Here is a 57,671-nt window from a genome sequence, read left to right as displayed (position 1 = left end):
GGCGAGTAGGTAACTTTGAGTTTTTCAAATCGATTCTATATGGTGAGCCACAATCTTTGATTTTGGGGAAAGGATATAGATTTTGGTACATGGATATGCCGATAGTGGAGGCTTTGTTGGATTATGGTATCATCGGATTGTGGAGTTTTGGATTAATGAATTTGTTGATTTTAAAGGAATCATTAAAAGCTATGAAAGCTAGAAATAATCCATTCACGATGTTTCTTGCTTATTTTTATTTGACTTACTTCTTAGGACTTTTTACGGGTGGACGACCAAACGATACGCCATATTGGTTTGTATTTGCGGTAATGATTCGTTTTATGGGAGTGACCTATCTTGATTTATTACCAAAAGGAACAACGTCTTCTGTAGAAAACAGCAATCCAACAAGTCCTGCGACACAAGTTTAAAATGAAAGTTTTGATTATTCATAATGTGCTATGGGCACATTACAAGTCTTTGATTTTTGATGAATTGCAAGAGATTAGTCATCAAAACAAAGATTTAAGTTTACTTGTCGTTCAGATTGCCACTACAGAGCGTAGTCGTCTTTCGATGGGTAGTTTAGACCGTTCTGGTATTAAGTACCCGTATGAGTTGATAGAGGATGGCATTTTAGAGGATGTACCTCTCAAGAAAAGAGTTACAGGTATGCTTGCTGCTATCAGACGTTTTAAACCTGATGTAGTAAATATCACAGGATATTATGATCTGGCGTTTTGGGTTGTACTATTTTACTGTAAAATAGTTGGAATCAAAACCATTCTCTCAAATGAGTCAACTGCTGGTGACCACCAGAGAAAGGGGCTTAAAGAGCAGATAAAGGCTTTTTTTGTACGACAATTTGATGGTTTTTTCAATTTTGGCTCACTCTCTGCTCAATATATGCTAGATCTTGGAGCCAAAACAGAGCAATTGCTGGTGAATAAAAATTGTGTTGATAATAAAAGTATTCGGACAATTTATGATGAAGCCAAGATAAATAGAGAAGACGCACAGGTACAATTAGGATTAGCCAAGAAGAATTTTATTTTTGTTGGCAGGCTTATTCCTTTTAAAAACCTTCCCTTGCTGCTCGAGGCATTTAATGAAGCTTTAAGCAAATCTAAGGGCGGTTGGGGACTAATACTCTTGGGAGAGGGAGAGCAAAAGGCTGAGCTAGAAAAAATCATATCAGATAACAACTTTCAAGGAATTACTTTTCTGCCAAGCGTAGGTTGGAGAGAAGTACCAAAATATTTGGCCTTATCGGATGTATTGGTTTTGCCAAGTTATTCAGAGCCTTGGGGCTTGGTCGTCAACGAAGCTATGGCTTGTGGAATGCCAGTAATTGTTTCAGAAAAATGTGGTTGTGCTCCAGATTTAGTGCAAAATGGTAAAAATGGCATTTCGATTAATCCTTATGATGGTAAAAGTTTAACAGATGCGTTGAATTTTTTTATCGAAAATCCTACTAAAATCGAAGTGATGGGACGTGTTTCCAAAGAAATTATTGAGGAATATACTCCACAAAAAGTTGCACAAGAGATGTATTTAGGATTCAAACGGTGTTTGAAATAATCTCATATTTTACCATTTGTATTTCTAATTCAACTATTCTTGCATAAATATTGAACCCAAAGGCAGTGAAAAAATATCTCATATATGCCTTCTCTTTCTGTCTTTCTCAGCAAATATGTCTCAAAAAAAATTAATAAATTCCATTCAAATACTCCGAGGTGTCGCAGCGGTTGTGGTCTTGGTTTATCATGTATCGGGTTACATGAGAGTGCATTATTCCCAAACTATTTTTGGCGATATTTTTCGAATAGGATTTGCAGGAGTTGATTTGTTTTTTGTAATAAGTGGTTTTATCATTTATTTTACGGCAAAGGATTATTTGAATAAGCCCAGTAAATTTAAGGATTATTGGAAAAAACGGATCATACGAATTTTTCCAATATATTGGATTGTTGTGCTAGGAATTCAATTGTTACAATGGATATTGGCCAAACAATTAAAAGTGGCAAGTTTTGCCACAGAATATGCCGGTGGCTTCCTACAGCATTTGGGTACATATACTTTATTCCCACATCATGTAGCCGTTGATCCTGTTACATGGACATTGAGTTATGAATTATATTTTTATGCGCTGTTTTCATTACTAATCCTATCTCGAAAATTATGGGTGATTCCTGTGTTAGTGCTGTTGTTATCTATTCATAATTCTATTTTTCATCCAGTTCTAGACCCTTCAAAAGGCTTATCTTACTACAATTATCTGTTTAGCAATTATAATTATGAGTTTTTGCTTGGTGTTATAATCTGTCATTTTTTCGATAAAATACGCTTCACGCCGATTGCATCCTATATAATGTTAGGATTTGCTTTAGTCATTATTGCTGTTGGAGGGTATGATGTAGGAGATTATGATAACTTTAAAAGAATCATGATATTTGGTACGTCTGCTTCTTTGATTTTGGTAGGAACACTAAGCTTAGAACAGGCAGGCAAGTTAAAAACACCTTCGTTTTTAATGTTATTAGGTAGTGCATCCTACGTTCTGTATCTAATACATTTCCCGTTTTTATTGATTTTAAATAGAATTCCCAATATGTTTGGCGTGACTTTAGATGCCTTACAGATGTCGATATATAATTATGTGGTGGTGGTCATCAATATTTTGGTGGCAGTGTTTTTGCACAAAAAATTAGAATTACCACTAACCTCTTATTTAAGCAAAATTTTCAAGTGAGTCAATCTTTAAGAATTTTACATATTTGTGCCTATACTTGGGATATTGGTGGCCCCCCAAAAGTGATTTACGACAATGCAGTTGTGCAATTAGCTAATGGTGCAGAGGTTACAATATTGACTCCTATTTCTGAAGGTCAAAAACTATATCCCGTACCTGATGGTGCACAGATTGTATGTTGTAAGCGACACGGTTTAGCTCGTATTTGGGCAGAGTTTTCTCCTGAGTTATACCAATGGTTGAAAAAGCACGGAGAAAAATTCGATGTGATACATATTCATGGTATTTGGCATTTTGGTAGTGTAGCGCCGTTTTTATTGAATTTGAAAGTGGCAAAATGTATTACCGTACATGGCTTATTAGACCCTTGGGCGTATCGAAATGGCTATTGGAAAAAGAGATTATTTAGATGGCTTTTTCAGAAAAATGCATTACAAAAAGCTGAAATGATCCATGTTTTCAATGCAGATGAGTATCGAGATGTTACGAATTTTATAGGGGAGAGTCACCCCAATATTGTCATGATTCCGAATGGTATTGATTTAAAACCTTTCGAGAATTTACCAGACAAGGGATATTTTGCACAAGAACTGGGTTTTTCAGGAGATAAAAAGGTTATCTTATTTTTGAGTAGAATCAATATCAAGAAAGGACTAGATTTGCTGCTTCCTGCGGTGAAAGATTTAGCCAAAGAGCGAGAAGATTTTATTTTAGCCTTGGCTGGTCCTGACGATGGGTATCTGGAGCCAACCCAAGATTTCATCAAACAGCATCAGGCAGAATCATATATCCAATGGATTGGTATGAAGACTGGACAAGAAAAATTGGCGGCCTTTGCTGATGCAGATATTTTTGTATTACCCTCGCATTCGGAAGGATTCTCAATTGCGACTTTAGAGGCTTTAGTTTCAGGAACTCCTTCGGTATTATCTGATAAGGTTGGCTTTGCTGACAATATCATAGCCACAGAATCCGCTATTATAGTTGACCTTGATTCTGACTCTATCAAGAATGGTATTAATCGTCTTCTTGATGATACTGAGTTAGCAAACAAGATTGCTAAAAATGGACAACATTTGGTCAGAACTCAATATGATATTCGCGTCGTAGGAAAACGTATCATGAATGAGTTTTTTAAAATTATGAAATAAACCATTGCAATATGCAACAAGATATATCGGTAATTATCCTAACCTTTAATGAGGAAAAACATATTGCCCGTTGTATTAAATCGATTTTGCCATTTACCCATAAAATTTTTATCATCGACTCTGGTTCTACCGACAAAACGGTGGAAATAGCTGAAAGATTAGGCGCAATTGTCCAGTACAATCCTTGGGTGAATTATGCACAACAGTTTAATTTTGGTATTGAGAATAATCCTCACAAAACCAAGTGGTTGATGCGCATGGATTCGGATGAGTATATCATGCCTGAATTGTCAGAAGAGATTTCTAGTAAACTAGCAGGTTTGGATGACCAGATTTCAGGTATTTATGTAAAACGCCGTGTGATGTTTTTTAATAAATGGATTCGTCATGGGGCATATTATCCTATTTGGTTACTCAGAATTTGGAGAAATGGACGAGGGGTTTGTGAAGAAACATGGATGGATGAGCATATCAAAATTACAGAAGGTATTACTCAAAACTTTTCACATGATATTGTAGACCATAATCTAAATAATTTGACTTGGTGGACTCAAAAACATAATTTGTATGCAATTAGAGAAGTAATCGACTTGCTCAATATGAAATATGATTTTAGAGATTTTGAGTCAGTTGAACCAAAATTGTTGGGTTCGCAAGAACAAAGGAAAAGGTATTTGAAAATGAAATATGCTTCTTTACCTTTATTCACTCGACCATTTATGTACTTTATCTACAGATACTTTTTTAGATTAGGATTTCTGGATGGAACTAAAGGTTTGGTCTGGCATTTTTTACAAGGCTTCTGGTATCGCTTTTTAGTAGATGCCAAGATCTATGAGGTATATCAACGAGTAGGAAAGGATAAAAATGCGATTGTTGACTTTTTTCAAAAAGAATATAATAAGAACCTTCGTTCGTAGTTAAAATAATAAATGAAGGGAAACGAAAATAGTGTTGGAGATAATTGGAAGACAATGTTAAAAACAGATTTGTCTAAATATGATAATTCATGGTATAAACCTGGGTCAAAGGCAAAAATAATCCTTTGGTTTTTGGTAAATACCTGTGTAATCAATAATTACTTGCCCATTCCTGTGAGTCTAAAGATTTGGGTATTGCGGTTGTTTGGTGCTCAAATTGGCAAAGGAGTTATGATAAAGCCAAAGGTTAATATTAAATATCCTTGGTTTTTGCGAATTGGAGATTTTGTTTGGATAGGCGAGGAGGTCTGGATTGATAATTATACGTGGGTAAGCTTGGAAAATCACACTTGTATTTCACAAGGAGCAATGTTGTTGACGGGCAATCATAATTACAAAAGTTCAGGCTTTGGATTAATGATTGGTGAAATCAAATTGTCTGAAGGGGCATGGATAGGCGCAAAGGCGGTGGTTTGTCCAGGAGTGACCGTTCACTCACATGCTGTACTTTCTGTAGGTTCTATTGCAACCAAAGATTTAGATTCTTACTCTATATACCAAGGAAACCCAGCTGTTAAAGTCAGAGACCGAAGCATTTTATCCTAGTAATTCTTGTTGTTTTATAGAATAGTTGTAAATTCGATAATTAAATTTAAGGAGTTTTTCCGAAATTGCTCTTGCTAAAAATTGAACTTTAGGGCACATAGTTAAGTGGTTATGAATAGTATTTTTACTGAAATATACAATGACAGGCTTTTTCAAATTATAGTTTCAGCGATAGTAGCAGCTATTGTTTCAGTGGCGGCTATACCTGTAATTATTAAAATTTCTCGTTTGAAAAACCTTATGGCTGAGCCTGGCGAAAGAAGCTCCCATATCAAGAAAACACCTACTTTGGGAGGTGTCGCTATCTTTGCATCCACGCTGATCAGCTACTTTCTTTGGAGTAATCCAGATGAGGGCGAATTTGTACACCTTTCTATTTCAGCGATGGTAATATTGTTTTTCCTCGGTGTGAAAGATGATATTTTGGTGCTTTCTCCAAAAAAGAAAATGTACGTACAAATTGCTGCATCTGCTTTAGTGGTGGTATTTGGTGATGTTCGCCTCGAAAACTTGTTTGGGATTTTTGGTATTGACGAGGTTCCTTATCTTCTAAGCCTACCGCTCACAGTATTTGTCTTCATTGCCTTAATTAATGCGATTAATCTTATTGATGGTATTGATGGTTTGGCAGGTGGTATTGGGATGATTTGCGGAGGATTATTTGGTTTGTGGTTTTACTTGAATGGCTACTTTGCGATGGCTTGTCTGGCAGCCTCAATGGCAGGATCTCTTTTTGGTTTTTTACGTTTTAATTATTCTAAAACGTCCAAAATCTTTATGGGTGACACTGGTTCACTGATTGTAGGCTTCTTGCTAACAATGTTTGCCATTAAATTTGTACAGTTGAACATTGCCTATCGTTTTGATCCAAATGCGCTGTTTAGTGCTCCCATCTTAGCTATTGTGGTATTGATTGTTCCCATTTTTGATACACTTCGTGTATTCATTGTTAGATTGAAAGATAAAAAATCCCCATTTGTTGGCGACAGAAACCACTTACACCATATTTTGATTGACAGTGGTATGACTCACCTACAGGCTTCGATGGTTCTGTGGGTATTTACTGTAGTATCAACGATTGCATTTTTGTTTATAACTAAAAATAGTGACAATACAACCTCTCTTTATATTCTAGGAGGTTTGTTTGGAGTATATATGTGGCTGTCTCATATATTGAAAGCCAGAAATGCTAAACGTCAGGAATTGCTAGAGGCTGAGGAGGCCGAAGCAAAGAGACAAAAAGAAATTCAAGAACAACAGGCTATTATCTTGGAAGAGAAAAAATTAGCTAAGCCTGCCTTAGAAATTCGTTAAGATATACAATGAAAAAAAAACCTGTTAGCATGCTAACAGGTTTTTTTATGGTGTTAGGGAAGGTATTTCGCAGTTTCTTTGAGTTTCTTGTCAATTCTACCAAGCACCATTTCGCTATTTTTAAGCTTCTCAATACTCTCTTTGGAGCCATTGTCAACCTCTTGTTGAAGTGCATCTCTGATGGCAGTCCACTTGGTTTTTTGCTGATTTAATAACTCTTGTTGAAGAACAGCTTCGTCTTGAGTTAAAACTCGTTTACTTCTAGTACTACTTTTGGTAGAAGAGCTCTCTGATGTACTTTTTTCTGAAGATTGAAAGCTTTCAGTTGAGGTACTTGACTTTTCTTTTGAGTCTGGTACGCTGGTTGTGCTTGAAGGTGTACTTGCATCACTACTATTAGTGTCAATACCTAATTCCTCGCTTAATTGAGCATTAGCTTTTGCAATCGCAGCAGAGTCGCTATTACTTGCCTTATTAAGTTGAACAGAATCGATTATTGGTACCGAATCGCCATTTAGGCGATGACTATTAGAGTTGTACCATAGAAAAAAAGCAATGCCTCCTGCGATTAAGCCCAAACTTGTCCAAAGAATAAGCGAGTTAGTTTCTTTGTCTTTGTCCTTTGGTTTGCTTACAGCGGGTGCAGGCGTGATTTTTTTCTCTACTTTCGCTTCTACAACAGGTTGAGAAGAATTAACAACTAAGGGCTCCTCTGGGGCTTTACTATTAATAACTTCTAGTATAACAAGATTGATTTTTAGTTTCTTTTGCGGGTCAACTACATTTTGCAAATTTTGAATACCGTTTTCTGGAGTATCACTTTTCTGCAAAATCTCATCAATTTCATTGTCTGATAAATGTTGTCTTAAACTTTCGCTACAAATCAGTAGTTTATCCCCTTCATTGAGTGTAAAACTAATAATATCAAGCTTAGATGGACGAGCTAAAAATTGGAGTTTGTGCCCTTTTCTGCTTAAATAACAGTGAGTATCACTAATCCAGTTCATTAAAGAGGTATCTGCCAAGTCCCATGAAACTTGTAGTTCATGGTCTGGGTTGGATTCTTTAGCGATTTTGGTACCCAAATGAAAAACCTGTAAAATAGAGTCTCTCATGGCACGGTATGCTGTTTCTGAATCTTCAGGTTCAAGGATATTTTGTGAATAATTTGTATCCATCGTAAGGAATAAGGAATGTTGTGGATTCCGTAGTAGAGGTTATAAGATTGATTACTACTTTGCAATTAACTAACGATTGGAAAGAACAAAAAACATGCCGAATCTCAATGCTATTCGACATATTCCATTAAGTTATTGTACCTCAAACTCTTCTATCCAATCAATCATTTTTAAACACCCTTTTTCGATAGCAGTGCTCAAAAAGTTTTTAGAGGCTTTCTGTTCTATTTTTCCCATACTCGGCACAAAGCTGTTAAAGCCAGTGTACTTTTTGAGATTTGAGAGATAGATGCTTTGTAATTTCTTTAAAGTTTTGAGAGTGGACTCGCTAACTCCAATTTGATTTTTGAAGTAGCCTTTTTGAGTAGCCAATGACAAATTTTGCCATTGAAGAATATGTAATGGAAATGACTGCGCTATGACATAATTTCCCTTCTCATCCATTGTAAGCGGATTTTCGACCCAATTATATGGGTGATAATGAACGCCAATTTCTGATTGTATATATACATTTTCTTGAAAAATAGGGATGAAGTTTAACCAGAGTTGTTCTGCCCCAAATCCGTGGCAGAAATCGAAATAGCCTTTTTCCTTCGTTCTTTCTTTCCAATAAGTCAAAAAACTCTCAGCTTGCGTACTTGGTTTATATCCCCAAAATCCTGCATTATAAAGTCCAGCATTCAAAAATGATGGTTCATTGATTGGGTGCTTGGGATTACGTTGTTGGGTTATATTAGGACTCAAAACGATATCATATTCGTTGAGAATTTCCCATGTTTTTGATAGAGACTGAAAAAGTTGAGTTTGACTTTCAAGAAAAATAATTTTATTTGCTTGATATTTTTTTTCTAAAAATGAGGCAAAATAGGGTTTCAATGAACGGGTAAGTTCATCTACGGTATATCTATTGGCCATTTCAGATAAAAAAGGTAATCCTAGTTCATCCGCAGCTACGATGGGAAATGCTATGGGTGGCAAATCGCTAGGTAGGCGGTCTGCAAGACCAATGACAAATTGTGTATTAGGTTCGTGTTTTTGTAAGTCTTCGCCCAATGCTAATGCAAATGGTATTTGAGAAATTGAGCAAACTGTATAGACTAATTGTATCATATTCGAATAGGGTAATGTTAGGATTTTGAAGTGCTTTGAATATGTTTTTCTACCACATCCCAAACTACTTCAAATGGCAAATCAGCACAAGGTTTTTGACCGTCAGTAATCATGATAGCATTGTTGGTCGCGTATCCACCTGAGTAAGGAAGATATTTGTCAAAATGGACAAACTTCCCGAATAATAGCAATCCATACGTTCCAACGGCATTTGCCAAATGCGCAGGGCCACTATCTACACCCATAAAAAACTGCGCTCTGCGGATAATTTCGGCGGTTTGGAGTAAACTAAATTTTCCACAGCAATTGATGTATCCTGGCAACGATTGATTCAAACTACTTTTTAACCCTACTTCAACAACATGATAACCTAGTGTATAAAGACGTTGAATGAGATTTTCCCAATGGTACGTTTGCCAATCTTTGGGCGAAAAGTTAGAGTGACAATGAATCGCTACAAACTTTTGGGGTAAAGCCTGCTGGTCTATTTTTTGTTTATCATTTTCGCTGATATACACCTTTGGTGTTTCTTGACTCAAGGGTAAGCCACCTACTTTGGCGAATACTTCCAATAAATTACCAAATTCAAAATAGTTTTTTACATGAATGCCTAGTTGCTCAGCATATGGATTAGTCAAAAATGTAAGCGTTGGTATGTGAAGGCGCAACTCAGGCATGTGAAGATTATAAAAAATATCAAAGTTATGGTGCCTGCTGGTGAGGATACTTTGATACAAATTGGTTTCTTCAATCGTGTAATCAATATTGGGATTACTATCGATGAGCTCTCTAAATGGTTTTCTAACAATCCAAAAAACTTTACTATTAGGATACTTTTGCTTAATAATGCGAGAAAGAGGCTCTGCTGCTACAATATCTCCAAAATGTTCTGCCAGCAGTACGCCAATTATTTGTTTCTTGGGATTATTTAATTTGACCCAACGCACCAACAAATAGCTTTGAATGAATCTCCAAGCTGGAACATATTGTTGAAGTATGTATTTATTGTAGCGATGTTTCCAGAGGTCGATAAAACGCTGAATACCCATTTTTACTTTAAGATTTGTCTGAAATTGATTAGATAGCCCAACTATCCAACCTATATAAATTAACGATTCAATAGAGAAACCACTTTGCGAAAAGGCATTTGTAATGCTTTTCTGACACGCTTATAACGTTTGACTTTGGGTGGTTTGATGTAAAAACAAGGAATTTTAATGTAATAATCGTTAAAATTATCTTTCAGCTTTTGGGCATAATATTGAAATAGAGGAACAATATCTGGTCTATTTTCGAAGCTCGAACGGTTTTGATATTTAGAAACTTCGTTCGGCTTTTTCAACTCATATCCACTATAATGGAAGAAAATCAAAGGCTTATCATTGATATAGTATTTACCATCCTGAATGCTTACGGTACGCTCGTGCAAGTTCCAATAGGCCATATTGTAGCCTGGGTATTTATCTACCAATACGTCATTGGGGTAGAATAGAGGCACAAAATTAATCCAATGCTGGTCTACAAATAGTCCATTGCAGAGGTCAATTCTACAATCTTTTTCTAAGCGGTCTTTCCACCAGCTCACCATGTGGTAAGTCGCCTCACTTCTTGAGGTAGCAATAAATCCAAGGTTGTATAGTCCTGTACTTAAATGGTCAGTTTCTTTTGTATTGAGGTCATCGTTGATAGGAGAACATATGTGCGGCGTCACTACCATCGGGTATTTTTTCAAAGAATCTTCAAGCGGTTTCAAGCTGTCAAAAACAATGATGTCTGGGTCAAAGTAAATAACGTTTTGAATATCAGGACGATTTTTGTAAAAATAGTCAATGAAGTAGGGCTTTACTGCGGTATTAAGTTCGGTGATATTATAAATCTCACACATTTGGTCAAACGATTCAATATTGATTTTGTCAATTTCGAGCATTTGAAATGGAGGAATTTTGTCTGGTTCAAGCTCCACTTTGTCGAGCCTGTCTACCAAACCAATCACAAATTCTATGGAAGGATTTTGTTCTTGCAACGATTGTCCCAAGGTTTGAGCTTGAGCCAAATAGTTAATCGAACAAATGGTGAATGCTAATGTCATAATCGTTTTTCAGCTAAACTGTTGGCAAGTTGCGCTAGTTTAATTAAGTTGGTTTCGGGTTGGGTTGTGAACTATTATGAAATATGTAAAATTGTCAAAAACTCTTGAAAAGCTTTTTCTGTCGAATGTCTTTGAAGGACTTTTTCTCGTGCTATTTGACCCATTTCTATGCGACGTTCTGGATTTTCCTTAATTGTAAGAATAGCCTTTGACATGGCTTCTAGCGATAAATAGGGAACAATCAATCCTGCATCTGTCTCAATCAAATCCTGAGCGCCACCTGCCTTTTCAAAACAAACCATAGGTTTTTGCAATAAAGCAGCCTCTAAAACGACCAAGGGATAAGGATCTTCGCGAGAAGTGAGTGCAAAAATATCGAAAACCGACAAGTAATCCAGCGGATTGCTCACAGCTTCCACAAACTTGATGTTTTGAAGGCCTAAACGCTGTGCATCAATGGAAAAAATCTTGAAATCATTTTGTGAGTGCGAGCCGCCTACCCAAAGGAAATAGATATTTTGTTCCTGTAAAATATGTGCAAGCTGAACAAACAAATCGGTTCCTTTTCTCAAGTCAATCGTACCCATGCCACCCACTACGAAGGCATCTTGCGGTATGCCAAGTTCTTGTTTAAAGGTATTTACTTTAGTGCTAGAAATCTGGTATTGTTGTGCTGATTCGGGGAGTAGTGAACAAAGTATCTCAATTTTTTGCTCAGGAATTCCAAACTGTTGTAGCAAATTTTGTTTGACAGAGTTGGCACAAGCAATGAATTTTTGAGTGCCACGAAGGGTGTTTTCTATGGCTTGCTGAGTTCCGTTATACATTTCTATACCCATACGCAGTTCGTGGATATACGAGTAAATAGGGCAGTTGAAATTACTTAACTCTTCAAAAATATCGCCATTGGTAAAGGTATTTGAAACAATCAAATCAAACTTCTGGCTAGCTAGAGTCTGCCAAACGGGGTTAACCACAGTATTGGTTTGACCTATTTTAGTTTTAATTTTTTGTAGGATTTGACTTTTTAGTCCTACGGCCTGTTCTTGATGGAGGATATAAGTTGGCGCAACTGCTGCATACTCTTGAACGAGAGGTCCGTCGTGCTTGAGAAGTATCGAAAACTGTACTTTACCATACGCTTTTAATAATTTCAAAAACCTAAGTAATAAAATTTGAGAGCCTGCACGATTGGCATCATGACCCACAAAAAGTATGTTTTGTATCATAAAAATAAGCCTCGACGGAAATTTGGATTTCAAAATTACAAAATAATCTCGGATTCTCTGAACCTTCTACTCGTTCATCGAAAGAATGCTCGGCTTATTGAGATAATTTCAAGCCCTCAAGAATTTCATCGTAGCGCTGTATGGTTTTAGTTAAAGTTGCTTGAAGGTTTCCATCAGACTCAGTCAACAGAGCCTCAAACATTTGTTTTCGATTTTCTAGAAAAAAGTAGTTTTGAGGTGTATGGATATTGGTCATCCCGCCACGATGTTTACGATAACAACCCATTGTTTCAGGGAAGTACTTTATCTTTCCAAACTTTACTGCTTGTATAAAAATCCCGATGTCGCCACTGGCGCTTTTCCACCACCAAGGAGCTAATCCATTTTTGAATACATTTCGAAAAACAGTACTAGCGGTACCCAAAATCCATTCTTCATCTTGATACAAGTCCTCTAGTGTCGAAACTTCCTTTTGGTCTAAGCGATTAAAAGGATGACTTTCGGAACCATCTTCATATATAACTTCCAGTTGATGATGCGTAAGGGCAAAATCAGGATGTTGGTCTAAGAAATCTACTTGTTTTTGGAGTTTATGTGGGTTAGTCCAGTAATCATCACCTTCACACAGAGCAATATATTCGCCTTGAGCTTTGCCAAAAATAAAAGCTACATTGTTTTTACCACCTAACTCGCGAGGAGAATTTGGTCCAAGATTGGTGGGATGTAAAAATGCTTTTATCTGCGGATAACGCTGGCTATACGCCTGAATGATTTCGGCACTGTTGTCTGTAGAAGCATCATCGCCAATGACAATTTCATATTCAAAATTCACCTGTTGAGCGAGTGCACCCTCCAACATTTGAGCAATGAATTTACCATGATTATACACAGGTACGAGGATACTTACTTTTGGCATTCTTTCCATAAAACAATTTTTTAGCTTTGTTTAGACAACGAGCCTACAAAAATGCTAGGAAAATGCTGAGGAAGCAAAAGTTAATTTAGGGAATTGGGAGGATGGTTTGAGGAAAGGGGGATGAAGAGAGGATTTCAGTTGCGAATTTCTTCCAAAGCAAATGAGCCTCAGACGATACCATTAAGGTTCTATTTGAGGCTCATTATTGTATCTTATTAAAATTCTTGATTTATTCCTGCTGACCTGCCTCAGAAATTAATTGGTCGGATAGTTCTTTTCCTAAATAACCATCAATCAGATTGTGGGCTAAGTAAATTAATGGTGTCATAAGAATCGCCGAGAAGAATTTGTATAGATAATTGTTCAAAGAAGTAGAAATCCATTGGTCTATTGTCCAGTTACCAAATACCACGAAGGCAATACCAATTACCACAAAGCTGTCTATCAACTGCGAAACCAAGGTAGAACCTGTAGCACGAAGCCAAATTTTTTCTCCCTTTGTTACTTTTCTAATCGAATGGAACACATACGCATCCAGAATTTGACTAATCAAAAATGCACTTAATGAACCTGTGATAATACCTAATCCTTGACGGAAGATTTTGGCAAAAGCTTCATTGATATTGAAGTTATGGTCGCCTTTGTTGACATCCAGCCAAAAGTCTGCTGGTACTAGTAGGGTTGCACCGTAAATAATCAAAAAGCTATAGGCGATAAAACCAGCCGTCAAATAAGAAATACGTTTTACGCCTTTTTTACCAAAATATTCGTTGATAATATCGGAAGTAATAAAGACAAATGGCCAGTTGAGCGCTCCCGCAGTTTGGTTTAAGTCCCAAATGCCAAAAAAGGTATTGAGGTGAAGAGGTTCAAAACCCAGAGTTTTTTCTACTGAAAAAATCTTGGCACCAACAATTTCGGCTACAATGGCATTGGTAAGGAATATTCCAAAAAGAAAGATATACAGTTTAGTACGTTTCGAGTCTAAAGTCGAAGTTTCGATGTGCATAAGTTAGTGCGCTTAAGAATAAAGCTATTTATTAGTTGAATTGTTGGTTTTAGGGTAAAATCACCACTATTGAGATAGATTTTAGTTCTAAAATACAAACAAACCCGTAAAAGTTCAAACAGAAGGGTTCGAAAGCTAGAGGTTTAACTTATAAAAGCTCAAAAGTGTTTGCGAGAGAGTTTTGTATTATCGATTAAATTATAGGACAAATACAAAAAAAAAGCATCTGAGGTTACTCAGATGCTTTTGCAAGAAAAATTTTCAAATCTTCAAATTCTCAAATCTTCAAATCAGAAAAATTAACTTTTAGGTTTACCTTTTCTGTGGTTTTCGAAATGCGTTCCGATTTTGCCGAGCGCTAATTCTAATTGCTCCAAATGTGGTAAAAATACGATTCGGAAATGGTCTGGTTCTTTGAAGTTAAAGCCTGTTCCTGCTACAACCAAAATACGTTGTTCCTCCAACAAACTTAAGACAAAATCACCGTCATTTTTGAAGTCGAATTGCTTTAAGTCAAATTTTGGGAAAAGGTACATTGCACCTTTAGGCTTCACACAAGATACTCCTGGAATAGCTACCAGTTTTTCGTGTGTCAAATTCATTTGTTTGTACAAACGACCCGTTGGAATCACCAAATCATTGATAGACTGATAGCCACCTAGGGCTGTTTGGATACCGTATTGCGTAATTACGTTGGCACACAAACGCATACTTGCCATAAAAGTCAAACCTTCGATGTACGATTTTGCTTTATGTTTCGCACCTGTCAATACCATCCATCCTCCACGGAAACCAGCAGCACGGTAGTTTTTGGACATGCCACCCATTGTTACGATAAGTGTCTCCTCCGACATACCAGCAGTGGTGTGGTGAATAGCTCCATCGTACAGGATTTTATCATATATTTCGTCTGCAAAAACAATCAATTTATGTTTTTCAGCGATACGAACTATTCCTTCTACAATTTCTTTTTCGTAAACTGCTCCTGTTGGATTATTAGGGTTAATTAATACGATACCTCTAGTTTTCTTGGTGATTTTAGATTCGATATCTTTCAGATCTGGATTCCAGTCCGAAGCCTCATCACATACATAATGCACAGGCGTACCACCAGCAAGTCCTACCGAGGTAGTCCAAAGAGGATAGTCAGGTGAAGGAATCAAAATTTCATCTCCATTATTCAACAAAGCAGTCATTACCATGGTGATCAACTCACTTACCCCATTTCCGATGAATACATCCTCGATTTCGACTTTTCTTACGCCACGACTTTGGTAATACTGCATAACGGCCTTGCGGGCGGCAAACAACCCTCTAGAATCGGCATAACCTTGAGCATTACGAATATTCATGATGATGTCATGAATGATTTCGTCTGGTGTCTCAAAGCCAAATGCCGCTGGGTTGCCGATGTTTAGAGAAGTGATTTTATAGCCCTCACGTTGTAATTGGAGAGCCTTCTCATAAACGGGACCACGAATATCGTAGCGGAGCGCGTCAAGGCGACTACTTTTTAAGATTTCCATAATTGTTTTTGTAAGAAATATTTAGTCTTAGTGTGGGAAATAGACAAGAATAGGACCTAAGTTGGGGGAAAGAGAATCTGCGGATTGATTTATTTGGGTTGGTTAACACTACATCTTTTGTACTAGATTTGGTTTTACTCAAACTCCTCTTGCGACACTACAATACCTTAAACTAGATGGCTGCTCTTGACTAGACTCAAGCTTGGGGCTAAATAGTTTTGTTTCAAATAAGTAATGGGGACAAAGTTCCGAAAAAAATATGAATCCTACTTAAGCACTAGAGATATTTTTTGTCAAGAAGGAGGATGTTTTTGTGGAGAGAAAAGTATAAGTGTTCTTTAATATACATCCCAAGCGTTTATCTAAGCTCTAAATTAATATACGTTTTGTACTTCTTTGTATACAAATTAAAAATCGGCACTAATGCCATAATTACAGTTGTTTGACCCTTTATTAGAAATAGTGTCAATTTCTAATGTACTGTAATTTAGTGTTTTATATTTTTTTGTGTTGCTTTTTTAGTATTGATTAAGGTATTGTTGAGCTATAAATAGTTTGTAATATTTCTAAATAGAGTACATATTATCTCTAGCTATTTTAGCAAAAGTAGTAACGTTTTACACAAAATAATGGTCTGGTATTTTAGCAGAATGATATAAGATTTTGCACCAATATAAATCCTAAAACACATACCATGACTAAAAGAATCATTTTTGGGTTTAGCCTATTGCTAACATTCATCTTAAGTATCCAGTCGTGTAAGACTGATGATATTACTGCCTCAGCGAGTATTACAGGATTAAATTGTAGTAATGCCACATTTTCAGCGACGGCAACTAGTGGTACATCTTACACTGCCACAGCAACTGTCCCTTACACAGGTGGCAATGGTGCTGCCTATCAGGCAGGAACACCTGTGGCATCGACAGGGGTTACAGGATTAACAGCAACTTTATCAGCAGGACAATTGACGAGTGGAACGGGCACTGCTTTGTATGTCATCACGGGTACACCCGCTTCTGCTGGTACCGCTACTTTTGCGATTGATTTGGGTGGACAGTCGTGTACCTTGTCTTTGCCAGTTGTCGCCTCAAAAGCTACTCTTTCTAGCTTGACTTTGAGTAGTGTAGTTCCTCCATCAGGAGTTAGTGGCATGGCTTATACAGGTGTTGCTACCTTGGCATACACTGGTGCGAATGGCGGTACTTATGATGTATCCACAGCATCCTCGACAGGAGTAGAAGGGCTGATTGCTACCTTGGAGGCTGGAACGCTTGTTGCTGGTTCGGGTACGTTGACTTACAAAATATCTGGAACACCAACTTCTGCTGGTACTGCTACGTTTAATATAAGTTTAGGTGGACAGACCTGTACTATCACGATTACAGTTACCGCTGGTAGTTCGGGGACGGCTACTCCAGCGGTTGATACAGTGGTAATTGCCTATTCGGGTACAACTGCCTCAGTGAGTAATCCATACCAAAGCACTGGAGTTACTGTGACTACAAGTGGAGCAGATGTAACGGTAAAATCGACAAATACTACCAAAGAGATTGTCTATTTATTGTCAGGAACTGCCAGTAAAGGAAGTTTCAAATTGTACAGTGATTACAAATACAATATCGCCATGAAAGGGCTAAGTTTAACCAATAGTGTAGGGCCTGCGATTAATGTTCAATCTAGTAAAAAAGGCACAATTAATATCGTAGCTGGCACGACCAATACGCTGGTAGACGGCGCCACTTATACTACTAGTAGCGAAGATCAAAAAGGTACATTCTTTAGCGAAGGACAATTGCTCTTTCAGGGTACGGGTACTTTGAATGTGACAGGCAATAACAAACATGGTATCGCGGCCGACGACTATATCTCTATCAGTGAAGCAATTATCGTAGTCAAATCGGCTGCTAGTGATGGTGTTCACGCCAAGGACTATTTCCAAATGGATAATGGAACATTATCGGTCACATCTTCTGGCGATGGAATAGAGGCTGATGAAGGATATATTGTGGTAAATGGTGGAACTATCAGTGTATCGAGTGTTGACGATGGCATTACGGCTTCATATGAAGGGACAGATGCTTCGATTACACCTTATGTCTTAATCAAAGGAGGAAAAATTACCGTAAATACTTCAGGAGAAAAAGGCAATGCGATTAAAAGTGAAAGTTATACCACTATTGGTACTTCCGATGCTATGACTCTGACTGTGTCTGGTAAAGGATCGAAAGGAATCAAAACAGGAGGTGATTTTACCCTAACTTCTGGTACAGTCAAGATTACAACCACAGGTGCCGCCTATTACAATACCACAGATCTTGATATTGATGCTCCTGCTGGTATCAATTGTGATAAAAATCTCTCCATTAGAGGGGGGGACTTGACTATGACAAGTTCTGGAATTGGTGCAAAAGGTATCACAGTAGATGGAACAGCAACTATAAATGGTGGTACAACTACTATTACAACAACAGGCACAACTTACACCTATAATTCTGCCAATACCAGCGATCCTAAAGGATTCAAGAGTGATGGTGCTTTTGTGATGAATAGTGGAACCCTCAATATTTCAGCTGGAGATGATGGACTCAAATCAGATGCCTCTATCACGATAAACGATGGTACCGTAAATGTGACCAAATCGTATGAAGGGATGGAATCAATCTTCATTACCATTGCAGGTGGTGTGTGTAACCTGACTGCCAGCAATGATGGTATCAATACATCCTATGGAACAGTTTCGGGTGGTACAGAATCAAACGATAATAGTCATTTAAAAGTTACAGGAGGTGTCTTGATAGTGACAGGTTCTGATGCAATAGATAGCAATGGTAATTTTACAATTAGCGGAGGATATGTGATAACTAATGGAAATGAAGATATAGATATAAACGGAAATTTCTTGGTAAATGGTGGAACTTTGATGGGAGCAGAACCTGCAAGTAATATGACAAAAGCTATGGGAACAGCTTCTACTCAAGTAGGGTTTTTTATCAAATCAAGTGCGTCGGTGGCAACATCTTCGCTATTTCATATTGAAGACGCTAACGGTAAAGATATTGTAACCTTCAAGCCTAAAACTAATTCGGGATATTTCCATGTCTCGACTCCAAGTATGGCTAAGGGAGCTCAATATAAAATCTATTTTGGTGGAGCATATACAGGAGGTAGCTATGTTGGAGGTTCTTCGGGATGGGGTTTATATACAGGAGGAACCTATTCTACTTCTGGCGCTACGCTGAAATCAACCACCACGACTTCAACCTCAAGTACTGTGAATACGATAACGTTCTAGCTAGATGTTATTGGTTATTAGTGTATTCGTTATTTGAGGGTGTTCATAATCAAAAGGTTACAAGAGAGATGTGCCTTTCGTCTATGAATTTTATCATGAAAAAGGTGGTCGAAAAATTAATTTCGACCACCTTTTTATTTTCAGTAAACCTTGAAATATCTAGTTCAAGACTTAGTCTTGGACTTATCTTTTTAACAGTTTAAAAACTGAATAAATCACTTATCCACTCAATCACCACTCACTCAATAAATCTACACTTCAAACCCAAAAATCGGCTTATTCGTTTTCCATTTTCCACGAGTAAAATCAGGAATTTGAACTGGTGCTGAACCTTTGGCAATCGACATTTCTGACAACGGACTAATAGCAGACCAAGCAGCGGCATCGTACACGTCGATAGGAGGGGTAGTTTTGTTTTTGACAGAATTAATAAAATCCCTTAAAACAAAATAATCCATACCACCATGGCCAGCACCTACAGCTTCTGATTCAAATCTTTTCCAAATACCATGATCATATTTCTTCATATATGCCTCATCCGATTCCCAAACATCTGCTTTGGCAGATACGTTTTCTACATAAATTTGGTTACCATCATCCATCCACAAGCCACTATCTCCTTGTACTCTAAAACCAAGCGAATACGGGCGAGGAGAGTTGGTATCATGCGTAATAAGGATTGTTTCACCGTTGGCACACTTAATCATTGTTTGAACAACATCGCCAAGTTTGAATTTGACCTTCGCATTCGGGTGATTGGCTCCTCCTTTGTCAACAATGTATTTATGCAATGCTACTCCCTTCGACGCCATAGAAGTCAAATACAAAAATTGATTTCCACGGTTGATATTAATCATTTCGGCAACTGGTCCTAAACCATGTGTAGGATAAAGGTCACCATTGCGGTCTACTGAGTGTTGTGTACGCCATTTGGCTTCGCTAAAGCCTTTTTCTCCAAATTCTACACCACCACCATATGCTTGTTTTCCATCATTGAATTTTACATGACGCAAATCGTGTTCATAGCCACATTCTAAGTGGGTGATTTCACCAAATAGATTTTCTCTTACCATATTAAGCACAGCCATCACATCACGACGATAACATACGTTTTCGAGCAACATACAGTGTGAACCTGTTTTTTCAAAAGTATTCACCAAGTCCCATGATTCCTGCAATTTGACCGTGGCTGATACCTCCAAACCTGCATATTTTCCTGCATTCATAGTAGCCAATGCCATTGGTACGTGCCATTCCCAAGGTGTGGCAATAATTACACCGTCGATATCATCACGTTTTACCATGTTTTCAAAATCGCGCTCATTTTTTCCATAAGTCACTGCTTCCTTGCGGCCTTTGTCTTTGAGGATTTTTTGAGCTTTTGCTATGGCATTTGGGTCAATATCACAAATACAAGTGACTTCCACCTCTGGAAATGCCATGGCATTGGCAAGGTGGTTTCGCCCACGGAGACCTGTGCCAATAAAACCAAGGCGCACTTTTCTATCGTCTTTTTTAGCAAAGACATCTTTTGGTAAAACCAGCCCTGCTGCTAAGGCTAAGCCTCCTTTTTGAATAAAATCGCGTCGTTGAAGTGTATTATTTTTCATTGCCAATTATTTGGGTTTAAATGGTAAATTATGAGGTATCGACTTTTCTGAAGTCTTTGTTAATGTAATGTCAATGTTTTTACTTTTTTGAGGTATTCCTGTACTACTAATATATCTTGTTTTGAGGTTAAATCAGGTACATTTTCTGCCATTGGAATGCAAGAAATAGGTTTTCCCAATTCTCTGCTCATAATTAACAAAGCCGTTGGTAATTCTTTTTCATTTCTTACAGGGTGAAAAGGAGTTTTCTGTAAAGCAGGAAACAAATCTGAGGCTTCAAAAACAAAGGCATTCATACTTACCCCAATGCGACCATAGCGTTGAGCAATAGCTTCAGCTTGTTCGTCTGAGGGTTTTTCTATGATATTTTGTAAACAATTATTTTCATCTGGTTCTACAATGGCAAAGGCTTTGATACGTTCCAAAGGAAAATCTAAAGCATCTCTATCATAGCTGATTAAAGCATTGGGGTTTGGACTATGCCAAAGTGCTTCAAAAGCCTGTGTCGAATACAGGTTATCGCTGTTACAAACCACAATTCGCCCTTGTTGCCAATCAGGATGTTGCGCTAATGCTTGTAAAACAGCATCGGCAGTTCCTGCGGGTTTTATTCGATCAGCGTGAATGTGTTGTCGGGCAAATACAAAATGTATGCCCCAACTATTACCTTCTTGCGCTAGTTTTTCGTAATACTGTTGTGTAAAATCATCGTCTGGATGAAGTAACATCAAAACCTCATTAAATCCTGCATTTGAGGCATTTTCTAACTGATAATCTATTAAAGATTTTCCTGAATCCCCCAGACCAATCATCCCTTTTGTCAACGTATCGGCTTGATTAGCCAAAGTCGGGTCTAGGTCTTTTAGGTCAGGTGCAGCTTTCTTCATGCGAGTAGCTGCACCCCCTGCAAGGATTACAATTCTTTGCGTTTTCATAGAAAATTGGATGTATAAGTTGATGGTAATAAGATGTTATTAGTTAATAGTGTATCAGTTATCAGAATTGATACATTTTTTGGCTTTCGACTTTCAGCAATGGGCTTTCGGCAAAAATATTCCCAATGAATACAAAAAAAGCTTTTTGGCTTAATGCCTAAAGCTTACGGCCTATGGCATATTATTGCGGGTGAAATGAATTTCATTTAGCCCACTAACTTATTTGGTAAATCGGTAATGATATTTTGCTGTCTGTTTATGACTAAATCTCTTCTTTTGAACCTTCCGCTACTTCGATGATATAGGCTTTGCCTCCTTCTCTTTCGATGGCTTCTACCACGGCTTCGGTGTTGGTGGGTGCATAGGCAAACATACAGCCTCCGCCTCCTGAACCGTTGATTTTACCTCCCAAGGCTCCAGCATTAAGGGAGGCTTCTATCATTCTATTAATTTTAGGTGTAGAAACTCGTTTTGCGTCTCTTAAGTTGTCCTGATGAGCGCTCAACAACTGTCCCAATTTTACATCGTTAAATGTATCTTTTCCTTCAAACATCGTTTTGGCTGTGCGCAAAATATCTCTGTCTGAAAGGTTGCTGTAAAACAGTGCATATTCGTCTGGATTCAGCAAAGATTGATATTGCTCTGCGCTTTCGATAGGCGCTTTGCTCAACTGAAAATCTGGATAAACTTGTTTGATTTTGTTGATAGCATCGAGCATACCAAATTTGACATATTTTAAAATTCCAATAGTATCTTTTGGCTCAAGCGAGTCGCCAAGGACAAATTTGCCCAAGGGTGCTTGATAGGCTTCTACCAGAATATTTGGCTTGGTTTCCAAATACATAATATTGCCAATCGAAGTGGCATATTCGTCCATGCAGCCCCCTGGTTCGCCAAATTCTTCTACTTCAGCTAGATAGGCTAATTGTCCAACTTCAACTGGATCAATTGGAAAATTGGCTGTTTTTAGTAAAAAATGTGTCCAAGCCACTACCAACGCCGACGAACTTGAGGTGCCAGAATTGATTGGGATATTGCCATACACTGTTGCTTCTATGCCTTTTTCGAAAGAGATACCTTTTTCTCTTTTCAATACATTCAAAACACTTTTGAAATAATCTCGGTCTTTATGGTAGTTGACGGCTTCTATTAGGGGAAAAGATTCCTCCGACTGAATATCAGGTAATTGAATATGAATGGAAGGCGTGTTTGAAACTCGTCCTTCAATATGAATACGTCTTGAAATGGCAGCAGCTATAACAGGCAAGCCTAGGTAATCTTGGTGCTCGCCAAATAAGCAAATTCTGCCAGGGGTTGAGATGTGCAAATCTTTCATAGTTGGGAAATTGGGTAAGCTAATCCTTAAACAAAGATAGTTTTCTCAAGCAATCAAAATATGCCTCAAATGTGCTTTAAATGAGATTTTTGGTTGCGCAACCGATTGTGCAAAAGCGTGCAACCGATTGTGCAATTTGTGCAAAAGTTCTAACTTGCTTGCACAATTGATAAAAGCTTATGAGTCAGATAACTATGAAAGAATTAGCGAAGCGCTTAGGAACCTCAGTTTCAACGGTTTCGAGAGCTTTGCAAAACCATCCACGTATTGGTTTGAAGATGCGGGAAGACGTGATGGCGTTGGCAAAAGAGCTAAATTATAGCCCTAATACCACAGCTATAAACCTAAAAAAACAGTCTACCAAAAACGTGGGTGTTGTAGTGCCTTGGCTCACTGAGCAGTTTTTCTCAATGGCTATCACTGGTATTGAGGATATACTTTTTGAGAAAGGATATAGGGTTGTTTTGCAACAATCAAGAGATGATTTTGAGCGAGAAGAACAAGCCATTCAAGCACTAATGAAACATGGTGTCGACGGTATTATCGTGTCGATGGGTTCGGGAACTTACAATCATCGTCATTTTTTGGAGGTAAATCGCAAAGGGATTCCCTTGGTGTTTTTTGATAGAGTCGTTAAAAGCCTTCCTAATAGTTGTGTTTATACCGACATTACGCAGGCGTCATTTGAGGCGGTAGAGTTATTGCTCAACAAAGGGTTGACAAAAATTGCGTTATTAAACGGCCCAAATACCATGCAGTCGTCCAATGAGCGATTGATGGGATACGTCAATGCCCTTAAGTTACATCAAATAGAACTCAATCCGATTTATATAAAAACTACAGATTTGAGTGTTGAAGATACCGTTAAGAAAACACATGAACTGCTGGATTTGGCAGTGCCTCCACAAGCGATTTTTGCTTTCCACGATTATATGTCCCTCGACGCCATGCAGATTGCCAAAGAGCGAGGATTGATAATCAACCAAGATATATTTTTTGTAAGTTTTTCAAATTTAAGTTTTTGTAAGTATCTCGAAAAACCTCCATTTGCCAGTATCGAGCAATTTCCTTATGAAATGGGCGCCAAAGCCGCTAATTTATTAGTGGACGCTATGAAAAAACCAGATGATTATGTGCGTGAAGAAGTAATCATACGTTCAAAGTTAATCGTTAGAGTTTGATTGGTGAGCAAACGAGATTTTAGCTTTGGCTATGTTAAAATTTGCTTTTCTTACAAGTTCTGTACAATTTTAGGATATGAACTGGAATGCTGATTTGGGACAAACCGAGAGAATGTTCATTGTCCTGTTTATTCTCATATATGTTTTTTACCTTGTCAGGGTTTTTTTAATTGCCAGAAAATTAAAAACCGTGGCTAGGTCTAGTATCTTAAAGTTTGTGCTGAGAAGTTGCTATTTTACTTTACTCATTTTAGCACTGCTAGACCCATCTTTTGGTGAAATAAATGGTACTATTCGAGCTGAAGGTCGAGATATATTTTTGTTAGTGGATGTCTCTAAGTCGATGGATGCTACAGATGTTCAGCCCAGCAGAATTGAAAAAACTAAATTTGAAATTAGTCGTATTGTCAATCATTTTACGAGTGATAGGATAGGAGTCATTGTATTTTCGGAAGATGCTTTTATGCTTTCTCCACTTACCTTTGACCATAATGCCATCAATTTATTTATTCCGAGAATTAATTCTGAACTGTTACCTGCTGGAGGTACTAATTTTACGCCAGCCTTAGAATTAGCGTTGGATAAACTTACCAAAATCAAAACAAGCAATAAGTCCAAAGTTATCGTACTGATGAGTGATGGTGAAAACTTTGGCAATCTTGATTATAGTTTACTCAACAGAATTCGAAGAAATGGAGTCAATCTATTTACAGTTGGGGTAGGCACTGCCGAAGGTAGTACTATCAAAGACGGTAAGTCGCTCAAAAAAGATGAAGATGGAAATGTGGTGGTGACAAGATTAGAGCCTGATTTGATGAGAAAAATGGCTGCTGAAACAAGAGGAGGCTATTTTGAAGTGCATAGTGTGTCAGATAGCTTTGTAGATTTGATCAAACAAATCGAAAATATTTCTGCCAATTTGATTGACCAAAGAACGGTCACGGTAACGGCAAACAAGTATTTTTACTTTTTGGTGGTTGCTTTATTTTTGCTAGGCATAGACGTATTTTTTACAGTAAGGGCTTTCCAATTGTAGAAAATTTAGGTTAAAAGTTTTTTATAGCGCAGTTTTATACGAATTTTGCATAAAATATTACTTAGGGTATAATAAGTTGAATTATTTTATTTTTTACATATTCCTCTGGATTTTAGAAAACGCGTCTTTTACGAAAGTAAGTGCTCGAAATCTGGCTAAAATAGAGTCAGAAAGGGCATTTCGAGAAAAAAGATATAAAGACGCTGTAAAATATTACCAGACAATATCGGACAATTCTTATTTTACTCCACCCGAGGTTGTGCTAAACCAAGCGCATGTGTATTTGCTATCCGAAGATACCTTGCGTGCACAAGGCCTATACAAAAGGCTGATTCACCTCGAAGATTACAAAATGTCCTCAACAACCTACTGTCAACTGGGCGTAATTAGTAGTGCCTTCAAAGACAGTGCTCAAGCATTAGTCTATTTCAAAGAAGCACTTAAGCTAAATCCACAGAACCAAATTGCCCGTTTCAACTTTGAATTATTAAAACTTAGATTTCGAGGAGCCTCCGAGGATCCCAAGCCCGAACAACAGTCTAAATCCATGCCACCACCAAGTGCCAATCACGCTGAAGTGGAGCATACAGATGCGCAGGATGAAATGCTGAAAACGCTTAAGAATTACGGACTTTCTCCCGAAAAGGCTAGGAGTATCCTAGAAGCTATGAAAAATAACGAAGTACAGTATATTCAGCAAAAAAAGGGATTACTCAAGAAGAATAAGTCTAATATGAAACAATCTTGGTAAATCTTAAGATTACTATTTAACCACCATTACAATACCAAACTTTAACTTTATTATGCAAGAAGTGTATATCGTCTCAGCCGTTAGAACTCCTATCGGAAGTTTTGGCGGAGCTTTATCGAGTTTATCAGCAACAGATCTGGGCAGTATTGCCATAAAGGGCGCAATTGAAAAGGCTGGAATCAAACCAGAATTAGTAGAAGAAGTACTCATGGGTAATGTTATTTCTGCCAATTTGGGTCAAGCTCCTGCACGTATAGCAGCCCTCAAAGCTGGTCTTCCTCACGAAACACGCTGTACAACTATCAACAAAGTATGTGCATCTGGCGCAAAAGCCATTATCTTTGCAGCGCAAAGTATCATGCTCGGAATGGCCGATGTTATCGTGGCGGGCGGTATGGAGAGTATGTCTAATGCTCCGTATTATGTGCCTCGTGCTCGCTTTGGCTACAAATATGGCTCAAGTACTTTGGTCGACGGACTCGAAAAAGATGGTCTTTCTGATGCCTATGATGATTGTGCAATGGGTATCTTTGCAGACAAAACTGCTCGTAAATACGGTATCACGCGTGAAGATCAAGATGATTTTGCGATTGAATCTTACCGTCGTAGTGCTGAGGCAACACAAAAAGGTTATTTTGCAGACGAGATTATTCCTGTCGAAGTACAAACTCGTAAAGGGGTTGTAACGATTTCGGAGGATGAAGAATATAAAAATGTCAATTTTGAAAAAATCCCTAACTTAAAACCAGCTTTTGAGAAAAAAGGGACAGTAACCGCAGCTAATGCGTCTACCTTGAATGATGGTGCCGCTGCGCTGGTTTTGATGTCAAAAAAGAAGGCTGAAAAACTCAAATTGACTCCATTAGCAAAAATTATTGGCTTTGCCGATGCCGAACAAGAACCTGCATGGTTTACAACCACCCCAACTGTAGCAGTGCCTAAAGCTATTCGTATGGCAGGACTGATTAAAGAGGAGGTAGACTTGTTTGAAGTGAACGAGGCGTTTGCTGTTGTCCCTTTGGCATTTGAAAAATTGTTGGATATTCCCCAACATAAAATCAATGTTTTGGGTGGAGCCGTTTCATTGGGTCATCCACTGGGAGCTTCAGGTGCACGCATTGTTACAACTTTGATAAGCGCTCTTACGCATAAAGGTGGCCGTATTGGTGCTGCTGGTATTTGCAATGGAGGTGGCGGTGCTTCGGCGATTGTGATCGAAAAAATGTAACTTCAATCGGTAGAGATTTTAAATAGTACAAGTATTAGTGCTGAATTATATGTTGCTAGTGTAAGGTTTTGATTTTCATTAATTTTATCCGCAGTAAGCTCTATGCAATAGGCAAAATTTTTTCTGCTTCTTAAGAAACCCAAAAAACGTTTTGCCGAGTGCCCATAGCTGATTACCGAAAGCCCAATAATACACTCATACTTAGCTATTTTTAATACTACCCAACATAAAATGAACGTAATAAAAAGTACCAATTTCAATTTTCCCAACCAAACGGGCTTTTACAAAGGTAAGGTAAGAGATGTATATTCGTTTGAAGACCTCCTCGTAATGGTGGCTTCTGACCGTATTTCAGCTTTTGATGTAGTGCTTCCAGAAGCGATTCCTTTTAAAGGACAGGTATTGAACCAAATCGCTGAACATTTCTTGAAAGCTACACAATTGATTGTTCCAAACTGGTTATTAGCAGTGCCAGATCCTAATGTAAGTGCTGGTCTCAAATGCGAAGCTTTTCCTGTTGAAATGGTCGTTCGCGGGTACTTGGCAGGTCATGCGGCTCGTACATACAAGTCAGGACTTCGTACACTTTGTGGAGTAACATTGCCTGAAGGATTGAAAGAAAATGATAAATTGCCTCAGCCAATTATTACACCAACTACCAAAGCACACGAAGGTCACGACGAAGATATTTCTCGTGAAGATATTCTTGCCAAAGGATTAGTAAGCGAGGAGGATTATGTTCAGTTAGAGCAATATACTTTGGCATTGTTTGAAAAAGGTACGCAAATGGCTGCTGAACAAGGTTTGATTTTGGTTGACACAAAATATGAGTTCGGTAAAATCGACGGTAAAATTGTATTGATTGACGAAATTCACACACCAGACTCTTCTCGCTATTTTTATGCGGACGGCTATGCCGAAAGACAAGCAAGTGGTGAATCTCAAAAACAACTTTCAAAAGAATTTGTTCGTGAGTGGTTAATCGCTAATAATTTTCAGGGAAAAGAAGGACAAACAGTTCCTGTAATGACTCCAGAGTGGGTAAATCAAATTTCAGAACGTTATATCGAGCTTTTTGAAAAAGTTACAGGTAAAGCTTTCGAAAAATCTGTCTCAGATAATGTCTTAGAACGAGTTGAGAAAAACGTGTTAACTTTCTTGGCGAACAGATAATAGTCGCTAGAAATTTTAAACATTTTAGTAATAAATTGTACTTGAATAAGCTCTTGTTTTGCAGGAGCTTATTTGTAGTTATAAGTACAAATTTTTTTCGTGAAAATTGCTAAATTGCACAGCATTTGTAGGTAAGTCATGTGAAGTGAACGTATTTTTATTAAATACTCATTTCCATGAAATTTGTACCTTCGAGCATACAAACTAGGGGCGAGTCCCTAAAGCATTTTTAATTCCAAAAAAATCTACTGCGATTATATAAAGTAGTAAAAAGATGAATTTTAAGATTGAAAAAAACGAGCAATACGCTCTTATCGAACTTAACGAAACAGCTTTAACTCAAGAAAATCACGCTGATTTCGAGAATATTATCCGTCAACTTTTCCGTGCTGGTTACGGTAATGTTATCGTAAAATTTGATGAAATTGTTGAATTGGATGGTCATGGCGTTTCAGTAATTCGTAAAGGCAATAAAATCTGTTTAAACGAGCTAGGCTTGTTCATCATCGTAACTAAAAATGATGAAATCATTGACCAATTAGATCGTGCCAAAATCGAAGATTTAACCATCATGCCAACTGTTCAAGAGGCAATTGATGCAGTATTCTTGAACGAACTCGAAAACGATTTTCAATCAGAAGATGAAGATGAGTTTGGCGGTGGCGAATACAGCGAGAGCGAAGAAGACTATTAATCAAATTGTATAATACAAAGACTTAAAAGTATTCATCAAAGGGTATTTTTCTGTTTTTCGAACAAAAAAACCTTATTAGACGTTAGTCTGATAAGGTTTTTTTTTATATTGAATCCCCGTTATGTATTAGTGCTGAATATATGAGTTGTGAATTTTAAAGGTAAAATTTTTATTGTCAATATCTTATTCTTTCAATTTGTTTAACCTAATGAGATAAAATACTGGTAATCATAAAATTACACTTCAAATTCAACACTTCTACTAAAGTTAGTGGGCAAAATAAAATTGAATTAATATGCTATAGGCAATAAGCCATAGGTATTGAGCAAAAATTTCATAGCGAATATTTTTTGCAGAAAGCCCATTGCTGAAAGTCGAAAGCCCTAAATTTAATTTTACCCGCAATAGGTATTATTCTTTATGCCTGACGCCTACGGCTTATAGCCTAGAGCGTAATAAGTTAGTGGGCAAAATAGAATTTAATTTTTGTGCCCAAGGCATTCAGGTATCAGCTTTCGGCGGTGGGCTTTGTAAAAAAGCATGGCTGTGGTTAATAAAAACATTTTAACACTCTGTGCCTTGTGCCTAAACACATAACTTAAATCTAATTCTGCACGATTACTTAAGTAATCGTGCAGAATTAGATTTAATCAATTGGAGATGTAAGATATTGATAATTATAACTTTACATTCACAATTCACAACTCATAATTCGGCACTAATACTTAAGTGCTTTATTACTTAATTATTTTGTTTACCAGTAATTTAAAATTATAACAATTTGAGTTTCCATCTTACTATCCTAGGTACGGGTTCTGCCAACCCAGTAGTAACACGTAATGCAACTTCCCACTTTTTGATGGTGGAGCAAGAAGGGTATCTGTTTGATTGTGGAGAGGCTACCCAGACGCAATTACTTCGTTTCAAACTCAAGGCCACTCGTATCAAATATATTTTCATTACGCATCTTCATGGAGATCATTTCTTTGGGCTAATTGGTTTATTGTCAACACTTAATATGCATCACAGAGTCGACGATTTGTATATCTATGGTCCCAAAGGGCTTGCGGAGGTATTGACTCTTCAAATGAAGTATTCGGATACACGTCTTAATTTTAAGGTACATTTTGAGGAAACCCGTGCTGAAGAGTCCTACCTCTTGATGGAAAATGACCATGTAAAGGTCACAACAATTCCATTGGTGCATCGGGTAGCATGCTGTGGTTTTTTGATTGAGGAAAAAGAAAAACCGCATAAAATTCTAAAAGAGCTATTGCCGGAGAATATTAGTATCGAGCAGATTAAACTCCTCAAAGAAGGACAAGATGTATTAGATGACAATGGTGAAGTGTTGTATTCATGCGACTATTACACTATCAAAGGGCCTGAGCCAGATAGTTATGCTTTTTGTACTGATACAGCTTATCATCCTCCCATATTGCCAATTATAAAGGGAGTAAAATTACTATATCATGAAACTACCTTTTTACATGAATTGGTAGAAAGAGCTAAAGAAACCTGCCATTCTACCGCCTATCAAGCTGGGCAAATAGCAAAAGAGGCCAATGTGAAAAACTTGTTAATAGGGCATTTTTCATCCAGATATAAAGATTTGACTCCATTTATTGACGAAGCTAGACAGGTTTTTGACAAAACTATTCTGGGAGAAGATGGAATGACGATTGACTTTAGAGATTTAGCATAAACAAAAAAGTAATGGCTTTCGAAATCATTTTTCGAAAGCCATTACTTTTTTGTTTATTTCAGTACACTTATCCAACCTTTAAAATTTTGCCTTGTAAACTTTAAGAGGTAATAATAATCTCCACTCACTATTTCATCAGCAAACCACTCAAATTTTCGGTCATAGGACTGATATACTTGTTGTCCCCAACGGTTAAATACTTGGATATATTCAAATCTGTCAAAACATGAGTTTTCGGGAAGATTCGTAATCGTAAACGAATCGTTTTTACCATCGCCATTGGGCGTAATAACATTCGGTGGGGTAAATGTATAAGCAGTTTCTTTGTTCTTGACTAAAACGGTAACTTTGGTTGTGTCAAAACGCATGGGGCTACACGAGTTATCTTCTGTGACAAAATTGATTACAAAGGTTTTTTCTTTCTCCTGACCTAATAGCTCGCAAGTAAGATTCCACTGAAACGGAGAGGTTAGTGATGCGATTCCATTTTTATTGCTCCAACTAATGCCCACACTTCCTAAATTAAAGCCTTGTCCAATGCCATATAGCTGAATAGGATCGCTATCAGGATCTTTTGCATTTACATCAAAAGTTAATGGGATGGCATTTTCTCCGTCCAAAACAACGGTTATATTCTGATCTTTTAGGGTGGTGCTCACATGAGGTTTGTTCGATAGAATAGGAGTAGGCTTGAATGCAATCGTTAAAGTATCACTTTTGCTTCGACTACAATACCTATCAGAGACGATAAAATCGACCAAATAATCAGTCGTTCTAATTTGGTCACAAAGTGGTTTCCATGTAAAAGGTGACTGGACATTGCCAATACCCGAACTTCCATTAAATGTAATGCCAGCCTGCGATAACGTAAAACCTCGTCCTACGGCGCGGAGGCTCAAAGAATCTACATCCACGTCTTTCCCAAAAATATTGTAAGACAAAGTAGAGTTAATTGGTGCTGATAACGTTCGACTAATGGCGTCGGTGCTAATAATAGGTTTAGCATTATCTCTTGGTTGACGATATACTTTCACCGTGAGCGTATCACTCAAGGACTGTGGACAGCCATTGTCACTTGTGAATACTTGAAAAACTAAGGGTTTTCCATCAAAACTTTGGGAACATTCATCCAAACATATTTCGGCTTTAAGCGTATCGGCCTTCGATAAGATATTGTAAGCAATCGGAATATTAGCAAAACCTTTATCAGAAAAATTTTGTCCAACTACTTTTAATCGTATTTGAGTATATGGATTAGGATCGGTAAAGTATAGCTCAAAACAAGCGTTTTTTTGTGTATTTGGAATGGTAATAATCTCATCCTTTCCAATCTGGTTCAAACTTCCTTTTAGTTTGGCAAAACTTATGGGAGCGTTGTTGATAGGACAGTCTACCACCTTCAACTGAAAATCTCTCAGCGCATAGCCTATTCTTTTTCCCTCCCTATATTCTTCAACTCGCACCGAAAAAACAAATAAGCCCAATTGATTAGCTGTCACAGAGAGTCTTCCAGTTCGGGAGTTTACGCTCAAAGCTGGATTACCTGGAATAGCATTCGTGTTAGAGTATCCCGTTGCCCAAGTGACTCTTGGATAATTTGAGCTACCAGTAGGAAATTGGGGGTTAGGAGATTGTACAGAGCTAAATCCCGCAAGAGGACTTACCACACTATACACTAGACTGTCTCCGTCTGCATCAGTAGCACTAAAATCAAAGTTAAATGGTCTGTTGATACAAATATAGTCACCCGACAAGTCTTTAAATTTGGGAGTTGAATTGATAAATTCTTTATTGTCGACAAGAATGGCAGGGAATTCTGTGTAGAAAAGCGAAGAAGTACGGCCCGGATTTTGAATATTTGAGATTACATCATTTCTACAACATCTATCCCATGCTATGTAATACCCCTCAGGATCGTTGAAATTGACAGATGCAAGCGTCACTAAAGAAGAATATTTGATTAGTCTTGTTCTAACGTTTCCATATTCTGAGCAATCAGGATTGGTATAGGGGATTTGCAAATTTGAAATCAGCGGAACCACTACGTAACCCATCATTACATTATCCTTTTTTCTGAAAAAGCCCAAAGTAACAGTCTGATCTAAGGCTCCGGGTTGACCATTAATCGCATCAAAGTATAAATTTAGAGAGAGTCTGTGAGTGAAACCTTGGTCACTTATACGTTGCAAATCAATATCGCCTCCCACAATATGTGTAGCTCTTGACGTTAAGCATCCCAACAGTAAAAAAACACATAGTAAAGCTTTCTTCATAAGTTGTTGTAGTTTCGAGTTTAGTAAGATAAACTAGGACGAGCAATTGTAATAGTTTAAGAGTTTGTGTAAATTACAAGTAATTTATTTAACACCAGAACATTTCAACTATACGACAGGTTGTGGAAACGAAAGGTTGCCATTACTAAAGTTTTTTTTCTGGTAACTACTTGTTTTCCTATTTTTTAGCGATTCATTTTTCCCACTTCATCACACACAGTAAGTTACAAAATCCTAACCTTTTATATTGAATAACAGTAGATTTTATTACAGTTTGAAAAAATAGTGATTAGTCTATTTTGAAGATAAAAGATGATTTAATCTATATGTTTTATAGGCTATTTTTTTGCCTCCAAAATGGTTTAAAAACAGTGGTAAAATGTGGATTTAACGGTATTCTTTGAAAAAAAAAGAAGGTTTTTTTTATAAAAAGAGCAATGTTTTAAAAAAAGCCATTTTGTGTTATTTTTTTGTAAAAATATTTAAAATAGGTTTTGATTTTCAGCGTAATTCAGGTAAATACTGCTAAATTGACACAAATAGGTGTTATAAAATCGGTTTTTTGTAAAAATACTTATACGTGCAGGAATTGTATCTAACTAAGAATATTTTTTGCAAAAACTTGATTTTGTTCAATACCGATGATTATTCGGCGAAATGCTATTTTATCCAAATAATTTTTTGTATATCTTTGTAAAAGCGAAATAGAGTGAAGTATATATAGCCATAATCACAAAGAAAGGTCGTTAGATATTTTATGAAATAATTTTGATTTTGTCAATAAACCGTCTAAAATATTTACAACTTTTCAAAAGAAGAAGGATAATAATACCACTATAATAAATAAAGGCTACCTAGAACAGGTTAAATTTTAAACTTAAAAAAACAAACCCCATTACCATGACTAACTTTGATAATCAAGGGTTGTATCGCAAGGAATTCGAACATGATGCTTGTGGTATCGGTTTCGTAGCGAACATGAAAGGTAGAAAGTCACACAAAGTAGTGGCTGATGCAATTCAAATGCTTATTCGCATGGACCACCGTGGAGCTTGTGGCTGCGACCCTAATTCTGGTGACGGTGCTGGTATTTTAGTACAAATTCCTCACGAGTTCTTCCTTGAAGAGTGTACAAAACTTGGCATCGATTTGCCGGCCGCCTTAGATTATGGCGTCGGTATGGTTTTCTTTCCGAAAGATGAAACTACTCGTAACGAGTGTAAGGAAATCATTGCACGAAAGGCTAAAAAGTTAGGTCTGGAAATTTTGGGTTATCGTGTTGTCCCTTGTGACAATTCAGAAATTCAAGGTGCTGAGTCTGGAAACACTGAGCCTCAAATGGAGCAATTGTTCATCAAGCGTCCTGAAGACCAAGATGAATTAACGTTTGAGCGCAAATTGTACGTTTTCCGTCAGTACTCTGCAAGAGTAATTAACGAAACGGTGAAAGCTGTAGAAGGTAAATTCTACTATGCTTCGCTTTCGGCTCGCACGATTATTTACAAAGGTATGTTGACTACAATGCAAGTACCTGGTTATTTTGATGATTTGCGCCGTGATGAGTTTACATCTGCTTTGGCAATTGTTCACTCTCGTTTCTCAACAAATACATTCCCAGAATGGCGTTTGGCTCAACCATTCCGCTATATGGGTCACAATGGTGAAATTAACACCGTAAAAGGTAACTCTTCTTGGATGCAAGCGCAGTCTGCATTGTTCCAGTCTGACTTGTTCAGCAAAGAAGAAATGGAAATGATTTTGCCAGTTTGTCAATTAGGCCAGTCTGACTCGGCTGTACTTGACAATGCGGTAGAATTATTGACTTTATCAGGTCGTTCATTGCCTCATGTAATGATGATGCTGATTCCTGAAGCATGGGATGGTAACGAGCATATTGAGGATTACAAACGTGATTTCTACGAATACCACGCTGCTTTGATGGAGCCTTGGGATGGTCCAGCTTCTATCTCTTTCACAGATGGTAAAATCATTGGTGCTACGCTTGACCGTAATGGTTTGCGCCCATCTCGTTTCTGGGTAACTAGCGACGATTTCGTAATCATGGCTTCTGAGGCTGGGGTATTGGATATTGACCAATCTACAGTTGTCAAAAAAGGTCGTTTACAGCCAGGTAAAATGTTCATTGTTGATATGGAACAAGGCCGTATCATTCCTGACGATGAATTGAAAGAAAAAATCTGTAAACAACAACCTTACGGAGAGTGGTTGAAGGCTAACAAAATTAAAGTTGAAGACCTTCCTGCTGCTGGTGCTGAGTACCGTGCTCCATTCGAAAGAGAATTGTTGTTGCGTCAACAAGTATTTGGCTTCACTACCGAAGACCTTCGCGTAGTGTTGTCACAGATGGTTGAGACTGGTAAAGAGGCATTAGGCTCAATGGGTGTAGATACTCCATTGGCGATTTTGTCTGACCAAGCGCAACATTTATCATACTATTTCAAACAATTGTTTGCTCAAGTAACCAACCCTCCAATTGACCCTATCCGCGAACGTACGGTAATGTCATTGTTGTCGGATATTGGTGGTTTGAAAAACTTGTTGAAAGAAACGCCTGAACACTGTCGTCAAATCGAAATTCGTCAACCAGTATTAACCAATGCTGAGATTGAGAAAATTCGTTGGATTGATCACAAAAACTTCCATACAAAATCGATTCATACAACTTTCAGAGCGAATGGCGAGAAAGGACAATTGAAGCGTGCTTTGGATAGAATTTGTCAATACGCTGAAGATGCAGTAGATGATGGTTACGCAATTTTGTTGTTGACCGATCGTGGTGTAGATAGTTCACACGCGCCAATTCCTTCTTTATTGGCTACAGCTGCGGTCCATCATCATTTGATTCGTAAAGGAAAACGTGCACAAGTAGGTCTTATCGTTGAGGCTGGTGACGTTTGGGAAACACATCACTTTGCTACCTTGATTGGTTTTGGTGCTTCGGCAGTAAACCCATATATGGCTTTCGAAACAATTCGTGGTATGAAAGACAAAGGTATTTTGCAAGTAGATTACCCTTACGAAAAATTACAACAAAACTACATCAAAGCCGTAAATGGTGAGTTGTTGAAAATCTTCTCTAAAATGGGTATTTCAACACTTCAATCTTACCAAGGTGCTCAAATCTTCGAAATCGTTGGTTTGGCAAAAGAAGTAGTTGATAAATATTTCTCTGGAGCTGTATCTCGCATTGGTGGTATCGATTTGGAAGGTATCCAAAAAGAAGCCCTAATCAAACATACAAATGGATATCCTGAACAACCAGTAGCTAATCCAAAACTAGAAGTAGGTGGTGTGTACCAATGGAAACACCGTGGTGAAGCTCACTTGTTTAATCCAGAAACAATCCACTTATTACAACAATCTACTAAAACAAACAACTATCAGTTGTTTAAGAAATACTCGAAGATCGTAGATGATCAAACCGAGAAAGCGATGACGCTTCGTGGATTGTTGAAATTCAAGAAAGGTACTCCAGTACCAATCGAAGAGGTTGAGCCAATCGAAAATATCTTCAAGCGTTTTGCTACGGGAGCTATGTCATTCGGTTCTATTTCTTACGAAGCTCACACTACTTTGGCTATTGCCATGAACCGTATTGGTGGTAAATCAAATACAGGTGAAGGTGGTGAAGACCCAATCCGTTTTGAGCCAATGGCTAACGGTGACTCTATGAACTCTGCTATCAAGCAGGTTGCTTCGGGTCGTTTTGGTGTAACTGCTCACTATTTGACAAATGCACAAGAGCTACAAATCAAAATGGCTCAAGGCGCTAAGCCAGGTGAAGGTGGTCAGTTGCCAGGTCATAAAGTAGATGATTGGATTGGTAAAACTCGTCACTCAACGCCAGGTGTAGGTTTGATTTCGCCTCCTCCTCACCACGATATTTATTCAATCGAGGACTTAGCACAGTTGATTTTTGACCTTAAAAATGCAAACCGTGCTGCTCGTATCTCAGTTAAATTGGTATCAGAAGCAGGTGTAGGTACAATCGCGGCGGGTGTTGCTAAGGCACATGCTGATCATATCTTGATTGCAGGTCACGATGGAGGTACAGGTGCTTCGCCACTTTCTTCGATCCGTCACGCAGGTTTACCTTGGGAACTTGGTTTGGCTGAAACACACCAAACATTGGTTCGTAATAAATTGCGTGGTCGTGTGACTGTACAAACGGATGGTCAAATCAAAACAGGTCGTGACCTTGCCATCGCAGCCCTATTAGGTGCTGAAGAGTTTGGTGTAGCAACAGCTGCATTGGTTACAGCAGGTTGTATCATGATGCGTAAGTGTCACTTGAATACTTGCCCAGTTGGGGTTGCAACTCAAGACCCACGCTTGCGTGCAATGTACACTGGTAACCCAGATCACGTAGTAAACTTGTTCTATTTCTTGGCACAAGAGTTCCGTGAATTAATGGCTGAACTTGGTTTCCGTACCGTGAATGAAATGGTAGGTCAAGTGGATCGCCTAGAAATGAAAGAAAATATCCAACACTGGAAATACAAACATTTAGATCTTTCTCCAATCTTGTTCAAGCAACCAATGTCATTAGATGTTGCTTTATACAAACAAGAAGAACAAGATCATGGTTTGGATGTACAAGTAGACTGGGATTTATTGAAAGTTGCAAAACCAGCAATCGAAAATCAAGAGAAAGTTTATGGTGAATTTGAAGTAATCAACGTAAACCGTACGATTGGTACAATGCTTTCAAACGAAATTACGAAAGTATACGGTGCAAAAGGTTTACCAAATGATACAATCCATATCAAGTTTACAGGTACAGCTGGACAATCGTTCGGAGCATTCTCTGTAAATGGTATTACATTCGAACTAGAAGGTGATGCTAACGATTACATCGGAAAAGGTCTCTGTGGTGCTAAATTGATTGTTTATCCAAACAAAAAAGCGCCATTTAATCCTTCTGAAAACTCAGTAGTAGGTAACGTATCATTCTATGGTGCTACTTCAGGTGAAGCTTATTTACGTGGTATGGCTGGTGAGCGTTTCTGCGTACGTAACTCTGGTGCTAAAGTAGTAGTAGAAGGTATTGGTGACCACGGTTGCGAATATATGACTGGTGGATTGGTCGTGATTTTGGGCGATACTGGTCGTAACTTCGGAGCAGGTATGTCGGGTGGTGTAGCGTATGTGTTAAATGCTAAAGGTGATTTTGCTTCTAAAGTAAACCCTGAAATGGTAGCTATCGAGGAGTTGACCCAAGAAGATGAGTCAATCTTGAAACTATATGTTGAGCAACATTTGCAATATACTAACTCAGATGTAGCTAAGGGAATCTTAGACAACTGGTCTGAATCACTTGCGCAATTTGTTAAAGTAATGCCACAAGACTTCAAAAAAGCACTTGCTTCTCGTAACGTTACAGTTGCAGAGGTTCTTGAAAATAAAGATGTGGTTTACAAAGACATCCAAGTTGAAATTGCTCACTAATCCATTTTGAAAGTCTGAATCTATTCGTGCAATATTTTCAGACTTTTAAATCCTAAAATTTTCAAATTAAGACAATGGGAAAACCAACCGGATTTTTAGAGGTAACAAGAGAAACTCCAAAGAAAAGACCAGTCGCTGAACGTGTTGGCGATTACAAAGAAATAGATATTGATTTTACAACAGATAAAGTAACAGCACAAGCGAGTCGTTGTATGGACTGTGGCGTTCCTTTCTGTCATAATGGTTGTCCACTAGGCAACATTATCCCAGAGTTTAACGATGCAGTATTTGACCAAAACTGGGCTTATGCATACGAAATTTTATCTTCAACCAACAACTTCCCTGAGTTTACAGGTCGTATTTGTCCTGCGCCATGTGAAGCTGCTTGTGTATTAGGTATCAACAAGCCTCCAGTAACGATCGAGTATATCGAGAAATCGATTATCGAATACGCTTTTGGAAATGGCTTAGTAAAACCAAATGTACCAACCAAAAGAACTGGCAAGAAAGTAGCAGTAATTGGTTCTGGCCCTGCTGGTTTGGCTTCTGCTGCACAATTAAACAAAGCTGGTCACTCAGTTACAGTATTTGAACGTGCTGACGAAGCAGGCGGTTTGTTGCGCTACGGTATTCCAGATTTCAAATTAGAGAAATGGGTAGTTCAGCGTCGTGTTGAGGTAATGAAAGAAGAAGGTATCGTTTTCAAAACTTCAACAAATATTGGTGTTGACATCAAAGGTGAAGAGTTGTTGGAAGACTTCGACTTGATTATGTTGGCAGGTGGTTCAACAGTTCCAAGAATGTTGCCTATCCCGGGTTCTGACTTGAAAGGAATTTACCCAGCGATGGAATTTTTGTCACAACAAAATAAGCGCGTAGCTGGTATTGATCGTCAATTTGATCACCGTGGTGCTACTTATGCAAATGGTGAATTGTTGGCTACAGACAAAAATGTTGTGGTGATTGGTGGTGGTGACACAGGTTCTGACTGTGTTGGTACTTCAAATCGTCATAAAGCAAAATCTGTTACTCAAGTAGAGGTAATGCCAATGCCTCCTGCAGAACGTGCTTCTCAAACTCCATGGCCTAACTGGCCGATGATGTTGCGTACTTCTACATCTCATGAAGAAGGAGCTGATCGTCACTGGTCTATTGCCGTGAAAGAATATGTAGGTGATGAAAATGGTAATTTGAAAGGTATTAAAATCGCGGATATTGCTATGGAGGTTGTTGACGGCAAAGCTCAACAAGTTCATACAAATGAGCGTGAAATTCCTTGCGAATTAGCCCTTATCGCTGCTGGTTTCTTACATCCACAACGTGAAGGCCTTTTGTCTCAATTAGAAGAAAAAGGACTTGAGTTTGACGAAAGAGGAAATGTAAAAGCTAACAATTACAAGACATCTGTAGATAAAGTATTTGCAGCAGGGGATATGCGTCGTGGACAATCATTGGTAGTTTGGGCTATCTCGGAAGGTCGTGAAGCTGCTCGTCAAGCAGATATTTATCTTCAAGGTTCTTCAATTCTTGAAGCTAAAGCGGTGTCTACATTCTCTGTAGTGTAGTGATTCATCTCTGATTGAGAGAATTGTGAATGAGTGATTATCTTTTAAAGATGAGTCACTCAGCATATAGTTACCATACAGGAGTTATCCTGAGGGATTACTCTCCAAATTTTTATCAAAAAAGCGGTCGAAAATTGTTTTTCGACCGCTTTTTTGATATTATCATGCTGGATAACTTATCGTTAGACTCAATACTTTACATCTTTACTTGTGAAAGGTAAATTTTAAAAATAATCACTCATTCACTCAATTAATGCTGACTCACGCTTGATAATTGGCCTCAAACGTGTGTTTTATCATTGAAATCTCAGTAATCAATATCAATAGCCTCGGGAGAAAATGTGGAAGTATACCCTCTAATAGGAGCGACATTTCCATTATCTCCAAAACCAAAAACAAGAATTTTCTTATTAGCCTTTTCTGCTACATAGATAAACCCTTTTATACTACGATCATCAATGGCAATATCTACAGGATTTCCTAAGCCAGTATTTGAGCCAAAAATGGCTCTATTAGCGAGGATTGAGCTGTTATTGGTAATCTTTGAGACTTTATCTATAATATAAATTCCTCCATCTTTATCAAAATTTGTCCCAGAAGCATTTCCAATTTCTGTTACAAACAGCATATCTCTTTGTGATGAATAAGCAATGCCATGTAATCGCGCTGTTGCTCCATTGATTTTATATCCATTTATAAAAAATCTAAGACTGGCAGCAACTTTTCCTGCCTCTATGCCAGAAGGATTGTTATAAATTTCTACCCGAAGCGCATTTTTATCCATCACAACAAATAGTCGATTGTTCTTTTTGTCGTAGGTAATTCCCCATGGCTCGCCACCTAGTTTAAGTTTTTTCCCCACATACTTTCCATTTAAGGTCGAAACTTTTTCATAGACTCTAATTGTACTATCGGTATTATTTGCTACGAATAATGCGTCATTTGTCTCATCATAGGCGATTTCTCTTCCACTAGATAGGGTAGAGTCGATAATGATATTATTAGGTAAAGACGCCTCAAATACAGAAGAGGCATTGTTGTAAAGCCTAATACTTTTTTGTGCTCTACTTATTTGAAACAAAAAGTTTTTACTTGCAACAAATAAAACTCCATTACCATCTTGCGCGCCATTGTTTAGTTCAACCTTAGGAACTAATATAGTAGAGTCTGCTGGTTTGAAAATTTGCAAGTTTTTGGCATTAATCGTCGTTTCAGCATTAGAAACAAAAAGGGTCGAAACTTTAAAAATTTCTAACGGCTCGGCATCAGAATTTTTAAAACAGGCGCTCAAAAACAGGATACCCCAGAAGCTACAAAGTGTGAATAGTAGAAATGATTTTTTCATATTGTAGGCAATTCAAAGTTTTTGTGGATTATATTTTCAGATATACGTAGATGATGAACTTTTAGATTGAAATATTAAATCTTAGATAAATTTGAAAATGCGTCTAAAATCAAGTAGAAGTGGTTTTTGGATAAAAAAACTTTCAAAAAAAGTGCCTTTGTAATGGTTGTTTTAAGTAATTGTTAATCAGAATTGTATGGTATATGTTGTGAAAAACTTTCAAGAAAATGCATTTTTTTTTCATTTCCGACTTGCATCTTAATCAAAAAAAGCCGTACCTTTGCAACACCTAAACACAAGGGAGGTATCTAACGAGATACTTTAAGTGTTAAGGAGAGATGCCTGAGAGGCCGAAAGGAACAGTTTGCTAAACTGTCGTACTGGTAACGGTACCGAGGGTTCGAATCCCTCTCTCTCCGCCACTTTTAAAGTGGAATGGCCAAAAGTTCGGGATGTAGCGTAGTCCGGTATCGCGCCTGCTTTGGGAGCAGGAGGTCGTAGGTTCGAATCCTGCCATCCCGACCATAATTTAGGATTTTGAAGATTGACATATGTGAATTTTCAGTTCCGTCTGGAATCAGAATCCTTTTTTATTCCGGTTCCGTAGCTCAGCTGGATAGAGCAACTGCCTTCTAAGCAGTAGGTCTCAGGTTCGAATCCTGACGGAATCACACCTGAGAATAAGATACACAGTAGAGTGAATCTTTTACAAAATACTTTTCTAGTTAATGTTAATTAATATAGGAAATTCGGGATGTAGCGTAGTCCGGTATCGCGCCTGCTTTGGGAGCAGGAGGTCGTAGGTTCGAATCCTGCCATCCCGACAAAGCCTAACTCAATGAGTTAGGCTTTTTTTGTTTTATAATAGAGTCAACCTTACTAAAGCAGAAGAAATTAAAACAAAAAAGCCTTTCCTTGTATCAAGGAAAGGCTTTTTTGTGAGAAATAGTATCTAAAATTAAGCTAATTCAGCTGATTTAAGACCAAGTACATCATTTGTCCAATGATTAATTTGATTAAACAACTCATCATTGCTAATCAAAGATTGTCCAAATGAAGGAATCATTGCTTTTAATTTACTTTGCCATTCTTCTGTATTGTATTCATCTTTAAAGCAGCGCTCTAATAATTTCAACATAATGTCAACCGCCGTAGAAGCTCCAGGAGAAGCTCCTAGTAAGGCTGCAATTGAACCGTCAGAAGCTGCAACAATTTCGGTACCAAATTCAAGCACACCACCTTTTACTGGGTCTTTCTTAATTACCTGTACGCGTTGTCCGGCTACAAGCAATTCCCAATCTTCCATGCGTGCATTCGGGAAGTATTCTTTCAATGCCTCCAAACGATCTTCTGGTGATTGTCTTACTTGTTCAATCAAATATTTCGTAAGGTCGATGTTCTGCAAACCTGCTTGCATCATTGGTACGATGTTGCTCAATTTGATAGAAGAAGGTAAGTCTAATAAAGAACCTTCTTTTAAGAAACGAGTCGTGAACCCTGCATACGGACCAAAAAGAAGTTCCTTCTGACCATCAATCATACGAGAGTCTAAGTGTGGAACTGACATCGGTGGAGCACCTACTGCAGCCTTACCGTATACTTTTGCGTTGTGACGTTCTACAACTTCAGGATTGTTACATTTTAACCATTGTCCACTTACAGGGAAACCTCCAAAACCTTTACCTTCTTCAATTTTAGATTTCTCCAATAATGGCAATGCACCGCCTCCAGCACCAACAAATACAAAACTTGTGTAGATTTTCTTTTTATTACGCTTTTTGGTAGCAAGGTTATCTAAGGTAATACACCAGTTTCCGTCTTCTAGTTGTTCCAAATCGGTTACTTCATGCTTCAAACGGATTTTAACACCATCCATGTTTTTGAGGTGATCAAACAACATACGTGTTAAGTTGCCGAAGTTAACATCAGTTCCTGCATCGGTGTAAGTAGCTGCTACAGGTTGATTTGCATCACGACCTTCCATCACCAAGGGAATCCAGTTTTTAATTTCTTCTGGATTCTCAGTGTACAACATATCTTTGAAAACGTGATATTGAGTCAATAAATCAAAACGCTTACGAAGATAGCTTACGTTTTTTTCACCATGAACAAAACTCATGTGAGGTACAGATTGAATAAAGTCCTCAGGTGAAAGGATATTTTTTTCGACTAGATATGCCCAGAATTGGCGTGAAAGCTGGAATGAATCATAAATTTTTAAAGCCTTAGACCCATCAACACTACCATCTGGTTTTTCAGGAGTATAGTTCAGCTCACATAATGCAGCATGACCTGTACCTGCGTTGTTCCAAGCTTCCGAACTTTCTCCTGCAATCAAATCAAGACGTTCGAAAATAGTAATTTTTAAATCAGGTTGAAGCTCTTTTAACAACACCCCGAGCGTCGCACTCATAACGCCTGCCCCAATCAAAACAACATCTGAATAGTTGGCAGCACTCTTTAATTTTTTACGCATTTCTCACAAAAAAAATTATCTCGTTAGTTATATTATACTTATTCGAATAGGTAACAAAAAAATAATCTTAAAATTGCACAATTCCTTTCAAATAATAATTACTTTCTTGTTCTCTTTATATTTTTTCTTTATAATAGTATATTAAATTGTGCCTCAAATTTCAATTTTAAAGGCTTTTCAATTATTTAACATAAAAAGGACATAAACGGTGCATATTTACTCAAAAAAATAAAATATGATTTTTTAAAGATTTTATTTACCACCTGTATTTCTAAAAATGTATTGATATCCAGTGTATTAAGTAACTACTAATTGTAGCAAAGTGTTTGGAAAAATTGATGTATTTACAGCTATTTTTATTTAGCAGCGACTCTATTTAAAGAATATATTATGGAAAATAGCATGAATTTTCGATGTTTTTACTCTCTATTCAACTAATTGTATTTTTACAAGATTAACGATTGTATAAAATCAAGTGCGTTGTAAGAGTGCTACAAGTAGTTTTACTTATATTAACATCTGGTAATTAATGAGTATATTCATTATGAAAAATATCTGCGGTTTTTCGCAAAATAGCCTGTGAAAAAAACTATTATTGTATCTCTCTATTCTCTCATCAAAAATCTTTAAAAGAATCCAACTTACTATGAAAAAAGTATATCAAGCTGAGGTGCTATTAGAATCGAGCTGTAGATTGGGAGAGGGACCAGTATGGTGTTCGTCAACCAATGCGATTTATTGGGTTGATATTGAGGGTCGAACGATTAATTGGTATTTATTGGATTCTCAGGTACATCATTTTAGTGCTATTTCCAAACGTATTGGCATGGTTGCATTGACCGAATCACCCTATAAGTTGCTTTTGGGCTTGCAAGGTAGCTTATGCTGGTATGATGTCAAAACTGGAGCATTAGAGCTATGGAAGCCTATGGAGGCGCATTTGACCTATAATAGATGTAATGATGGACAAATAGATCTAAAAGGGCGACTCTGGGTAGGAACTATGCAGATAGAAAATCAGCGGAATGAAGGAAATCTATATTGTATTTCCACAGCTGGAGAGCAAATACATTTGTTGTCGAAATTAGGTATCTCTAACGGAATGGCTTGGAGCTCGGATGGAGCATATTTTTTCTTTATAGATTCACTTAAAAGAAATATTCGAAGATTTGTCATAAATGAAGTGGGAGCTTTGGTTCTAACCAAAGAAAAAATAATCTATCAATCTAAAAATCGTGGTGAACTACCTGATGGAATGTGTATGGACGCTGAGGGGAATTTGTGGGTAGCCTTTTGGGGTGGTTTTAGGGTAGCTTGTATTAATACCAAAACAGGGGAGGAGCTGGCCGAAATAAAGCTTCCTGTTCCTAATGTAACATCGTGCAATTGGATAGGACCAGATTTTAGTGAATTGGTGATTACAACTGCGAGAGAAGGTTTGGATGAGCACGAATTATTGGCCTATCCAATGAGTGGGCATGTATTTAGGTGCAAAGTAGATGTGAAGGGAATAGAAGCTCGTCGGTTTGCGATATAAAAAATAAGGCTAGTCAGTTTTGACTAGCCTTAATACTTTTATTTCAATGGTGGAATTCTAAGCAATTGACCCGGATAAATCAAATTAGGATCTTTCAACATCGGTTTGTTTGCTTCGAAAATCACAGGATATTTCATCATGTCACCGTAATAGTGTTGAGCAATTTTTGATAATGAATCACCTTTTACTACTTCGTGATACTGTGCTTCTTCTTCTGGTTCGTCTACTGTAAGTTGGTTGTCCACCACTTTTACTCCTTCAACGTTACCTACTGCTAATGCGATTTTCTCTGCATCTTCTTGTTTAGCAACTTCTCCAATGATTGAAACAGTGTCGCCATTGGTGCGGATAGTTAATGAATTGTAGGCTAGACCTAATTGCTTTACGTGTGCTAAAAGAGCACTAGCTCTTAGAGGTTCTACTTCGGCAGCTTTTGCTGGCTCTACTTGAGTGTGGTTTCCGAAAATTTTTTCACCAACACCCTTAAAGAAAGACATAAGTCCCATAGCGGTATAAGTTTGATTTAAGTTTAAATTAATCTACCTCTAAACGTTGAACAGGGCAAGAAGTCACAATTTTGTGAAATAAAATAATTCAACGTCTTTAGGGCGCCTAAAAATACAAAAAAGGGCTTCCGAAACAAATCAGAAGCCCTTTAATTATGTAATAAATTTTAATTATTTTTTCGCTGAATCAATATCTTTTAGTAATGTTTCCACAGCTACTTTTAATTGGTTGTCTGTACCTTTTGAAATCCACTCTGGTTCGTTTTCTACAATAACATCTGGAACTGCTGGTCCGAGTTCTTGATTTTTGTCTGTAGTTTTAGTGTACCATCCACGACCAGGAAGACGAACAAATGAGCCATCCATCAATGATTTACCACCTGTTGAAATTACAGAACCATTTGTTGGTAAACCTACTAACTTACCGATGCCTAATGATTTATAAGCATGTGAGAAAATTTCAGCATTTGAGTAACTTCCTTCATTACATAATGCGATTGATGGTTTTGTCCAAGCTGCATAAACTAAACGTTCTCCAATTGGATAATAGTCACGGAACTTCAACTTGTCTTTTTCCAAATTTTCACTTGCTCCTCTTGGAATAGTGTAGGCATGTTGCTTATAGTTTAAAATAGTCATTAAGTAATCGGTTGTAGAACCACCACCATTGTAGCGTACATCTATCACGATACCATCTTTGCCATATCCTGCTGCTGTAAACTCACGCTCAACTACTTCAAAGCTAGGGAAGTCCATACTCTTGATGTGGATATATCCCAAACGACCGTTAGAGAATTTTTCTACTAACTTCTTACGATTTTCTACCCATTCATCATATAGATTATTGCTAATGCTATTGGTGAGACGCACCACAACTTCACGGGTTTTGCCAGTAGCATCATTTACAGAGACGATAACTTTTTCATTGGCTAAACCATTCAATAGTTCATAGAAGTTGTCAGATTGCCCAACAGCTTGTCCGTTGATAGCTACAATCGTTTCGCCTTCATTAATGATACTTTTTGATTTGGTCACAGGAGTTTCTGGCACAACGTGTGACACTTTCATTCCATTTGCGGTAGGAGTCAATTCGGTTCCTAATAAACCTGTTATTTCTCTTTGAGTTTCGGCACGTTCAGGCGCTGTTAAGCCCATGTGACTAGAGTTTAGTTCGCCTAAAAGTAGGTTGAACATATCTCTAAAATCACTTGAGGTACTAGCATTAATACAACGCTCTTTGTATTTATCGTGCAATTTCGCCCAGTTATTTCCGTGGAATTGTGGGTCGTAAAAACCATCACGGATTGTACGCCAAGCCTCTTCAAATACTTGTGTGCGCTCGCCAGTATAGTCTACTTTCATTTTGGCACTTACTGGCAACGATTCAGGCAGACCAGCTTTGGTATCGATACGAGCTAAGCCTCCGCCACCAAAACCGCCCATACGGCTGTAGTAAATGTATTTTCCATCTTTATCCAAATACAAACCTCCAGGGTTACTACCGCCTTTGGTAATTTCTTTCAAATCTTTACCATCCCATTTGATGCTATATAGATCTCGACCTTTTGCCGAGCTACTATTGGTTACATAATAGAATGTTTCTCCGTCTTTTGAGATAACAAAATCAGATTCTGAGCCTGGGAAGTTGGTCACCTGAACTACACGGTTGTGAATACCATCGAAGTCAATGACGATTGGCTTAACACCTTTTTCTTTCTTATCTGACTTGCCAGCAGCACCTTCAGCAGGAGCTGAGTCTTTTTCTTGCCAGTCTTGCGCTTCTTTTTCCCAATCTTCTTTTTTCAACCAAACAAACCATACGTCTGCACTACGACCAGAACTACGTTCTGAAACAAAACCCAATTTTGAACCATCACCACTCCAGAAAGGACGTGAATCACGGCGTGGGTGCATGGTTACATTTACCGCTTTGCCTGTATTATCAGAAGCTTTGATGAAAATCTCTTGGTTATAATACAAGTCGGTTAAGCTATATGCCAAATACTTATTGTCTGGACTCCAAGCGATATCGTTTGGCGATGCCCAGCTATCATTGATAACCTTTTCATTAGTCAGTTTTCCATCTGCGCTAATATCAGCCACGACAAATTTGCCTCTACCACGCACATAGGCAATTTTTTTACCGTCATTTGAAACTACCAAATTTGACTCGTCGTCTGGGGTAGTAGTCAACTGAGTAATTTTATGCTTCAATGTTTTGAAGATATTCTTTTCTGAAGCATCTGCTGACTGTACCATGAACATTTCGAAGTTGCCGCCAGTACGGTCACTTGTGAAAAGTAGAGTAGAGTCATTTAACCAAGCTGGTTCCACATCACGGAAAGCGTGTGAAGAAACGTTGATACTACGAGCTTTTTCTTTATCAGCTTCTTTGACGAAAATTTCACCACGGATGCCGTAAGCTAATAATTTACCATTGGGAGATACCTTAAAATCTTCGATACCAGAAGTAAATGTTTTGCTTTCTGAAGCATCAAATCTATCGTCTGCATTGATAGTAACATTGATTTTTTGGATAGAACCATTTGCCACTTTGTAAGTGTAAAGATTCATATCTTGTTCAAAAACAATGGTATTGCCATCTGTAGAGATATTGATATGACGAATAGATTCATCCTTGAAGTTGGTCAACTTTTTAGGAGTTCCTTCTGCTTTACCATCATTTGAAATTTTCAATTGGTAAAGGTTATATGCTCCATCATTACTGCTCAAGAAATAAAGCGTATTGTTCTTACCCCATTGAGGCATAACGTCGTTGGTAGCGAATAAAGGAAGTTTATTATAGTTCTTTGATTTTGTGTCAAAAATCCAAATTTCACGATTAGAACTACCAGTGTATGCTTGACGAGCTACAGGGTTTATATCGCCACGAACCAAAGCTACAAAACGTCCATCTGGCGAAGCTGTTGGCTCAAATCCAAGAACATCTAACATTCTTGATTCGGTTCCTCCTTTTGGAGAAATAGAATACACTTCAGAAGGACGTTCGATTTGACGGAATTCGCGAGAAGTTGAAAATAGAATTTTGTCTGCTTGCGTCCAACTAGCGATATTATCTTGGCTTGAGTGGAACGTCAAACGTTTTGGCATTCCGCCAGTAGTAGGCATGATAAAAATATCGTTATTGCCAAATCTTGCACCAGAGAAAGCAATTTGTTTTCCATCTGGACTAAAGGTTGGATTACTCTCATAAGCCTCATGAATTGTCAAGCGAGTAGCTTGACCACCAGTGCTTGGTACTGTCCAAATATCGCCTTGGTAGGAGAATGCTACCACAGAGCCATCATTGTTGATACTCGGATGACGCAAAAGCAGTGGTTGTTGCGCTTGTGTCGCCGATGCTCCTAATAATGAAAAAAGTAATAGGAAGGTCTTTTTCATAAATTACACAAAAGGTTTGTTGAATTTTGTATCTAAATAAGTAATATTTAGCCTAAAATATAAATAATTGAGTAACTATTCGCCCAATGGGCTGATTGTAGAGACATATTACTACGGATGTAAACAATTAGATATAGATACGCTTAAAAACAAAACGCACCCGAAAATTGATTTTCGAGTGCGTTGAATTTGCTATCCATTTTGCTTTTCGTAAGCTAAAAAAAGCTCTTGCAAGTGCTTTGTGACTGACCCCGTTTGTCCATTATTAAAAACCACTTCATCAGTTTGAGCAATAGGAACAATACGTTTGGTACTTCCTGTGGTAAATACCTCGTCTGCTTGTAGATATTCTTCAAAACTTATATCTCTTTCTTCTACCTTATAATATTGAGAGGCTAACTTGATGACATGCTTTCTCGTAACGCCAAACAATGCTCCATCTTTTGGCGTGGCAATGGTGTTATTTTTGACAACAAATATATTACTTCTCGAAGACTCCGAAATAATCCCATCACGATGATAAAGTACATCATCGGCTTGTTGGGCGCGGAGCTGAGGTTGAATTCTGATAGGAACGATATAGTTGAGGGTTTTAATCTCAGGTATTTCTCGCTTGTATTCCAAACTCAAGAGCTTCATGCCCTTATCAGGATTCTTGAACTCAAAAGGCTTGGCTGTAACGATAAGATTGGAGGTTTCGGCAGGAAGATAGCCATCCGAAGAAAAACCACCAGTTAGTATCATTTTGATACCCAATAAAGGAAGTGGGTGGCGTTGAATACTTTCTAAAATAATAGCTCGAAGTTGGTCACGAGTGGCAGGAATGGGAAGCCCCATCAAACGAGCCGAGTTTTCAAAACGATCTAGGTGATCTTCTAGGAAAATAGCTTTACCGTCAATAGCTCTAAAAAAATCAAAAATTCCATATCCACGTACCAATCCTAAGTCAGAAACATGAATTTTGGCATCTTCAGCCTTTACGAAGGCATTATTCAAATAAATAAACTCTTGCATGAATTGGGTGATTATTATTACTCTTCTATTTTTCTTACTGAGACCTCTGCCTTAAATACAGATTGGGCGCTGCCTCTAAATGTACCATGAATTGGCGAAATCAGATTGGGCATTGCAGAAGTAGCTAAAGGAATATGACGTCCCGAAACCAAACAGTTTTGTGTAGGGTCGTAGCCTCTCCAGCCACCACCAGGCAAATATACATTGACCCAAGCATGAAGGTATTGAGGTTGATTGGGGTCACTAAAGTAATAGCCACTCACAAATTTAGAAGCAATACCTAGTGCTCTACACATCGCCATAAACAACACCGAATAGTCGCGACAAGAACCTCTACGCTCCAATAAGGTTTTTTCGGGTGAATAGGCATCACCTTCTTCACGAATTTCGTAGGCAAAAGAGTGTATAAACTTATTGAGTTCAGAAAGAAAACTGCTAGTATCCCAGTTAACACTTGCCGCAATTTGTCGGGCAGTTTGGTCTACATAGGTAGTTACCCCTTTTCGATTTAGGTATGATTGTAAGGAATCATTCAAATCGTTGGCATATTTTATGGGTAGTCTGCTAGATTCAAATGGATGATATATAAATGAATACGGATTAAACTCGGTAACTTCAATGATAGACTCGGCCTTGATGCTCAGATGTCGGGTGTTATTATTGAAGAATACAATATGTTGAATATTATCAGCCGAATCGACATTCTTTGAAATAAAGTCGGGTGTTGGTGAAATTTGTAAGGAATATTGGTCAACCTTGAGATAGGGCCCTTGCTTGGGATGCAGATATAAATAATGTGGTTCGAGTCGAACATCATTACTATAATCGTACAGCAAAGTGTGGGTAATCGCTAGTTTCATAAGATTGTTTGATGAAATGAATCAATAATAATTTAGTGGGCTTATTTAGCAAGAAAAGAGTAAAATACAAGAAAGTACAGATTCAAGTATTTTACTCTTTTTCAACATTTGTTCTATGAAATGGTTTTAGAGCATGTTTAAATTTTATAAGTCAGTCATTAAAATGAAAAATTTTGTATTTATCTCTATGAAATCCTACTGTTTGAGCCGAAGGCGAGTTTAGGATTTCTTGACTTTCTTTTGTTACTTTTCTTGTGTCAAGACAAGAAAAGTAAGGAGTTGAGAAGAGAAATTTTGTTTTTTCAACAAATGCTAAATAAAATTTTTAAATATACTCTTACTGTTCTTGCGAAATCAAGGATTTATCCATGATATTTTGAACCCAACTATCGTTTAGGCTATTCATCGATTCTTTCAACAAGCCTGTCCATTGCTTACTGATACTTTCCATTTCCTCTTTTTCAAGACGATGTTCGATTAAATGGAAACTATTTTTTTGATATACAATTACATCAATCGGATAATCTACATCTGTTGCACTCACCTGAGTGGCATCAAACGACAGGAAGCCTAATTTGATAGCATCTTCCAAAGACGTTTCGTAGGTAAGTCCACGGTTCAATAATGGTTTACCATAATTGGAGTTACCGATGATTTGAAAGCGAAGTCCTTCATTGATTTCAATCCAGTTTCCTTCAGGAAAGACCAAAAACAATTTATGCTCATCATCTTTGGACATTTGTCCACCGATGATTGAGTGAAGATTGAAGTTATAACCTTCCGATTTCAACATTTCTTTATCTTCTTTGGCTACTTTTCGCAACATATCTCCGAAAGCATTAACAGCTTCGAACATATAGTCGAAAGTTACACCCTGTTCTTCGGTCATTCTATTAAAATAGGTAATAGATTTGTCACGTACCGAACGCAGACCCGCTGTCATGATGAACAAAGAGTGTTTCCCAACCTCATGTACTGATACCTTTTTGTTTGAGTACATTTCTGTTCCCGCAGTGATTCTTGTATCAGCAATTGCCACTAGTCCGCCTCGGACCTTAATTCCTAAACAGTATGTCATTTGATTTGTAGTGATAAACATTGTTACAACTTTCTGTAACGAATGTTTTGTGGTTAAATATGTCTCAAGTTTTCCTCAAAAGCCTTTGAATGGGTATCTTAAAAACAATGAATTGTGGATACAGAATGAAGAGATTAAGTTTTGATAATGAGTCAGATAACTACGTCAAAAGATTCTGGTATTAATAATTCTATGATTTTATTTATGAGTGCAAATTACAAAATGTATCTCCTATATCTTTCTGTTGCTTTTTAGTAGACAAGAAGATATTTGGTTGATTTACAGATGCATAATGAGAAGCCATTCCCTTAAAAGCATGACAAAGATAAAAAAACTTGAGACTAAGCACTAATACTCGGATGTATTATTCGCTTACAACGGGTTTTAAGTCGAAGTAGGTTTCGAAAATCGCGCGACCAACACCATTGTTTTTGGTTTGGAATTCATCAAGATATTGGTGCAAGCCCTTTTCAAAAATATCTTCAATTTCTGTAAATTCTACTTCAGAGCGCAAACGACTAATAGCTTTTTCGGCTTCGTTAGAATAACCATTTGTTACGGATGTGCCAGATATTTCGTACAGAGATAATTCTGCCTGACGCAAACAATGCATCACAGAGCGAGGAAAGCGTTTATCCAACAACAAGAATTCAACAATTTTGGTAGGGTTCATCACTGGGTATTGCTGACGGAACATATTATAGGCGCTCACCGAACGTAGTACCGCTGACCATAACATCAAGTCAAGAGGCGAACCGATCGACTCGATACTTGGCAATAAGGTAAAATATTTTACGTCCAAAAAGCGAGTAGTTTTATCAGTACGTTCAATCAATCTACCTAAGCGACCAAAATGCCAGCCTTCGCCACGTGTAATGGTAGAGTCTACGATACCGTAAAACAATTGACTACCAGTTTTGATATTTTCCAAAAAGCCTTGATACTGTGATAGTTCCCAAGATTTACTTTCGTGAGTAGCATTTTTGACAGTCCAATAAATCTGGTTGACATATTCCCACATTTCCTTTGAAATACTCTCGCGAATAGTACGAGCATTTTCGCGGGCATTTAGCAAGCATGAAAGAATAGAGTTCGGGTTGCGAACATCAAAGGTCATGAAATAAAGGATATTTTCACGCGTAGGTTCGTCGTAATGCTCCCTAAAAATAAAGTGGTCAGCAGTAGCAATGATTAAAGGTTCCCATTGTTCAGGTACATTGGGAGGCAAGTCAAGCGCCAAGTTGAAGTTTACAGAAATAAAACGAGCATAATTGTCGGCACGCTCAATGTAGCGATTCATCCAATAGATAGAATTAGCAACTCGACTTAGCATAAGTTTCTAGGATTAAGTTGGAAAATTGTTTTTGATTAAAAGCTCATGGAACCTTTAAGTATAAATGCTTAATTATTTTATGAGTTCTTGAATCACCCAAATAAAATTAAGTTATTTTTGCAAAAAACCAATGTTTGTAAAATAAAAAACTGTGAAATGCCGAATAAATAAATTTTAATTTGGACATACTAGATAATAATTTAGATTATTTGGTTGTTTGAAACATTTCACGAAATTTTTGCAGTAATTTTTTACTGATTTACTTGATTAATATTCTGAAATTTTACGTAATTGCGAAAGAATATTAATGGATGCTTAATATTTGCTTTAATATAACCTTTTCTAAATTATATGATAAACACTTTACTAACTACTCAATTAACCCCAAATGAGTACAAATTCACGTTGTATTCCAGATTGGGAGCTTTGTTTCTACTCAACTGTACAGTGGTGTATATATTCGGTCATTAAACTTTTGGCAAGTTAACTTTTATCTTTCTCAATTCTTATCTCTAATATAATCGAATTCCGTTTTTCGGTTTCTATTCATTGATTTTCATCAATGACTTTAAGTGCTATTTTTCGACTCTAGCTTTGGGCTAGGTGATTTTCTTGTTGAAAAAATTGGATAATCGAGCTTCAAATTTTGAAGCTATGAGGTCTCTATTTTTAATTTTTCATCATTGAATACACCAATCTGTCATGTTGTTACCCAACGCTACCTAGTAATCTGGAATCATTTATCATTCATACTATAATCTTAACTAAATTAATTATTAACATGACTAAAAGACTCTTTACTCTTTTGTTTGTAATGCTGTTAACAAATGCTGTAATGGCTCAGTTCAGCGTGAAAGGTATCGTAAAGGATGCCAAAACTAATGCTCCAATGCAGGGTGTTACAGTATCGGTAGTGGGCAAAGCTATTGGAACAACTACAAGTTCGGGTGGTGAATATGTGCTTAAACTCAGCAAAGGAACAGCACAGGTTAGATACTCATTTGTAGGATATGGCTCTGTAACTAAGTCTATTACAATTTCGGCTTCGGATGTTACGGAAGACGTGAGCTTGGATCCTTCGACAGATCAACTGGCAGAGGTAGTTGTTGTAGGTAGCCGTGCATCTCAACGTACTTCTACTGATACGCCATTACCGATTGATATTTTGTCGGCACAAGAGTTGAAAACTACTGGACAAACATCATTTGATAAAGCATTGCAATATCGTGTGCCTTCATTTAATACCGTAAGTACTCCAGTAAACGATGCAACTTCATTGCTTGACCCTTACGAAATTCGTAACATGGGACCAAGCCGTACCTTGATTTTGATTAATGGTAAGCGTAAAAACACCTCAGCCTTGATGTATATCCAAACATCACCAGGCCGTGGAGAAAGTGGTGCAGATATCGCTGCTATTCCTCAGCAGGCAATCAAACGTGTGGAAATCTTGCGTGATGGAGCTTCGGCACAATATGGTTCTGACGCGATTGCAGGGGTAATGAACATTATTTTGAAAGATAAATTTGAATATGGTTCTGCTACATTAAGTTTGGGGACTACACATAAAGGAGATGGAAACAGTTTAAGTTTTGCGGTTAATAATGGCGCTTCTTTTGGTGAAAAAGGATATCTTAACTACACCATCGAATTTAATAGAACTACTTTAGCCAACCGTCCCGGAATGGTAAGCGCTGAAGCTGAGGCAGATGCAAACTTAGGTTTTGATGCACCTTTAGCAACTGTTAAAAGCTTTTTGGCTCAAAAACCAGATGCAGGTAATATCAACGGACAGCCTGAAAACACTGCAGCTAAATTTTTGATTAATGGAGGTTTTCCTTTAACGGATAAGGCAGAATTGTATTTTAATGGAGCCTACGTATACAAGAAAGTAAATTCGTTTGCTAACTATCGTACGCCATATTGGAGAACTACTGATGATGGTTTATTGACACCAGCAGGACAGCCTTATATGGGTTATGTACCAACATTCCAAGGTGATTTGAATGATTACAATGCAACTATCGGCTTGAAAAGTACACATAATGGTTGGAGTACAGATTTGAGTTTTACAACAGGTGGAAACAAACAATTGTATACTGTTTCTAATTCAAGAAATAGAGATTTGGGTAAAAATTCACCAACTTACTTTAAGCCTGGAGGCTATCAATTTACAAACAACATTGGCAACATTGATGTTTCAAAACAGTTATCAGATAAATTGAGCTTTGCTTTTGGTTCTGAGTTTAGAATGGAAGAATTTACAGTTTATGCAGGAGATACAGCCTCGTACTTTGGTTCTGGAGCTGATTCATTTCCAGGAACTAGGCCAGGAAATGCTGGTATATTCTCACGTTTCAACTTTGGTGGGTATGTGGATTTGAGTTATGATTTCACCAAAGATTTCTTGGTTAATGGTACTGTACGTCAAGAACGTTATAGCGATTTTGGAGATGCAACCGTATACAAAATAAGCTCACGTTATAAATTCAATGATGATAAAATTACGCTTCGTGGCTCATTCTCAACAGGTTTCCGTGCACCATTATTGCACCAAATCTACCAGCAACAAGCTCAAGCGAGTTTTGTGCCTGGACAAGGTATTCAAACAAAAGGTATTGTAAACAACGTATCTCCTCAAGCATTTGCATTAGGTGTACCAAAGTTGACGCCTGAGAAATCAACAAACTTTACATTAGGTTTGGGTTATAAGCCAAACAAGAACTTGAGTGTTACCCTCGACTATTACAACATCGTTGTGAAAGACCGTATTGTGTTAGGTTCTGAAATCTCTGGTACAGCAAGTGGAAAAACAGCCTTAGATCAAATCTTGGTGAAAAATGGTATTGTAGCAGTAAGTTTCTTCTCTAATGCCTTGAATACAGTAACTTCTGGTTTAGATTATGTAGTGTCTTTACGCAATATCGAATTGGGTTCTGGTAAATTAGCTGTAAACTTGGCTGGTAACTATACATTTGAAAATAAGTACACTTCTATCACAAATACTAAATTAATTGCAGATGCAGGTAAGTCTGTATTTGATAGAACTCAAGATGCATTGTTGTTCCAATCAAGACCAAAATACAAAACAATCTTAGGTTTGGATTATACGGTAAAAGGCATCAATATCAACTTGAACAATACATTGTTTGGTACTACTCATTTCCACCAAAATGGTTTGGATGCAAATACCGATACAGAATTTGTGCCTGCTGTTTTGACAGATTTGGCAATTTCGTTACCACTTTCAAAAGATATTACCTTCAACTTCAATGTTAACAATATCTTGAATGTGATGCCAAAATGGGATTTCATCGACTTGAAAACAGGTGTTAGAACTCGCTATGATGTAAACAATAACGTACCTTCTCAAAAGTACTTCGATCAATACAATTTGATTACTTTTAACGGTCGTTATTCAAATGTTACTTATGATGGTTCGCAGTTTAGCCAGCTAGGAACTACTTTCCAAGCTAGTTTGAATGTGAAGTTCTAGACAAAGATAATTTGGTAGCCATCTGTGAAAGCAGATGGCTTTTTTGTTTTAGAAATAGAAAACAAAAGAAGAAACTGCAAAAAGGGGCTTTTAGTCTTTTTTTTATGCGATTTTGTCGCATACTATATGAAAGTTCACTGTATATACATATTTTTGCTACTGATTCTATTGCAATAATCACAAGAACAAAACAATGTCCGTTACAAAAAAAATACTCGCTGCGCTCTTGATGGGAGCAGGCTTGTTTATATGCTCAACAAATGATGCTGACGCCCAATATGGCGGAGGCTATGGTGGTGGATACGGCGGTGGCTTTGGCGGTCGTCGATTTGGTAGCGGTATACCGCAGGCTGGTCAGGGTGAGGAACGTAAAAGAGACAATACGCCAGATCCAGAAAAGATTGCAGAAGAGGAAACTCGTTGGATGACCAAGAAATTGAGTTTGAACGAGGAACAACAAATGAAAGTCGAGGATATCAACATCAAATATGCTTTCCAACGATTGGACATGTATGAAGCGATAAAAAAGGCTACTAACAATGGAACAACTCCTCCTTCAGAAGAAACACGAATTAAACTTCGTGAGCA

The 57,671-nt window shown here is 37.6% G+C and carries 40 protein-coding genes and 4 tRNA genes (2 of these 44 only partly in view); 24 read left to right on the top strand and 20 right to left on the bottom strand.

The window, feature by feature from the left end; genetic code table 11:
* The 7 genes from QM524_RS10880 to QM524_RS10850 all read left to right on the top strand — a co-directional run.
* Window positions 1–413, top strand: partial view of an O-antigen ligase family protein gene (locus QM524_RS10880; protein ID WP_283344600.1) — the 3' portion only. Its footprint begins 925 nt before the window's first position; only the last 413 of its 1,338 coding nucleotides appear in the window; the start codon falls outside the window, past its left edge; it ends in the stop codon at window positions 411–413.
* Between the two features lies 1 nt (window position 414).
* Window positions 415–1,563, top strand: a complete 1,149-nt coding sequence (locus QM524_RS10875; protein ID WP_283344599.1) for a glycosyltransferase family 4 protein — start codon at window positions 415–417, stop codon at window positions 1,561–1,563.
* Between the two features lie 115 nt (window positions 1,564–1,678).
* Window positions 1,679–2,737 carry an acyltransferase family protein gene (locus tag QM524_RS10870; protein WP_283344598.1) on the top strand — a complete coding sequence of 353 codons (1,059 nt, stop codon included), beginning with the start codon at window positions 1,679–1,681 and terminating at the stop codon, window positions 2,735–2,737.
* Window positions 2,734–3,888 carry a glycosyltransferase gene (locus tag QM524_RS10865; RefSeq protein WP_283344597.1) on the top strand — a complete coding sequence of 385 codons (1,155 nt, stop codon included), beginning with the start codon at window positions 2,734–2,736 and terminating at the stop codon, window positions 3,886–3,888. Before QM524_RS10870 ends, QM524_RS10865 begins: the two co-directional genes overlap by 4 nt.
* An 11-nt stretch (window positions 3,889–3,899) precedes the next feature.
* Window positions 3,900–4,808: a glycosyltransferase family 2 protein gene (locus QM524_RS10860; protein WP_283344596.1), complete on the top strand. Its 909-nt coding sequence runs from the start codon at window positions 3,900–3,902 to the stop codon at window positions 4,806–4,808.
* A gap of 54 nt (window positions 4,809–4,862) precedes the next feature.
* Window positions 4,863–5,414, top strand: coding sequence for a WcaF family extracellular polysaccharide biosynthesis acetyltransferase (locus QM524_RS10855; protein WP_283344595.1), 552 nt, complete (start codon window positions 4,863–4,865; stop codon window positions 5,412–5,414).
* Between the two features lie 111 nt (window positions 5,415–5,525).
* Complete coding sequence (locus QM524_RS10850) at window positions 5,526–6,728, top strand: glycosyltransferase family 4 protein (RefSeq protein WP_095163470.1); 1,203 nt, start codon at window positions 5,526–5,528, stop codon at window positions 6,726–6,728.
* A 53-nt stretch (window positions 6,729–6,781) separates the two neighbouring features.
* Here the strand turns inward: QM524_RS10850 and QM524_RS10845 are convergent, their stop codons facing one another.
* The 8 genes from QM524_RS10845 to QM524_RS10810 form a co-directional block, all read right to left on the bottom strand.
* The gene (locus QM524_RS10845; protein ID WP_166576831.1) at window positions 6,782–7,906 is read right to left on the bottom strand and encodes a hypothetical protein; all 1,125 of its coding nucleotides are present in this window, start codon (window positions 7,904–7,906) and stop codon (window positions 6,782–6,784) included.
* 132 nt (window positions 7,907–8,038) lie between these two features.
* Window positions 8,039–9,016, bottom strand: a complete 978-nt coding sequence (locus QM524_RS10840; RefSeq protein ID WP_283344594.1) for a hypothetical protein — start codon at window positions 9,014–9,016, stop codon at window positions 8,039–8,041.
* Between the two features lie 17 nt (window positions 9,017–9,033).
* Window positions 9,034–10,065, bottom strand: a complete 1,032-nt coding sequence (locus QM524_RS10835) for a glycosyltransferase family 9 protein (RefSeq protein ID WP_283344593.1) — start codon at window positions 10,063–10,065, stop codon at window positions 9,034–9,036.
* Between the two features lie 59 nt (window positions 10,066–10,124).
* Complete coding sequence (locus tag QM524_RS10830) at window positions 10,125–11,105, bottom strand: glycosyl transferase (RefSeq protein WP_283344592.1); 981 nt, start codon at window positions 11,103–11,105, stop codon at window positions 10,125–10,127.
* Between the two features lie 74 nt (window positions 11,106–11,179).
* On the bottom strand, window positions 11,180–12,334 hold the full coding sequence (locus tag QM524_RS10825; protein ID WP_283344591.1) for a glycosyltransferase family 4 protein: 1,155 nt from the start codon (window positions 12,332–12,334) through the stop codon (window positions 11,180–11,182).
* Between the two features lie 94 nt (window positions 12,335–12,428).
* Complete coding sequence (locus QM524_RS10820) at window positions 12,429–13,259, bottom strand: glycosyltransferase family 2 protein (protein ID WP_283344590.1); 831 nt, start codon at window positions 13,257–13,259, stop codon at window positions 12,429–12,431.
* Window positions 13,260–13,479: 220 nt separating this feature from the next.
* On the bottom strand, window positions 13,480–14,259 hold the full coding sequence (locus tag QM524_RS10815) for a queuosine precursor transporter (protein WP_095163476.1): 780 nt from the start codon (window positions 14,257–14,259) through the stop codon (window positions 13,480–13,482).
* Between the two features lie 299 nt (window positions 14,260–14,558).
* Window positions 14,559–15,785 (bottom strand): pyridoxal phosphate-dependent aminotransferase, encoded by a 1,227-nt coding sequence (locus QM524_RS10810; RefSeq protein ID WP_283344589.1) that lies wholly within the window; start codon window positions 15,783–15,785, stop codon window positions 14,559–14,561.
* A 694-nt stretch (window positions 15,786–16,479) separates the two neighbouring features.
* Here QM524_RS10810 and QM524_RS10805 point away from each other — a divergent pair.
* A complete protein-coding gene (locus QM524_RS10805; RefSeq protein WP_283344588.1) occupies window positions 16,480–19,080 on the top strand; it encodes a carbohydrate-binding domain-containing protein in 2,601 nt (866 codons plus the stop codon).
* A 251-nt stretch (window positions 19,081–19,331) separates the two neighbouring features.
* Here the strand turns inward: QM524_RS10805 and QM524_RS10800 are convergent, their stop codons facing one another.
* From QM524_RS10800 to QM524_RS10790, 3 genes are all read right to left on the bottom strand, one after another.
* Window positions 19,332–20,690, bottom strand: coding sequence for a Gfo/Idh/MocA family protein (locus tag QM524_RS10800; protein WP_283344587.1), 1,359 nt, complete (start codon window positions 20,688–20,690; stop codon window positions 19,332–19,334).
* A 59-nt stretch (window positions 20,691–20,749) separates the two neighbouring features.
* Window positions 20,750–21,625 carry a sugar phosphate nucleotidyltransferase gene (locus QM524_RS10795; protein ID WP_283344586.1) on the bottom strand — a complete coding sequence of 292 codons (876 nt, stop codon included), beginning with the start codon at window positions 21,623–21,625 and terminating at the stop codon, window positions 20,750–20,752.
* Between the two features lie 262 nt (window positions 21,626–21,887).
* Window positions 21,888–22,961 (bottom strand): GHMP family kinase ATP-binding protein, encoded by a 1,074-nt coding sequence (locus QM524_RS10790; RefSeq protein WP_283344585.1) that lies wholly within the window; start codon window positions 22,959–22,961, stop codon window positions 21,888–21,890.
* Window positions 22,962–23,140: 179 nt separating this feature from the next.
* Between QM524_RS10790 and QM524_RS10785 the strand changes: the two genes are divergently transcribed.
* From QM524_RS10785 to QM524_RS10755, 7 genes are all read left to right on the top strand, one after another.
* Window positions 23,141–24,142, top strand: a complete 1,002-nt coding sequence (locus tag QM524_RS10785; RefSeq protein ID WP_283344584.1) for a LacI family DNA-binding transcriptional regulator — start codon at window positions 23,141–23,143, stop codon at window positions 24,140–24,142.
* 190 nt (window positions 24,143–24,332) lie between these two features.
* A complete protein-coding gene (locus QM524_RS10780; RefSeq protein WP_166576821.1) occupies window positions 24,333–25,178 on the top strand; it encodes a vWA domain-containing protein in 846 nt (281 codons plus the stop codon).
* A 259-nt stretch (window positions 25,179–25,437) separates the two neighbouring features.
* Entirely contained in the window at window positions 25,438–25,929 is a 492-nt protein-coding gene (locus tag QM524_RS10775; RefSeq protein ID WP_205749541.1) for a tetratricopeptide repeat protein, read from the top strand.
* A 52-nt stretch (window positions 25,930–25,981) separates the two neighbouring features.
* Window positions 25,982–27,157 (top strand): acetyl-CoA C-acyltransferase, encoded by a 1,176-nt coding sequence (locus QM524_RS10770; RefSeq protein ID WP_095163485.1) that lies wholly within the window; start codon window positions 25,982–25,984, stop codon window positions 27,155–27,157.
* A gap of 231 nt (window positions 27,158–27,388) precedes the next feature.
* The gene (locus QM524_RS10765; RefSeq protein ID WP_283344583.1) at window positions 27,389–28,330 is read left to right on the top strand and encodes a phosphoribosylaminoimidazolesuccinocarboxamide synthase; all 942 of its coding nucleotides are present in this window, start codon (window positions 27,389–27,391) and stop codon (window positions 28,328–28,330) included.
* 274 nt (window positions 28,331–28,604) lie between these two features.
* Window positions 28,605–29,024, top strand: a complete 420-nt coding sequence (locus QM524_RS10760; protein ID WP_095163487.1) for an anti-anti-sigma factor — start codon at window positions 28,605–28,607, stop codon at window positions 29,022–29,024.
* A 781-nt stretch (window positions 29,025–29,805) separates the two neighbouring features.
* On the top strand, window positions 29,806–30,729 hold the full coding sequence (locus QM524_RS10755; protein ID WP_283344582.1) for a ribonuclease Z: 924 nt from the start codon (window positions 29,806–29,808) through the stop codon (window positions 30,727–30,729).
* 53 nt (window positions 30,730–30,782) lie between these two features.
* On the opposite strand, the gene QM524_RS10750 is transcribed toward QM524_RS10755, so the two are convergent.
* On the bottom strand, window positions 30,783–33,002 hold the full coding sequence (locus tag QM524_RS10750) for a T9SS type B sorting domain-containing protein (RefSeq protein ID WP_283344581.1): 2,220 nt from the start codon (window positions 33,000–33,002) through the stop codon (window positions 30,783–30,785).
* A gap of 900 nt (window positions 33,003–33,902) precedes the next feature.
* On the opposite strand from QM524_RS10750, the gene gltB reads away from it, so the two are divergent.
* Together gltB and QM524_RS10740 are read left to right on the top strand one after the other, a co-directional pair.
* Window positions 33,903–38,471 carry a glutamate synthase large subunit gene (gltB, locus tag QM524_RS10745; protein ID WP_283344580.1) on the top strand — a complete coding sequence of 1,523 codons (4,569 nt, stop codon included), beginning with the start codon at window positions 33,903–33,905 and terminating at the stop codon, window positions 38,469–38,471.
* 74 nt (window positions 38,472–38,545) lie between these two features.
* Window positions 38,546–40,036, top strand: a complete 1,491-nt coding sequence (locus tag QM524_RS10740) for a glutamate synthase subunit beta (protein ID WP_166576816.1) — start codon at window positions 38,546–38,548, stop codon at window positions 40,034–40,036.
* Window positions 40,037–40,343: 307 nt separating this feature from the next.
* Here the strand turns inward: QM524_RS10740 and QM524_RS10735 are convergent, their stop codons facing one another.
* The gene (locus QM524_RS10735; protein WP_166576815.1) at window positions 40,344–41,381 is read right to left on the bottom strand and encodes an NHL repeat-containing protein; all 1,038 of its coding nucleotides are present in this window, start codon (window positions 41,379–41,381) and stop codon (window positions 40,344–40,346) included.
* Window positions 41,382–41,713: 332 nt separating this feature from the next.
* Here QM524_RS10735 and QM524_RS10730 point away from each other — a divergent pair.
* From QM524_RS10730 to QM524_RS10715, 4 genes are all read left to right on the top strand, one after another.
* Window positions 41,714–41,803: transfer RNA gene (locus QM524_RS10730), tRNA-Ser, on the top strand.
* A 26-nt stretch (window positions 41,804–41,829) separates the two neighbouring features.
* Window positions 41,830–41,906, top strand: a tRNA-Pro gene (locus tag QM524_RS10725).
* Window positions 41,907–41,978: 72 nt separating this feature from the next.
* Window positions 41,979–42,052: transfer RNA gene (locus tag QM524_RS10720), tRNA-Arg, on the top strand.
* Between the two features lie 79 nt (window positions 42,053–42,131).
* A tRNA-Pro gene (locus QM524_RS10715) sits at window positions 42,132–42,205 on the top strand.
* 134 nt (window positions 42,206–42,339) lie between these two features.
* On the opposite strand, the gene QM524_RS10710 is transcribed toward QM524_RS10715, so the two are convergent.
* Complete coding sequence (locus QM524_RS10710) at window positions 42,340–43,857, bottom strand: malate:quinone oxidoreductase (RefSeq protein WP_166576814.1); 1,518 nt, start codon at window positions 43,855–43,857, stop codon at window positions 42,340–42,342.
* Between the two features lie 646 nt (window positions 43,858–44,503).
* On the opposite strand from QM524_RS10710, the gene QM524_RS10705 reads away from it, so the two are divergent.
* Window positions 44,504–45,394: an SMP-30/gluconolactonase/LRE family protein gene (locus QM524_RS10705; protein WP_283344579.1), complete on the top strand. Its 891-nt coding sequence runs from the start codon at window positions 44,504–44,506 to the stop codon at window positions 45,392–45,394.
* 38 nt (window positions 45,395–45,432) lie between these two features.
* Here QM524_RS10705 and lysM read toward each other — a convergent pair whose 3' ends face one another.
* The 6 genes from lysM to QM524_RS10675 all read right to left on the bottom strand — a co-directional run bounded on the left by lysM (window position 45,433) and on the right by QM524_RS10675 (window position 53,587).
* The gene (gene lysM, locus QM524_RS10700) at window positions 45,433–45,900 is read right to left on the bottom strand and encodes a peptidoglycan-binding protein LysM (RefSeq protein ID WP_095163495.1); all 468 of its coding nucleotides are present in this window, start codon (window positions 45,898–45,900) and stop codon (window positions 45,433–45,435) included.
* A gap of 171 nt (window positions 45,901–46,071) precedes the next feature.
* Window positions 46,072–49,302: a S41 family peptidase gene (locus QM524_RS10695; RefSeq protein WP_283344578.1), complete on the bottom strand. Its 3,231-nt coding sequence runs from the start codon at window positions 49,300–49,302 to the stop codon at window positions 46,072–46,074.
* 192 nt (window positions 49,303–49,494) lie between these two features.
* Window positions 49,495–50,316: an aminotransferase class IV gene (locus tag QM524_RS10690; protein ID WP_283344577.1), complete on the bottom strand. Its 822-nt coding sequence runs from the start codon at window positions 50,314–50,316 to the stop codon at window positions 49,495–49,497.
* A gap of 17 nt (window positions 50,317–50,333) precedes the next feature.
* Window positions 50,334–51,176, bottom strand: coding sequence for a transglutaminase family protein (locus QM524_RS10685; RefSeq protein ID WP_283344576.1), 843 nt, complete (start codon window positions 51,174–51,176; stop codon window positions 50,334–50,336).
* 337 nt (window positions 51,177–51,513) lie between these two features.
* Window positions 51,514–52,254: a peptidase gene (locus QM524_RS10680; protein WP_095163533.1), complete on the bottom strand. Its 741-nt coding sequence runs from the start codon at window positions 52,252–52,254 to the stop codon at window positions 51,514–51,516.
* Window positions 52,255–52,618: 364 nt separating this feature from the next.
* Complete coding sequence (locus tag QM524_RS10675; RefSeq protein WP_283344575.1) at window positions 52,619–53,587, bottom strand: alpha-E domain-containing protein; 969 nt, start codon at window positions 53,585–53,587, stop codon at window positions 52,619–52,621.
* Window positions 53,588–54,368: 781 nt separating this feature from the next.
* Between QM524_RS10675 and QM524_RS10670 the strand changes: the two genes are divergently transcribed.
* Together QM524_RS10670 and QM524_RS10665 are read left to right on the top strand one after the other, a co-directional pair.
* The gene (locus tag QM524_RS10670) at window positions 54,369–57,083 is read left to right on the top strand and encodes a TonB-dependent receptor (RefSeq protein ID WP_283344574.1); all 2,715 of its coding nucleotides are present in this window, start codon (window positions 54,369–54,371) and stop codon (window positions 57,081–57,083) included.
* A 193-nt stretch (window positions 57,084–57,276) separates the two neighbouring features.
* Window positions 57,277–57,671, top strand: partial view of a Spy/CpxP family protein refolding chaperone gene (locus tag QM524_RS10665; RefSeq protein ID WP_283344573.1) — the 5' portion only. It continues 94 nt past the right edge of the window; only the first 395 of its 489 coding nucleotides appear in the window; it begins with the start codon at window positions 57,277–57,279; its stop codon lies off the right edge, out of view.

Source organism: Flectobacillus roseus (assembly GCF_030056595.1).
In the GTDB taxonomy this organism is placed as follows: Bacteria; Bacteroidota; Bacteroidia; order Cytophagales; family Spirosomataceae; genus Flectobacillus; species Flectobacillus roseus.
This window is presented reverse-complemented; position numbering and strand designations above follow the sequence as displayed.

What these genes read in the sequence shown, in the direction of transcription:
- QM524_RS10770 (WP_095163485.1), top strand. Translation starts at nt 25,982, where the DNA reads ATGCAAGAAGTGTATATCGTCTCAGCCGTTAGAACTCCTATCGGAAGT.
- QM524_RS10740 (WP_166576816.1), top strand. Translation starts at nt 38,546, where the DNA reads ATGGGAAAACCAACCGGATTTTTAGAGGTAACAAGAGAAACTCCAAAG.
- gltB (WP_283344580.1), top strand. Translation starts at nt 33,903, where the DNA reads ATGACTAACTTTGATAATCAAGGGTTGTATCGCAAGGAATTCGAACAT.
- QM524_RS10875 (WP_283344599.1), top strand. Translation starts at nt 415, where the DNA reads ATGAAAGTTTTGATTATTCATAATGTGCTATGGGCACATTACAAGTCT.
- QM524_RS10750 (WP_283344581.1), bottom strand. Translation starts at nt 33,002, where the DNA reads ATGAAGAAAGCTTTACTATGTGTTTTTTTACTGTTGGGATGCTTAACG.
- QM524_RS10680 (WP_095163533.1), bottom strand. Translation starts at nt 52,254, where the DNA reads ATGACATACTGTTTAGGAATTAAGGTCCGAGGCGGACTAGTGGCAATT.
- QM524_RS10695 (WP_283344578.1), bottom strand. Translation starts at nt 49,302, where the DNA reads ATGAAAAAGACCTTCCTATTACTTTTTTCATTATTAGGAGCATCGGCG.
- QM524_RS10685 (WP_283344576.1), bottom strand. Translation starts at nt 51,176, where the DNA reads ATGAAACTAGCGATTACCCACACTTTGCTGTACGATTATAGTAATGAT.
- QM524_RS10840 (WP_283344594.1), bottom strand. Translation starts at nt 9,016, where the DNA reads ATGATACAATTAGTCTATACAGTTTGCTCAATTTCTCAAATACCATTT.
- QM524_RS10800 (WP_283344587.1), bottom strand. Translation starts at nt 20,690, where the DNA reads ATGAAAAATAATACACTTCAACGACGCGATTTTATTCAAAAAGGAGGC.
- QM524_RS10850 (WP_095163470.1), top strand. Translation starts at nt 5,526, where the DNA reads ATGAATAGTATTTTTACTGAAATATACAATGACAGGCTTTTTCAAATT.
- QM524_RS10795 (WP_283344586.1), bottom strand. Translation starts at nt 21,625, where the DNA reads ATGAAAACGCAAAGAATTGTAATCCTTGCAGGGGGTGCAGCTACTCGC.
- QM524_RS10855 (WP_283344595.1), top strand. Translation starts at nt 4,863, where the DNA reads ATGTTAAAAACAGATTTGTCTAAATATGATAATTCATGGTATAAACCT.
- QM524_RS10690 (WP_283344577.1), bottom strand. Translation starts at nt 50,316, where the DNA reads ATGCAAGAGTTTATTTATTTGAATAATGCCTTCGTAAAGGCTGAAGAT.
- QM524_RS10830 (WP_283344592.1), bottom strand. Translation starts at nt 11,105, where the DNA reads ATGACATTAGCATTCACCATTTGTTCGATTAACTATTTGGCTCAAGCT.
- QM524_RS10805 (WP_283344588.1), top strand. Translation starts at nt 16,480, where the DNA reads ATGACTAAAAGAATCATTTTTGGGTTTAGCCTATTGCTAACATTCATC.
- lysM (WP_095163495.1), bottom strand. Translation starts at nt 45,900, where the DNA reads ATGGGACTTATGTCTTTCTTTAAGGGTGTTGGTGAAAAAATTTTCGGA.
- QM524_RS10860 (WP_283344596.1), top strand. Translation starts at nt 3,900, where the DNA reads ATGCAACAAGATATATCGGTAATTATCCTAACCTTTAATGAGGAAAAA.
- QM524_RS10790 (WP_283344585.1), bottom strand. Translation starts at nt 22,961, where the DNA reads ATGAAAGATTTGCACATCTCAACCCCTGGCAGAATTTGCTTATTTGGC.
- QM524_RS10835 (WP_283344593.1), bottom strand. Translation starts at nt 10,065, where the DNA reads ATGGGTATTCAGCGTTTTATCGACCTCTGGAAACATCGCTACAATAAA.
- QM524_RS10670 (WP_283344574.1), top strand. Translation starts at nt 54,369, where the DNA reads ATGACTAAAAGACTCTTTACTCTTTTGTTTGTAATGCTGTTAACAAAT.
- QM524_RS10765 (WP_283344583.1), top strand. Translation starts at nt 27,389, where the DNA reads ATGAACGTAATAAAAAGTACCAATTTCAATTTTCCCAACCAAACGGGC.
- QM524_RS10845 (WP_166576831.1), bottom strand. Translation starts at nt 7,906, where the DNA reads ATGGATACAAATTATTCACAAAATATCCTTGAACCTGAAGATTCAGAA.
- QM524_RS10705 (WP_283344579.1), top strand. Translation starts at nt 44,504, where the DNA reads ATGAAAAAAGTATATCAAGCTGAGGTGCTATTAGAATCGAGCTGTAGA.
- QM524_RS10820 (WP_283344590.1), bottom strand. Translation starts at nt 13,259, where the DNA reads ATGGAAAGAATGCCAAAAGTAAGTATCCTCGTACCTGTGTATAATCAT.
- QM524_RS10735 (WP_166576815.1), bottom strand. Translation starts at nt 41,381, where the DNA reads ATGAAAAAATCATTTCTACTATTCACACTTTGTAGCTTCTGGGGTATC.
- QM524_RS10760 (WP_095163487.1), top strand. Translation starts at nt 28,605, where the DNA reads ATGAATTTTAAGATTGAAAAAAACGAGCAATACGCTCTTATCGAACTT.
- QM524_RS10870 (WP_283344598.1), top strand. Translation starts at nt 1,679, where the DNA reads ATGTCTCAAAAAAAATTAATAAATTCCATTCAAATACTCCGAGGTGTC.
- QM524_RS10825 (WP_283344591.1), bottom strand. Translation starts at nt 12,334, where the DNA reads ATGATACAAAACATACTTTTTGTGGGTCATGATGCCAATCGTGCAGGC.
- QM524_RS10815 (WP_095163476.1), bottom strand. Translation starts at nt 14,259, where the DNA reads ATGCACATCGAAACTTCGACTTTAGACTCGAAACGTACTAAACTGTAT.
- QM524_RS10710 (WP_166576814.1), bottom strand. Translation starts at nt 43,857, where the DNA reads ATGCGTAAAAAATTAAAGAGTGCTGCCAACTATTCAGATGTTGTTTTG.
- QM524_RS10675 (WP_283344575.1), bottom strand. Translation starts at nt 53,587, where the DNA reads ATGCTAAGTCGAGTTGCTAATTCTATCTATTGGATGAATCGCTACATT.
- QM524_RS10810 (WP_283344589.1), bottom strand. Translation starts at nt 15,785, where the DNA reads ATGGAAATCTTAAAAAGTAGTCGCCTTGACGCGCTCCGCTACGATATT.
- QM524_RS10785 (WP_283344584.1), top strand. Translation starts at nt 23,141, where the DNA reads ATGAGTCAGATAACTATGAAAGAATTAGCGAAGCGCTTAGGAACCTCA.